The organism is Streptomyces sp. NBC_00704 (assembly GCF_036226605.1).
In the GTDB taxonomy this organism is placed as follows: Bacteria; Actinomycetota; Actinomycetes; order Streptomycetales; family Streptomycetaceae; genus Streptomyces.
The window spans coordinates 1,732,501-1,787,791 of sequence record NZ_CP109000.1 but is presented as its reverse complement, the minus strand read 5'-3'; the positions used below and the strand labels follow the sequence as shown (position 1 = coordinate 1,787,791).

General features: G+C 72.0%; 54 protein-coding genes and 3 pseudogenes (1 of these 57 cut by a window edge). 32 read left to right on the top strand and 25 right to left on the bottom strand.

Features of this window, described 5'->3' with window-relative positions; genetic code table 11:
- The 5 genes in view from OG802_RS07935 to amaP are tightly spaced (at most 55 nt apart) and all read left to right on the top strand, a layout consistent with a single transcriptional unit that may run on beyond the window.
- Positions 1 to 308: the 3' portion of an Asp23/Gls24 family envelope stress response protein gene (locus tag OG802_RS07935; protein ID WP_329408524.1), read on the top strand. The gene continues 175 nt to the left of window position 1, outside the view; 308 of the gene's 483 nt are visible here — the last part of the coding sequence; the start codon falls outside the window, past its left edge; the stop codon is at positions 306 to 308.
- Between the two features lie 55 nt (positions 309 to 363).
- The gene (locus OG802_RS07930; protein WP_190191314.1) at positions 364 to 549 is read left to right on the top strand and encodes a hypothetical protein; all 186 of its coding nucleotides are present in this window, start codon (positions 364 to 366) and stop codon (positions 547 to 549) included.
- Entirely contained in the window at positions 546 to 980 is a 435-nt protein-coding gene (locus OG802_RS07925; protein ID WP_443055198.1) for an Asp23/Gls24 family envelope stress response protein, read from the top strand. The genes OG802_RS07930 and OG802_RS07925 overlap by 4 nt, the downstream gene beginning before the upstream one ends.
- Entirely contained in the window at positions 977 to 1,609 is a 633-nt protein-coding gene (locus OG802_RS07920) for a DUF6286 domain-containing protein (RefSeq protein WP_329408519.1), read from the top strand. The genes OG802_RS07925 and OG802_RS07920 overlap by 4 nt, the downstream gene beginning before the upstream one ends.
- A gap of 2 nt (positions 1,610 to 1,611) precedes the next feature.
- A complete protein-coding gene (gene amaP, locus OG802_RS07915) occupies positions 1,612 to 2,190 on the top strand; it encodes an alkaline shock response membrane anchor protein AmaP (protein WP_329416984.1) in 579 nt (192 codons plus the stop codon).
- Positions 2,191 to 2,249: 59 nt separating this feature from the next.
- Here the strand turns inward: amaP and OG802_RS07910 are convergent, their stop codons facing one another.
- The 5 genes from OG802_RS07910 to OG802_RS07890 all read right to left on the bottom strand — a co-directional run bounded on the left by OG802_RS07910 (position 2,250) and on the right by OG802_RS07890 (position 7,251).
- The gene (locus OG802_RS07910) at positions 2,250 to 3,005 is read right to left on the bottom strand and encodes an SDR family oxidoreductase (RefSeq protein ID WP_329408517.1); all 756 of its coding nucleotides are present in this window, start codon (positions 3,003 to 3,005) and stop codon (positions 2,250 to 2,252) included.
- Positions 3,006 to 3,010: 5 nt separating this feature from the next.
- Positions 3,011 to 4,798 carry a glycoside hydrolase family 15 protein gene (locus tag OG802_RS07905; RefSeq protein WP_329408515.1) on the bottom strand — a complete coding sequence of 596 codons (1,788 nt, stop codon included), beginning with the start codon at positions 4,796 to 4,798 and terminating at the stop codon, positions 3,011 to 3,013.
- A gap of 145 nt (positions 4,799 to 4,943) precedes the next feature.
- A complete protein-coding gene (locus tag OG802_RS07900) occupies positions 4,944 to 5,735 on the bottom strand; it encodes an SURF1 family cytochrome oxidase biogenesis protein (protein ID WP_329408514.1) in 792 nt (263 codons plus the stop codon).
- A gap of 93 nt (positions 5,736 to 5,828) precedes the next feature.
- Complete coding sequence (locus OG802_RS07895; protein WP_319192482.1) at positions 5,829 to 6,062, bottom strand: hypothetical protein; 234 nt, start codon at positions 6,060 to 6,062, stop codon at positions 5,829 to 5,831.
- Positions 6,063 to 6,240: 178 nt separating this feature from the next.
- A complete protein-coding gene (locus OG802_RS07890) occupies positions 6,241 to 7,251 on the bottom strand; it encodes a DEDDh family exonuclease (RefSeq protein ID WP_329408512.1) in 1,011 nt (336 codons plus the stop codon).
- Between the two features lie 481 nt (positions 7,252 to 7,732).
- On the opposite strand from OG802_RS07890, the gene OG802_RS07885 reads away from it, so the two are divergent.
- From OG802_RS07885 to OG802_RS07870, 4 genes are all read left to right on the top strand, one after another.
- Positions 7,733 to 8,443 (top strand): VIT1/CCC1 transporter family protein, encoded by a 711-nt coding sequence (locus OG802_RS07885; RefSeq protein ID WP_329408510.1) that lies wholly within the window; start codon positions 7,733 to 7,735, stop codon positions 8,441 to 8,443.
- 228 nt (positions 8,444 to 8,671) lie between these two features.
- On the top strand, positions 8,672 to 9,565 hold the full coding sequence (locus tag OG802_RS07880; protein WP_329408509.1) for a sterol desaturase family protein: 894 nt from the start codon (positions 8,672 to 8,674) through the stop codon (positions 9,563 to 9,565).
- A complete protein-coding gene (locus tag OG802_RS07875) occupies positions 9,562 to 10,245 on the top strand; it encodes a lysoplasmalogenase (RefSeq protein WP_329408507.1) in 684 nt (227 codons plus the stop codon). Before OG802_RS07880 ends, OG802_RS07875 begins: the two co-directional genes overlap by 4 nt.
- Before the next feature lie 37 nt (positions 10,246 to 10,282).
- Entirely contained in the window at positions 10,283 to 11,326 is a 1,044-nt protein-coding gene (locus OG802_RS07870; protein ID WP_329408506.1) for a zinc-dependent alcohol dehydrogenase family protein, read from the top strand.
- Between the two features lie 197 nt (positions 11,327 to 11,523).
- On the opposite strand, the gene OG802_RS07865 is transcribed toward OG802_RS07870, so the two are convergent.
- The 3 genes from OG802_RS07865 to OG802_RS07855 form a co-directional block, all read right to left on the bottom strand.
- A complete protein-coding gene (locus OG802_RS07865) occupies positions 11,524 to 12,474 on the bottom strand; it encodes a CopD family protein (protein ID WP_329408505.1) in 951 nt (316 codons plus the stop codon).
- A 127-nt stretch (positions 12,475 to 12,601) separates the two neighbouring features.
- Positions 12,602 to 14,059, bottom strand: a complete 1,458-nt coding sequence (locus tag OG802_RS07860) for a CoA transferase (RefSeq protein ID WP_329408504.1) — start codon at positions 14,057 to 14,059, stop codon at positions 12,602 to 12,604.
- 255 nt (positions 14,060 to 14,314) lie between these two features.
- Complete coding sequence (locus OG802_RS07855; RefSeq protein WP_329408502.1) at positions 14,315 to 15,847, bottom strand: S8 family serine peptidase; 1,533 nt, start codon at positions 15,845 to 15,847, stop codon at positions 14,315 to 14,317.
- A 314-nt stretch (positions 15,848 to 16,161) separates the two neighbouring features.
- Between OG802_RS07855 and OG802_RS07850 the strand changes: the two genes are divergently transcribed.
- The 3 genes from OG802_RS07850 (at position 16,162) to moaA (ending at position 19,367) form a co-directional block, all read left to right on the top strand.
- Entirely contained in the window at positions 16,162 to 16,518 is a 357-nt protein-coding gene (locus OG802_RS07850; protein WP_329408501.1) for a DUF485 domain-containing protein, read from the top strand.
- The gene (locus tag OG802_RS07845) at positions 16,515 to 18,155 is read left to right on the top strand and encodes a solute symporter family protein (RefSeq protein WP_329408500.1); all 1,641 of its coding nucleotides are present in this window, start codon (positions 16,515 to 16,517) and stop codon (positions 18,153 to 18,155) included. Before OG802_RS07850 ends, OG802_RS07845 begins: the two co-directional genes overlap by 4 nt.
- A gap of 222 nt (positions 18,156 to 18,377) precedes the next feature.
- Complete coding sequence (gene moaA, locus OG802_RS07840; protein ID WP_329408499.1) at positions 18,378 to 19,367, top strand: GTP 3',8-cyclase MoaA; 990 nt, start codon at positions 18,378 to 18,380, stop codon at positions 19,365 to 19,367.
- A 94-nt stretch (positions 19,368 to 19,461) separates the two neighbouring features.
- Here the strand turns inward: moaA and OG802_RS07835 are convergent, their stop codons facing one another.
- Both OG802_RS07835 and OG802_RS07830 read right to left on the bottom strand, forming a co-directional pair.
- Positions 19,462 to 19,680 carry a hypothetical protein gene (locus tag OG802_RS07835; protein WP_329408498.1) on the bottom strand — a complete coding sequence of 73 codons (219 nt, stop codon included), beginning with the start codon at positions 19,678 to 19,680 and terminating at the stop codon, positions 19,462 to 19,464.
- A gap of 209 nt (positions 19,681 to 19,889) precedes the next feature.
- Complete coding sequence (locus OG802_RS07830) at positions 19,890 to 20,327, bottom strand: DUF3099 domain-containing protein (protein WP_329408497.1); 438 nt, start codon at positions 20,325 to 20,327, stop codon at positions 19,890 to 19,892.
- 203 nt (positions 20,328 to 20,530) lie between these two features.
- On the opposite strand from OG802_RS07830, the gene OG802_RS07825 reads away from it, so the two are divergent.
- A complete protein-coding gene (locus OG802_RS07825) occupies positions 20,531 to 20,809 on the top strand; it encodes a GlsB/YeaQ/YmgE family stress response membrane protein (protein WP_329408495.1) in 279 nt (92 codons plus the stop codon).
- A gap of 471 nt (positions 20,810 to 21,280) precedes the next feature.
- Here OG802_RS07825 and tyrS read toward each other — a convergent pair whose 3' ends face one another.
- The 3 genes from tyrS to OG802_RS07810 form a co-directional block, all read right to left on the bottom strand.
- A complete protein-coding gene (tyrS, locus tag OG802_RS07820; RefSeq protein WP_329408494.1) occupies positions 21,281 to 22,546 on the bottom strand; it encodes a tyrosine--tRNA ligase in 1,266 nt (421 codons plus the stop codon).
- Between the two features lie 81 nt (positions 22,547 to 22,627).
- The gene (locus tag OG802_RS07815; RefSeq protein ID WP_329408492.1) at positions 22,628 to 24,022 is read right to left on the bottom strand and encodes a metallopeptidase TldD-related protein; all 1,395 of its coding nucleotides are present in this window, start codon (positions 24,020 to 24,022) and stop codon (positions 22,628 to 22,630) included.
- On the bottom strand, positions 24,019 to 25,542 hold the full coding sequence (locus OG802_RS07810; RefSeq protein WP_329408491.1) for a TldD/PmbA family protein: 1,524 nt from the start codon (positions 25,540 to 25,542) through the stop codon (positions 24,019 to 24,021). The genes OG802_RS07815 and OG802_RS07810 overlap by 4 nt, the downstream gene beginning before the upstream one ends.
- 243 nt (positions 25,543 to 25,785) lie before the next feature.
- Here OG802_RS07810 and fabG point away from each other — a divergent pair, with 243 nt between their 5' ends.
- The 3 genes from fabG to OG802_RS07795 all read left to right on the top strand — a co-directional run bounded on the left by fabG (position 25,786) and on the right by OG802_RS07795 (position 27,838).
- A complete protein-coding gene (gene fabG / locus OG802_RS07805; RefSeq protein ID WP_329408489.1) occupies positions 25,786 to 26,505 on the top strand; it encodes a 3-oxoacyl-[acyl-carrier-protein] reductase in 720 nt (239 codons plus the stop codon).
- Positions 26,506 to 26,510: 5 nt separating this feature from the next.
- A complete protein-coding gene (gene fabI, locus OG802_RS07800) occupies positions 26,511 to 27,278 on the top strand; it encodes an enoyl-ACP reductase FabI (protein WP_329408488.1) in 768 nt (255 codons plus the stop codon).
- 227 nt (positions 27,279 to 27,505) lie between these two features.
- Positions 27,506 to 27,838, top strand: coding sequence for a hypothetical protein (locus tag OG802_RS07795; RefSeq protein ID WP_329408486.1), 333 nt, complete (start codon positions 27,506 to 27,508; stop codon positions 27,836 to 27,838).
- Here OG802_RS07795 and OG802_RS07790 read toward each other — a convergent pair.
- Complete coding sequence (locus OG802_RS07790; RefSeq protein ID WP_329408485.1) at positions 27,819 to 28,508, bottom strand: FadR/GntR family transcriptional regulator; 690 nt, start codon at positions 28,506 to 28,508, stop codon at positions 27,819 to 27,821. The two genes, OG802_RS07795 and OG802_RS07790, sit on opposite strands and share 20 nt — an antisense overlap.
- A 70-nt stretch (positions 28,509 to 28,578) precedes the next feature.
- Between OG802_RS07790 and OG802_RS07785 the strand changes: the two genes are divergently transcribed.
- The 4 genes from OG802_RS07785 to OG802_RS07770 all read left to right on the top strand — a co-directional run bounded on the left by OG802_RS07785 (position 28,579) and on the right by OG802_RS07770 (position 31,776).
- Positions 28,579 to 29,976 carry a CynX/NimT family MFS transporter gene (locus OG802_RS07785; protein WP_329408484.1) on the top strand — a complete coding sequence of 466 codons (1,398 nt, stop codon included), beginning with the start codon at positions 28,579 to 28,581 and terminating at the stop codon, positions 29,974 to 29,976.
- Positions 29,977 to 30,461: 485 nt separating this feature from the next.
- Positions 30,462 to 30,578, top strand: coding sequence for an SGM_5486 family transporter-associated protein (locus OG802_RS07780; RefSeq protein ID WP_329408482.1), 117 nt, complete (start codon positions 30,462 to 30,464; stop codon positions 30,576 to 30,578).
- Positions 30,579 to 30,931: 353 nt separating this feature from the next.
- Entirely contained in the window at positions 30,932 to 31,138 is a 207-nt protein-coding gene (locus OG802_RS07775; protein ID WP_329408480.1) for a hypothetical protein, read from the top strand.
- A 119-nt stretch (positions 31,139 to 31,257) separates the two neighbouring features.
- Positions 31,258 to 31,776 carry a SixA phosphatase family protein gene (locus tag OG802_RS07770; RefSeq protein WP_329408478.1) on the top strand — a complete coding sequence of 173 codons (519 nt, stop codon included), beginning with the start codon at positions 31,258 to 31,260 and terminating at the stop codon, positions 31,774 to 31,776.
- Positions 31,777 to 32,078: 302 nt separating this feature from the next.
- Here the strand turns inward: OG802_RS07770 and serB are convergent, their stop codons facing one another.
- Both serB and OG802_RS07760 read right to left on the bottom strand, forming a co-directional pair.
- Complete coding sequence (gene serB, locus OG802_RS07765; protein WP_329408476.1) at positions 32,079 to 33,293, bottom strand: phosphoserine phosphatase SerB; 1,215 nt, start codon at positions 33,291 to 33,293, stop codon at positions 32,079 to 32,081.
- A 139-nt stretch (positions 33,294 to 33,432) separates the two neighbouring features.
- Positions 33,433 to 35,634, bottom strand: coding sequence for a streptophobe family protein (locus OG802_RS07760; protein WP_329408475.1), 2,202 nt, complete (start codon positions 35,632 to 35,634; stop codon positions 33,433 to 33,435).
- Positions 35,635 to 35,878: 244 nt separating this feature from the next.
- On the opposite strand from OG802_RS07760, the gene OG802_RS07755 reads away from it, so the two are divergent.
- Complete coding sequence (locus tag OG802_RS07755) at positions 35,879 to 38,416, top strand: ABC transporter ATP-binding protein/permease (RefSeq protein WP_329408474.1); 2,538 nt, start codon at positions 35,879 to 35,881, stop codon at positions 38,414 to 38,416.
- Positions 38,417 to 38,491: 75 nt separating this feature from the next.
- Here the strand turns inward: OG802_RS07755 and OG802_RS07750 are convergent, their stop codons facing one another.
- The 3 genes from OG802_RS07750 to OG802_RS07740 all read right to left on the bottom strand — a co-directional run bounded on the left by OG802_RS07750 (position 38,492) and on the right by OG802_RS07740 (position 41,354).
- Positions 38,492 to 39,238, bottom strand: coding sequence for a transglycosylase SLT domain-containing protein (locus OG802_RS07750; RefSeq protein WP_329408473.1), 747 nt, complete (start codon positions 39,236 to 39,238; stop codon positions 38,492 to 38,494).
- Positions 39,239 to 39,540: 302 nt separating this feature from the next.
- Entirely contained in the window at positions 39,541 to 40,659 is a 1,119-nt protein-coding gene (locus OG802_RS07745) for an S-adenosylmethionine:tRNA ribosyltransferase-isomerase (protein ID WP_329408472.1), read from the bottom strand.
- Complete coding sequence (locus tag OG802_RS07740; protein WP_329408470.1) at positions 40,656 to 41,354, bottom strand: SDR family NAD(P)-dependent oxidoreductase; 699 nt, start codon at positions 41,352 to 41,354, stop codon at positions 40,656 to 40,658. Before OG802_RS07740 ends, OG802_RS07745 begins: the two co-directional genes overlap by 4 nt.
- Before the next feature lie 240 nt (positions 41,355 to 41,594).
- Between OG802_RS07740 and OG802_RS07735 the strand changes: the two genes are divergently transcribed.
- From OG802_RS07735 to OG802_RS07720, 4 genes are all read left to right on the top strand, one after another.
- Positions 41,595 to 42,740 (top strand): GAF domain-containing sensor histidine kinase, encoded by a 1,146-nt coding sequence (locus OG802_RS07735; protein WP_329408469.1) that lies wholly within the window; start codon positions 41,595 to 41,597, stop codon positions 42,738 to 42,740.
- Positions 42,733 to 43,374 carry a response regulator transcription factor gene (locus OG802_RS07730; protein WP_329408468.1) on the top strand — a complete coding sequence of 214 codons (642 nt, stop codon included), beginning with the start codon at positions 42,733 to 42,735 and terminating at the stop codon, positions 43,372 to 43,374. The genes OG802_RS07735 and OG802_RS07730 overlap by 8 nt, the downstream gene beginning before the upstream one ends.
- Positions 43,375 to 43,631: 257 nt before the next feature.
- On the top strand, positions 43,632 to 43,877 hold the full coding sequence (locus OG802_RS07725; RefSeq protein ID WP_329408467.1) for a chaplin: 246 nt from the start codon (positions 43,632 to 43,634) through the stop codon (positions 43,875 to 43,877).
- A 270-nt stretch (positions 43,878 to 44,147) separates the two neighbouring features.
- Positions 44,148 to 44,387, top strand: a complete 240-nt coding sequence (locus OG802_RS07720; RefSeq protein WP_109000178.1) for a chaplin family protein — start codon at positions 44,148 to 44,150, stop codon at positions 44,385 to 44,387.
- Between the two features lie 210 nt (positions 44,388 to 44,597).
- On the opposite strand, the gene OG802_RS07715 is transcribed toward OG802_RS07720, so the two are convergent.
- Complete coding sequence (locus OG802_RS07715) at positions 44,598 to 45,386, bottom strand: hypothetical protein (RefSeq protein WP_329408466.1); 789 nt, start codon at positions 45,384 to 45,386, stop codon at positions 44,598 to 44,600.
- Between the two features lie 153 nt (positions 45,387 to 45,539).
- On the opposite strand from OG802_RS07715, the pseudogene OG802_RS07710 reads away from it, so the two are divergent.
- The 3 genes and pseudogenes from OG802_RS07710 to OG802_RS07700 all read left to right on the top strand — a co-directional run.
- A pseudogene (locus OG802_RS07710) lies at positions 45,540 to 46,070 on the top strand (ABC transporter ATP-binding protein); the annotation flags it as partial.
- A 326-nt stretch (positions 46,071 to 46,396) separates the two neighbouring features.
- Positions 46,397 to 46,828, top strand: a complete 432-nt coding sequence (locus OG802_RS07705; RefSeq protein WP_329408462.1) for an NfeD family protein — start codon at positions 46,397 to 46,399, stop codon at positions 46,826 to 46,828.
- 164 nt (positions 46,829 to 46,992) lie between these two features.
- Complete coding sequence (locus OG802_RS07700; protein ID WP_329408461.1) at positions 46,993 to 47,943, top strand: SPFH domain-containing protein; 951 nt, start codon at positions 46,993 to 46,995, stop codon at positions 47,941 to 47,943.
- Positions 47,944 to 48,144: 201 nt separating this feature from the next.
- Here OG802_RS07700 and OG802_RS07695 read toward each other — a convergent pair whose 3' ends face one another.
- From OG802_RS07695 to OG802_RS07685, 3 genes are all read right to left on the bottom strand, one after another.
- A complete protein-coding gene (locus OG802_RS07695) occupies positions 48,145 to 48,651 on the bottom strand; it encodes an HNH endonuclease (RefSeq protein WP_329408460.1) in 507 nt (168 codons plus the stop codon).
- A 198-nt stretch (positions 48,652 to 48,849) separates the two neighbouring features.
- Positions 48,850 to 49,389, bottom strand: a complete 540-nt coding sequence (locus OG802_RS07690; protein ID WP_329408457.1) for a YbhB/YbcL family Raf kinase inhibitor-like protein — start codon at positions 49,387 to 49,389, stop codon at positions 48,850 to 48,852.
- Positions 49,390 to 49,581: 192 nt separating this feature from the next.
- Positions 49,582 to 50,364, bottom strand: a complete 783-nt coding sequence (locus OG802_RS07685) for a sporulation protein (protein WP_329408455.1) — start codon at positions 50,362 to 50,364, stop codon at positions 49,582 to 49,584.
- A 153-nt stretch (positions 50,365 to 50,517) separates the two neighbouring features.
- Here OG802_RS07685 and OG802_RS07680 point away from each other — a divergent pair.
- Together OG802_RS07680 and OG802_RS07675 are read left to right on the top strand one after the other, a co-directional pair.
- Positions 50,518 to 50,775, top strand: a pseudogene (locus tag OG802_RS07680) (DNA-3-methyladenine glycosylase); the annotation flags it as partial.
- A gap of 14 nt (positions 50,776 to 50,789) precedes the next feature.
- Positions 50,790 to 51,401, top strand: coding sequence for a DNA-3-methyladenine glycosylase (locus OG802_RS07675; protein WP_329408454.1), 612 nt, complete (start codon positions 50,790 to 50,792; stop codon positions 51,399 to 51,401).
- A 157-nt stretch (positions 51,402 to 51,558) separates the two neighbouring features.
- Here the strand turns inward: OG802_RS07675 and ltrA are convergent, their stop codons facing one another.
- The gene (ltrA, locus tag OG802_RS07670; protein WP_443055197.1) at positions 51,559 to 53,154 is read right to left on the bottom strand and encodes a group II intron reverse transcriptase/maturase; all 1,596 of its coding nucleotides are present in this window, start codon (positions 53,152 to 53,154) and stop codon (positions 51,559 to 51,561) included.
- Between ltrA and OG802_RS07665 the strand changes: the two genes are divergently transcribed.
- The gene (locus OG802_RS07665) at positions 53,069 to 53,260 is read left to right on the top strand and encodes a helix-turn-helix domain-containing protein (RefSeq protein WP_329408452.1); all 192 of its coding nucleotides are present in this window, start codon (positions 53,069 to 53,071) and stop codon (positions 53,258 to 53,260) included. The two genes, ltrA and OG802_RS07665, sit on opposite strands and share 86 nt — an antisense overlap.
- A gap of 329 nt (positions 53,261 to 53,589) precedes the next feature.
- On the opposite strand, the gene OG802_RS07660 is transcribed toward OG802_RS07665, so the two are convergent.
- A complete protein-coding gene (locus tag OG802_RS07660) occupies positions 53,590 to 54,888 on the bottom strand; it encodes a recombinase family protein (RefSeq protein WP_329408450.1) in 1,299 nt (432 codons plus the stop codon).
- 8 nt (positions 54,889 to 54,896) lie between these two features.
- Here OG802_RS07660 and OG802_RS07655 point away from each other — a divergent pair.
- Positions 54,897 to 55,234, top strand: a pseudogene (locus OG802_RS07655) (DNA-3-methyladenine glycosylase); the annotation flags it as partial.
- Positions 55,235 to 55,291 lie beyond the last annotated feature (57 nt).

Here is a 55,291-nt window from a genome sequence, read left to right as displayed (position 1 = left end):
TCCACACCATGGGCAGCGGCCTCAGCCGCACCTTCGGCGCCGTGCGCGACCGGGTGCCCGGCGGCTCCAAGTCCGTCACCCGGGGCGTGAAGGCCGAGGTGGGCGAGGTGCAGACCGCGCTCGACCTGGAGATCGTCGTCGACTACGGCGTGGCCATCGCCGACGTCGCCCAGGCCGTGCGGGAGAACGTGATCGCCGCCGTGGAGCGCATGACGGGCCTGGAGGTCGTCGAGGTCAACATCGCCGTGAGCGACGTCAAACTGCCCGACGAGGAGGACGAGGAACCCGAGCAGCCCCGGATCCAGTGACCCGCGACCGACACGCAGCGGACCCGGGTGACCGGGCCGCCGAGGGGAGAGCATCTTGAGCATGGCCGTGGTCGGCATGATCGCCGGCATGGCGCTGGGCTTCGCCGGATACTTCGGCGGGTTCGGGGCATTCCTGCTGGTGGCGGCCCTGGGCGCCATCGGGTTCGTCGTCGGCCGGTTCCTGGAAGGGGACCTGGACCTCGGCGACCTGTTCCGCTCCCGCGACGACCGCCGTAGGTGACCCCCGTGGCCACCGCGACCGAAGCGGGCGACGGCGGCGACGCCGTCAGCCGTCCGTCCGCCGTCCCCGCGCACCGGCGCGGCGCGACCCGCATCGCCGACCGGGTCGTGGCGAAGGTCGCCGCCCGGGCGGCACGCGAGGCGGTCGGCCCGCTGCCCGCGGACGCCGGGCCCCCGCACGCCACCGTCGTCGTCCGCCCCCACGCGCGACCCCCGTCGTCCGGGGAGCCCCCGGTGGACGCGGCGCACGTCCGGGTCCATCTGGAACTCGGCTACCCCACCGACATCGGGGCCCGCTGCCACGAGGTGCGTCGACATGTCGCCGAGCGGGTAGGCGCGTTGGTGGGAATGGAGGTTCCGGAGGTCGCCGTCCAGGTGGAACGGCTGCACCTGACAGCGGCCCCCGGCGCGGCGCAGGGGAGGACACGATGAGCGAGCCCGACGGCCCACCGGCCGGCGCGGTGCCCGTACTGGAAAAGCCCGCACCGGACCACGCCCCCGAACCGGCCGCAGCACCCGCCGAGCACCGCTTCTGGTCGGCCCGCCGGGCGCCGGCCGCCGTCGTCGCGGCGCTGCTGCTGGTCGTCGCGGGCGCCTTCCTCTACGACATCGCCGAGGTGCGCGCCCACCGGCCCGCCATGGCCTGGCGGCGCGCCCTCGCCCGCCAGCTCGCCGAGCGGCCGCTGGACGACGTCTGGGTGCTCGTCGGCGCGGGCGTCGCGGCCGCCCTCGGCCTGTGGCTGATCGTCCTGGCCGTCACGCCGGGCCTGCGGCACGTCCTGCCCATGAGCCGCCCCCACCCCGACGTCCGCGCCGGCCTGCACCGGGACGCCGCCGGGCTGGTGCTGCGCGACCGGGCCATGGAGATCGCGGGCGTGCAGTCGGCGCGGGTGCGCGTGCGCCGGCGCAGGGCCGATGTCCGCGCCGTCTGCCACTTCCGCGACCTGGACGACGTCCACGAGGACCTGGACACCGTCCTCACCGACGCGATCCGCGGTCTGGGCCTGGCCCGGCCGCCCCGCCTGTCGGTCCATGTGCGCCGGCCGGGGAAGAAGGGGTGACGATGCTCAGGACCGTCGACCGCGTGCTCGTCGGAGTCGCCGGGCTGCTGCTGCTCGCCGTCGGCGGCGCGGTGCTGGCCGTCGGACTCGGCGCGTCCCCGCCCTCCTGGTGGCTCCACCACGGCCGCCACGACGTGCTCCTCACCACCGCCGAACGCACCCGCTGGCGCGCCGAGGCCTGGTGGTGGCCGACCGTCGTCGCCGCCCTGGCCCTGCTGGTGCTGCTGGCCCTGTGGTGGCTCGTCGCGGTCCTGCGCCGTCGCCGGCTCGGCGAGGTCCTCGTCGACACGGGCGACGGCGCGGGGGCGCTGCTGCGCGGCAGGGCCCTGGAAGGCGTGCTCGCCGCCGAGGCCGGCCGCCTGGACGGCGTCTCCCACGCCCACGCCCGGCTGACCGGCCGCAGGGACGCCCCCGCGGCGCACGTCCGGCTGCTCCTGGAACCCCATGTGGACCCGGCGACGACGCTGGACCGGCTGACGGCGGAGGCCCTGGCCCACGCCAGGGACTCCGCGGCGCTGCCTGCGCTGCCGGCGACGGTGCGCCTCAAGGCCGCCAAGCACAAGGCGCGACGGGTCAGTTGAGCCGCCGAGTTGGGCCGCCGGGCGCAGCCGGTGACCGGTCCGGCGCCCGGCGGCGCGCGTCAGAACCCGTGCCGCATCCCGCCGTCGACCGGGAGCATGATCCCCGTCAGGTAGGAGGCCGCGGGCGACAGCAGGAACGCGGCCGCCCGGCCGAACTCCTCGGGGGCGCCGTAGCGGCGCAGCGGGATCCGGGACTCGTTCGCGGTCCGGGTCGCCTCGGGATCAGCCGACAGCGCGTCCAGCTCGCGCACCCGGTCGGTGTCGATCCGGGCGGGCAGCAGCCCCACGACCCGGATGCCCCGCGGCCCCAGCTCGTCGGCCAGCGACTTGGCGAACCCGGCGAGCCCCGGGCGCAGCCCGTTGGAGATGGTCAGCCCCGGGATCGGCTCGTGCACCGATCCCGACAGCACGAACCCGATGACCCCGCCCGCCTCCAGCTCGGCCGCCGCGGCCCGCGCCAGGCGCACCGCGCCGAGGAACACCGACTCGAACGCGGCCTGCCACTGCTCGTCGGTGTTGTCCGCGACGAACCCGGGCGGCGGCCCGCCCACGCTCACCAGCACCCCGTCGAACCCGCCGAACGCCTCCCGCGCCGCGGCGATCAGGCGGCCCGCGGCGCCGGGGTCGGCGTTGTCGACGGCCACGCCGACGGCGTTCGGCCCCAGCTCGGCCGCCGCGGCGGCGACGCGCTCGTCGTCCCGCCCCGTCAGGACGACCTTCGCGCCGTCCGCGACGAGCTCGCGCGCGGCGGCGTTGCCCAGGCCCCGCGTGGCCCCCGTGACGACGTACACCCGGTCCTTCAGTCCAAGATCCATGGCTCCTATCCTGCCCCCTCGCCGCCGAACAGGGCGAGGGCGGTGTTCACCAGGCCGATGTGACTGAAGGCCTGCGGGAAGTTGCCCAGGTGCCGCCCGGCCACCGGGTCGTACTCCTCCGCCAGCAGCCCCACGTCGTTGGCCAGCCCCACCAGCCGCTCGAACAGCTCGCGCGCCTGCGCCGTGCGGCCGGTCATGTGCAGCGCGTCCGCCAGCCAGAACGAGCAGGCCAGGAACGCGCCCTCGTCGCCCGGGAGCCCGTCCACGGGCGCACCGTCCGTGCTGTAGCGGCGCACCAGGCCGCTGTGCCCCAGCTCGTCGCGGACCGCGTCGACGGTCCCGACGACCCGCGGGTCGTCCGGCGGCAGGAAACCCACGCGCGGGATCAGCAGCAGCGCGGCGTCCAGGTCCGCCGACCCGTAGGACTGGGTGAACGTGTTGCGCCGCGGGTCGTAGCCCTTCTCACACACCTCGCGGTGCACCTCGTCGCGCAGCGCCCGCCAGCCCTCCAGGTCGCCGCTGAGCTTCGGGTACTCCTCCAGCGCGCGCACCGCCCGGTCGGCCGCCACCCACACCATCACCTTGGAGTGCACGAACTGGCGCCGCCCGCCGCGCACCTCCCACAGGCCCTCGTCCGGCTGCCGCCAGTTCTCGCCCAGCCAGTTCATCAGCGCGCACTGCAACGACCACATGTGCGGCTTGGGCGACATGCCCGCCGTCCGGGCCAGCGACAGCGAGTCCATGACCTCGCCGTAGACGTCCAGCTGCAACTGGCCCACGGCGCCGTTGCCGATCCGCACCGGTGTGGAGCCGGCGTAGCCCGACAGCCACGGCAGCTCGCACTCGGGCAGCCGGCGCTCGCCCGCCAGGCCGTACATGATCTGCAGGTCGGCCGGATCGCCCGCGACGGCGCGCAGCAGCCAGTTGCGCCAGGCCTCGGCCTCGTCCTCGTAGCCCGCCGCCAGGAGCGCGCCCAGGGTGAGGGTGGAGTCCCGCAGCCAGCAGTAGCGGTAGTCCCAGTTGCGGACCCCGCCCAGCTCCTCGGGCAGGGAGGTGGTGAGCGCCGCGGCGATGCCGCCGGTGGGGGTGTACGTGAGGGCCTTGAGGGTGATCAGGGAGCGCACCACGGCGTCCCGGTGGGGCCCGTCGTAGCGGCAGCGGGCGGCCCACTCCCGCCAGTCGTCGACGCTGACGCGCAGCGCCTGCCACGGGTCGACCTGCGGGGGGCGGGTCTCGTGCGAGGGGTGCCAGGTCAGCACGAAGGCGACCGACTCGCCCTCGGCGACGGTGAACTCGGCGTGCGTGGTGAAGTCCTCGCCCCAGGTGCGCACCTCCGGCTCGCTGCGGAACCAGACCGCGTCGGGCCCGGCGACCGCCACCCGGTGGCCGTCCACCCGGCGCATCCAGGGGACGACCCAGCCGTAGTCGAACCGCAGCCGCAGGGCGCTGCGGACGGTCACCCGGCCGCGCAGCCCCTCGACGATGCGCACCACGTCCGGTGCCCGGTCGCGCTGGGGCATCAGGTCGGTGACCCGGATCGCGCCGTCGCCGGTCTCCCACTCGGTGTCCAGGACGAGCGTGTCGTGCCGGTACGCGCGCCGGGTGCAGGCCCCTTCCGCGCCACGCGGGGCGATGCGCCAGTGCCCGTTGTCCTCGTCGCCGAGGAGCCGGGCGAAGCAGGCCCCGGAGTCGAAGCGGGGCAGGCAGAGCCAGTCGATCGATCCGTCCGTGCCGACCAGGGCCGCGGTCTGCTCGTCGCCGATCAGGGCGTAGTCCTCGATGCGGGGGTGCACGGGGTTCCGGGTTCCCGGCGGGCCCGTACGGCAATCAGAGGTGCGTCCGGCCGGGTGACGGCCGGATCACCACACGCGCGCGTGGATCACTACACGCGCGCGTGCCCGGCACGTGCCGCGGGGTTCGCGCGCTTGATCAATACGCCTACACCGGGGCGGGCTCGGTGTGCTCGGCGGCCCGGGCGGCGGCCGCGGCACGGTCGCGGGCCTCCCGCCGGGCCATGACCAGCCAGCCGACGGGGACGCCCGCCGAGAACAGCCACCACTGGATGGCGTAGGCGAAGTTCAGGGCCGCGTCCTCGCTGCCGGGCGGGCCGAGCAGCTCCGGGGTGTCGCCCTTGGGCTCGGGCGCCGTCTGCACGATGTAGCCGCCGAGGACCCGGGCGCCCAGGCGGCCGGCCTCCTGCTCGCTGTTGATCAGCATGACCTGCCGGTCCGGCAGTCCCTTGAGGTCCTTGATGCCGCTGGCCGCGGTCGTCTCGTCCGGCATCAGCCGCCCGGTGACGCTGACGCGGCCGTACGGCGGCGCGGGGATCCGGGGGAAGTCGGTCTGGCTCGCGCCGTTCGCGGGGATCCAGCCCCGGTTGACCAGCAGTACCTTGCCGTCCGTCAGCACGAACGGGGTCAGCACGTGGAAGCCGACCGTCTCATCGGAGTTGACCCGCCGCCTGACGACGACCTCGCGCCCGGTGTCGAAGGCCCCGACGGCGGTCACGCTGCGGTACCGCTCGCTGCGGGTGACCTCGTGCCCCGGGGCGGTCAGGGACTCCACGGGCACCGGGTCGGCGCCCAGCGAGTCGGAGACCAGCTGGTTGCGCGCGGTGCGCTCGTCGTAGCGATGCATCTGCCAGAAGCCCAGCCTGATCATCGTGGGGATGAGGAGGAGGGAGACCAGCGTGAGGATCACCCACTGCCGGGACAACAGGAAGCGGTACACCCCACGACCGTACAACTCGGTCGTGGGGTGTACTCGGCCGGGTGCCGCGAGCCGCCCCTCGGGCTGACCTCGCGCGCGGGTTCCCGGAACGGATCACGCCCTGTCGACGATGCCCACCCTGCCCTCCGCGCGGGCACAGTGCGCGCCGCAGTACCAGTGCCCCTCCACCTCGACGCCCTGGCCGATGATCTGGACCCGGCAGTGCTCGCAGATGGGGGCCATGCGGTGGATCGCACAGGAGAAGCAGTCGAAGACGTGGACCGCGCCCTGCGCGTGCACCTCGAAGGTCATTCCGTAGTCATTGCCGCAAACTTCGCATCTCGCCATGCGCCACAGGGTGAGCGGTCCCCACCCGCGCGGGCGAGCGGACGACGGGCGAGTCGCGCGGCAATCACCCGTACGCCGGGATCGCCCGCGCGCGGGGCCGTCGGCGCGCGAAGCCGCCCGCGCGTGTGGCCGTCGGCGTGCCGAAGCCGCCCGCGCGTGTGGCCGCCGTGCGCCCGCGTCACCCGTCGGCGGGCTCCACGTCGCGCAGGAGCTGTCCGAAGGCGGCCTCGTCGACGACGGGCGTCCCGAACTGGCGCGCCTTCACCACCTTCGACGTGCCCGAGTCGGGGTCGTTGGTGACCAGCAGGCTGGTCAGCCGGGACAGGCTCGTCGCCACGTGCAGACCGGCCTCGGCGGCACGGTCCTCCAGCAGCTCGCGCTCGACCGACGTGTCGCCCGAGAAGGCGACCCGCATGCCCTGCTTGAGCCTCTTGCCGTCCTCGTACCGTCCCGGGTTGGGGTACGGGCACGCGGGACGCTTGCGCGACGGCCGCCATGTGCCGGGACGGTACGCGCCGTAGCCGCCGAGGCCGCCGTCCGGGCCGCCCGCCTGGCGGCCGATCCGGGGCGCGGGCCGGTCCGTCCACTCCGTCAGCGGCCGGCACTCCAGCAGCGGCAGACGGACACCGCCGGCCGCCGCGGCCCGCAGGCTCGGCCGGAACGCCTCCGCGAGCACGCGCGCGTCGTCCAGCGCGTGGTGCGCCCGCTGCTGCACGACCCCGAAGTGCGCAGCCAGCGACTCCAGTTTGTGGTTGGGCAGCGGCAGGCCCAGCTCCTTGGACAGGGCGATGGTGCACAGCCGCTGCCGCACCGGCGCCTCGCGCCGGGCGCGCGCGTACTCCCGCGCGATCATCTGCCAGTCGAAGACCGCGTTGTGCGCGACGAGCACCCGCCCGTCGAGCCGCGCGGCGAACTCCTCGGCCACGTCCCCGAAGAGGGGCGCGCCTTCGAGCACGTCGCTCGTCAGACCGTGTATCCACACCGGGCCCGGGTCGCGCTCCGGGTTGACCAGCGTGTACCAGTGGTCCTGGACCTCACCGCGCGCGTCCAGCCGGTAGACGGCGGCGGAGATGATCCGGTCGTCCCGGGCCAGGCCGGTGGTCTCCACGTCAACGACCGCGTATCCCTGGGGATACGCGGTCGGCCACTCCGTGGGGGAGGACGCTGTCGTCGTGTGGTCTTCGAGCATGGTCACTGAGGATACGGGCCCCTACTGACACCTCGCCGCACCTGCCCCGTGGAGGGGAGGGAGGAAGCCCTCCGGCGCGTACGGGAGTTCGCCTCACGCACGCACGCGTGCCCGCCCGGACCTCCCGCTCCCCGCACAACCACCGCGCGTGCAGCGCCCGTTCGGGCCCTGGTGCGCGGTGCCGGGTGAACTCGTCACGCTCGTATGTGCCTTGAAGGGGCCCTCCATGCTGTTTCACATGTATTGATGCATCTTGGTCATCTTCACCTGGTTACTCCCTCTTGCCTCTTGTATGCATATTTGATCTCTTCCTCCCTCCCCCTCCGGCTCTCCCTCCCCCTCCGGCATTCCGTCCCCCTCCGGCTCTCCGTCCCCTTCCGGCATTCCGTCCCCCTCCGGCGCCTCTCCTTCCCTGGGGGGAGTGCGGACGGTCGAGCGTCGGTGCCGGGTGCGCGTCATCCGGGGTGCCATCCTCCGTCCTGTGACGGAACCCACCCATGCCGAGGCTCACGAGGGCTCGCTCGGATCCCGGCTGAACTGGCTGCGCGCCGCCGTGCTCGGCGCCAACGACGGCATCGTCTCCACCGCGGGCCTCGTCGTCGGCGTCGCGGGCGCCACCGACGACCGTGCGGCGCTGCTGACGGCCGGGCTCGCCGGTCTGCTCGCCGGGTCGATGTCGATGGCGGCGGGGGAGTACGTCTCCGTGTCGACGCAGCGGGACTCCGAGCGGGCCGCCCTCGCGCAGGAACGCCGGGAGCTGCGCGAGCAGCCGGAGGCCGAACTGGACGAGCTGACCGAGCTGCTGAGGGAGCGGGGCCTGTCCCGGCAGGTGGCCAGGGAGGCCGCCGTGCAGCTCACGGAGCGGGACGCGCTGAGGGCCCACGCGCGGGTGGAGCTCGGCATCGATCCGGACGACCTCACCGACCCCTGGCACGCGGCCTGGGCGAGCTTCCTCGCCTTCACCGCGGGCGCCCTGCTGCCGCTCCTCGCCATCGTGCTCCCTCCGGTCCACTGGAGGCTCCCGGTCACGGTCGCGTCGGTCCTGGTCGCGCTGGCCGGCACCGGCTGGAGCAGCGCCCGGCTGGGCTCGGCGGCGGCGGGCCGGGCGGTGGCGCGCAACACGGGCGGCGGAGCGCTCGCGATGGCGGTCACGTACGCGGTCGGGGCGCTGCTGGGAGCGGCGGGAATGTGAACGCCGGGAGTGGCGTGAGGGCGAACGCCGGGAGTGGCGTGAGGGCGAACGCCGGGAGTGGTGTGAGGGTGAACGCCGGGAGCGGCGGGAGTGTGAAGGGGACGTGAGCGCCCGGCCCGTTCTCGCCACCGGTTGGCGAGGATCACCAACAAGCAAGCGCATACCCCCGGTAATACTTGTGGGTAACAACGTCTAGCGGCGGACCATCAGCGGTTCTACGTTGCCCACATGCCTAATTTGCCCGATGTCGTGCTCTGGTCGATACCCGCCTTCGTGCTGCTCACCGTCGTCGAGGTGATCAGCGTGCGGCTCCACCCCGCCGAGGAGGGTGCCGCGGCCGGATACGAGGCGAAGGACGCCGCGACGAGCGTCGGCATGGGGCTCGGCAGCCTCGTCTTCGACTTCTTCTGGAAGATCCCGATCGTCGCGATCTACACGGCGGTCTACGAACTGACGCCGCTGCGCGTGCCCGTCCTGTGGTGGACGCTCCCGCTGATGCTGCTCGCGCAGGACTTCTTCTACTACTGGTCCCACCGCGGCCACCACGTCATCCGCGTCCTGTGGGCCTGTCATGTCGTCCACCACTCCAGCGAGAAGTTCAACCTCACGACCGCCCTGCGTCAACCCTGGACGTCGCTGACCGTCTGGCCGTTCTACGTCCCGCTCGTCGCCGCGGGCGTCCACCCGGCCGCACTCGCCTTCTGCTCCTCGGCCAACCTCGTGTACCAGTTCTGGATCCACACCGAGCGGATCGACCGGATGCCGCGGTGGTTCGAGTTCCTGCTGAACACGCCGTCCCACCACCGCGTCCACCACGCTTCCCAGGGCGGCTACCTGGACCGCAACTTCGGCGGCATCCTCATCGTCTGGGACCGGCTCTTCGGCTCGTTCGTCCCCGAGGTGGACCGGCCCGTCTACGGGTTGACGAAGAACATCAACACGTTCAACCCGATCAAGGTGGCCACGCACGAGTACGTCGCGATCGCCCGGGACGTGAGGGCGGCGTCCGGCTGGCGTGAGCGGGCGGGGCGCGTCTTCCGCGGCCCGGGGTGGCAGCCCGCGTCCGCCGCGCCCGCCCCCGGCTCCACCGCGTCCCCGGTCCAGGAGACCTCGGCCGCGTGACCCGCTCCCGCGTCATCCCCGTCCTCCTCGCCCTGTGCGCGCTCGCCACCGCCGTCGACCTGCTCAGCCTCGCGACCGGCTTCGGCCCCGGCCACACTCTCGCCAAGCCGCTGCTCATGCCGCTGCTCGCCGGCTGGGCCGCCCTGCGAGGGGCGCCCAGGCTGCTGCCGGCGGCCCTCGCGTGCGGCTGGGGCGGCGACGTCCTGCTGCTGTCCGACGCCGATCCCGCCTTCTTCGCCGGCATGGCGTCCTTCGCCGCCGGACACGTCTGCTACCTGGTGCTGTTCGCCCGCGTCGGCCGTCCCCACACGCGGGCCGCGGTGCTCGCCCCCTGCTACGCCGTCGTCCTGACGGCCACCGTCGTCCTGCTGTGGCCCGGCCTGCCGCACGAACTGCGCCCGCCCGTCGCGGTGTACAGCACCCTCCTGACGGCCATGGCCTGCACCGCCGCCGTCAGGCTCGGCCCGGTCGCCGGCGCAGGAGGCCTGCTGTTCCTGCTCTCCGACACCCTCATCGCCACCGGCGTGGCCGACTGGCCGCAGCCCCCGTGCCCCGACCTGTGGATCATGCTCACCTATGTCGCCGCACAGTTCCTGCTGGTCCGCGGCGTCCTCGACGGCCTCGGCGGGCGTCGGGAGCCGGCGGCGGCGTACCGTGAGGTGCGCTCGACCACCCCCTGAGCGCCCTCGACGACACCGCACGAGAAGGATCCTCGACATGCGCGCCACCACCATTCACGCCCCCTTCGACATGCGCGTGGAGGACGTGCCCGAGCCCGTGGTGCAGCTGCCCGCCGACGCGGTGGTCCGGGTGCTGCGCGCCTGCATCTGCGGCAGCGACCTGTGGGCGTACCGCGGCGAGGCGTCCCGGCAGCCGGGCCAGCGCATCGGGCACGAGTTCCTCGGCGTGGTGGAGGAGACCGGCTCCGACGTGTCGACGCTGCGGCGCGGCGATCTGGTCGTCGCGCCCTTCATGTGGTCCGACGGCGTCTGCGACTACTGCCGTGAAGGCCTGACGACATCCTGTGAGCACGGCGGCTTCTGGGGCTCCGTCGGCTACGACGGGGGCCAGGGCGAGGCCGTGCGCGTGCCGTTCGCCGACGGCACCCTCGTGCGGCTGCCCAAGGAGGCCGCCTCCGACGACCGTCTGCTGGCCGCCCTGCTCACCCTCTCCGACGTGCTGGGCACCGGCCACCACGCGGCCCTCGGCGCGGGCGCCGGGCCCGGCGCCACCGTCGCCGTCGTCGGGGACGGCGCGGTCGGCCTGTGCGCCGTCCTGGCCGCCAAGCGCCTCGGCGCCGAACGCATCATCGCCCTGGGCCGCCACCGGGCCCGCACGGACATCGCTCGCCGCTTCGGCGCCACGGACGTCGTCGCCGAGCGCGGCGACGCGGCCGTCGAAGCCGTCCGCGAACTCACCCGCGGCCAGGGCGCGCACGCGGTCGTGGAGGCGGTCGGCACCGAGCAGTCCATGCGAACGGCGCTCGAGGTCAGCCGGGACGGCGGCGCCGTCGGCTTCGTGGGCGTCCCGCACGGCAGCGGCACCGGTCTCGACCTGAGCGTCATGTTCGACCGCAACATCGCGCTGCGCGGCGGCGTCGCCCCGGTCCGCGCCTACATCCCCGAACTGCTGCCCGACGTGCTGAGCGGCGCGATCGACCCTTCGCCCGTGTTCGACCTGACCGTCGGCATCGAGGGCGTCCCGGACGGCTACAAGGCGATGGACGAGCGCACCGCCCTCAAGGTCATGGTGACCAACTGACGGCGTTCCGGGGGCGATGCCCGGCTGATCATGGTGATCAACCGACGGCGGGCATTCCCGTCGTGACACCCGGCTGATCATGGTGATCAACCTAGGGCCGGCGCCCCCGCCATGACTCCCGACAGATCATGGTGATCAACCTACGGTCGGCGCCCCCGGCATGACACCCGACAGATCATGGTGACCCCCTGACGCCGTCAACCCTTGACGGGCAGCGGCAAGGCCGTCAACAGTCCCGACACCGCGACCACCGCACCCAGCGCGACGAGCTCCACACGCGCGGGGGAGCAGGCGGCCAGCGGGTCGGGCGACTGCCGCAGTCGCGTCCGTGCCCACAGGGCGAGCAGGGCGACCGCGCCGACCACGAGCACCTTGGCGAGCAGCACGCGCCCGTACGCGGTCGAGGTCAGCAGGCCGAGCACCGACCCGGCCGGCATCCGGCGCAGCGAGCTGAGCAGCCCGGTCGCGGTGACGGCGGCGAACAGCACGGCCGCCACGCGCGCGTACAGACCGAGCAGGGCGGCGCCGGCCGCGGCCCCGTCCCACCGGCGCAGGGTGCGCAGCACGGTCAGCAGGCCGCCCGCCCACAGCGCCGAGCACGTCAGATGCACGAGCGTCAGACCGGATCCGACCAGGGGCGTGTGCTCGGTGGGCGGATGGGCACGCAATGCCTCCGCCAGGATCACCGCCGCCAGCGGCCACGCCTGACGGTTCGGCCGGCCGGACAGGGCGCACAGCCCGGCGACCGCGAACGCGATCGCCTCGACCAGCGCGAGCACGCCGGTCCGTGAGCCGTGGCCGTGCGGCGCCAGCTCCCCGGCCGCCGCCGCGGCCGCGAACCCCACGACCGCCGCGAACGGCGCCCAGCCGCTCGGTCGCTCGTGCGGCGCGTTCGGCACCCGCCGGGCGAGCACGGCTGTGAACAACTCGCCCACCTGCACGCTCAGCGCCGCGAACAGCGCCGCCCGGAGCAGGGCGACCGCACCGGAGTCCGACGCCGCGCTCTGTCCGGTGCCGTGGACCGCGACGGACGGCCCGAGCAGCGGGATCAGTGCCCCGATCCCGACCAGGACGAGCAGGGCCACCGCCCGGCCGGGGCCGGTTCGGGGCGCGGAGTCGGTCACTGCGGGCGGTCGTATGAGGGCCATGCCAGGATCTTCACCATGCCCCCCAAAACCGGGCAAGTCGGATGATGGTGGGCCTCAGGTGGACCGTCCGGCCCGGTCGGTGGCCCCGCCCGGCTCGGTCGGTGGCCCCGTCCGGCCGCCGACCGGCTCAGAGCCAGCGCGCCGGATCCGCTCCCCACGGGCCGGGCGGGCGGGCCCAGTCGCGCGGCCCGCCGTCGAACGCCACCGGCGGCAGTGCGTACCGGAGCCGCCCGACGGGACTCTCAGTCTCCCCGAGCCAGGGCCGCGGACCGGCGTCGTCGTCCCCGCCCCGCTCGCCGCTTCCCGCTCCCCGCTCCACGCGCGGCCGACGGGACTCCTGGGCGGATGCGCCCTCCTTGGCGGTCCCTTTGCCGTCGTCTTCGCCCATCCGGGCGCCCTCCGTCAGCCAGGCCGCCGTCCGCGCCAGCGCCGTCCGGACGAACCGGCTGCCGCCGTCGTACGACTGCTCGGTCAGCGCGCGCAGGACGCCGGCGGCCAGCAGATAGCCGGTCCCGTGGTCGAGGGCCTGCGCCGGCAGCGCGCCCGGCCGCTCGGCCGAGCCCTCCGCCGCGGCGATGCCGGTGGCCACCTGCACGAGGCTGTCGAACCCGCGACGCGCGCCCCACGGCCCGTAGGCGCCCCACGCCGAGACCTGCGCCACCACCAGCCCGGGCCGGCGCTCGGCGAGCGCCTCGGGGGCCAGGCCGAACCGGTCCAGCGCGCCCGGTCGGTAGCCGGTGACCACCACGTCCGCCGTCGCGAGCAGCTCCTCGAAGGCGGACCGGTCGGCCGCCAGGTCCAGCAGCGCCGACCGCTTGCCGAAGCCCGTGTCCGCGTGCTGGTCGACGAGCTCGGGCAGCTGGGGGGCGTCGACGCGCAGGACGTCCGCGCCCAGCAGTGCGAGGGTGCGGGTGGCCACCGGCCCGGCCAGGACCCGTGTCAGATCCAGGACGCGCAGTCCCGCGGCGGGCAGCAGGGGGGCGCCGTCGAGCGGTGCGAAGGTACGCGCGCGTGCCGCGTCGAGCCTGCCGCGCTCGACCAGGGGGCGGGCGGCGACCTCGGCGGCCTGGGGGTGCGCCGCCCACTGTCCGGGCGTGCGCAGGGCGACCGCCAGGCCGCCGGCCGCGTACACCGCGTCCTCCACGTCGAGGGCGGCGCGCTCGGCGAACGCCCTCTCCGCGGCCTCAGGACCGGTGTCCGCGGGCAGCCCCAGCGCGCGCAGCAGCCGCTCGCGGTGGTGCGGGTAGTTGGCGTGGGTCCGCACCCAGCCGTCAGCCGTCCGCCAGAACCGCGAGAGCGGCGCGAAGGTGACGGGCGGCCGCCCGTCGACCCGCAGATGCCGTTCGCTGACGAACGCCGTAGCCACCGCGCCGTCGTCCACCCGCACCGCGGGCGGGCGCGCGAGAGCGGCCCGTCGTGCCCCCAGCTCGGCGGCGGCCAGGGCGCACGCGCCGACGCAGGCCCGCGCCAGATCTCGCACGGGAAGCCGCGCGGGCAGCGTCCCCTCGCGGGCGACGGTCGACACGCGGTCCAGGAGGGCGGGATCGCCGCCGAGCGCGGACCAGGCCAACTTGATTCGAGTCATGACTACATGGTGCAGTATTGATTCAATCAATATATGAGGGAGACCGCTCCACGGGTGCACGGGTGCACGGGTGCACGGGTGCACGGGTGCACGGGTGCACGGGTGCACGGGTGCACGGGTGCACGCGTCGCCGTACATGCCGTACCGCCCGAGCCCGGACAGGTGAAGGCTGTACTGACGAAGACGGCACAGCGAAGGGCCGGGCGGATGTCCGCCCGGCCCCGGTAACGCCTGCCGTCTGCCCGCTTCGGGCGGCTACTTCACGGCGCGCAGCGCGTTGACCACGCCGAAGCCGAAGAAGCCGTTGAGGCGCTTGCCGCCCACGCAGGTGGCGTCCACGACGCCGTTGCCGTCACCGTCGTACGGCTCGGTCGGGCAGCTCGTCGCGTCGGCCTGCAGCTTGAGCAGCGCCTGCAACTGCGCCGGGCTCGCGTGCGGGTGCGTCGACTTCAGCAGCGCGGCCACACCGGCCACGTGCGGAGACGCCATCGAGGTGCCCTGGAGGAAGCCGTACGCGTTGTTCGGCAGCGTCGACAGGATGCGGCCGTTGGCCGACGGCGTGTCCGGGATCTGGAACTTGTCGCCGCCCGGCGCCGCGACGTCGACGACGCCCAGGCCGTAGCTGGAGTAGTACGACTTGGCGCCCTTGACGCCCGTCGCGCTCACCGTGACGACACCCGGCAGCTGCGTCGGGATGTCGAAGCACTCGTGCGGGTCGACCGTGCGCGTCACCGGCGTGGTGTCGTCGGGGCTGGACGCGTCCTCGAGTGCGTCGGAGTCGAGGTCGTGGTTGGAGTTGCCCGCGGAGGCCACGCTGAGCGTGCCCTTCTTCTGGGCGTACAGCTGGGCCCTGTTGACGGCGTCCACAATGGCCCGCTGGTCGGGGTCGTCCATGCAGTTGTACAGCCACGGGTCGACGTAGTAGCTGTTGTTCGTGATCTCGACGCCGTGGTCGGCGGCGAACACGAACGCGCAGACCACGTTCTCCGGGTAGAAGAGACCGTCCTTGGGGTCGCTCACCTTGATGCCCGCGACCTTCACGCCGGGCGCGACGCCCGACACGCCGATGCCGTTGCGCGCCGCGGCGATCTCACCCGCCACATGGGTGCCGTGGTAGTCCTCGGCCGGGTCGTAAGGACGCCAGGCGCCGGGAGTGGTGTCCGCGACGCCGCCGACGCAGTTGGCCGACTGGGACGCCGAGAAGTTCGGCGCGAGGTCCGGGTGGGTGTCGTCGACGCCGGTGTCGATGACGGCGACCGTCACCCTCTTGCTGCCCGGGTTGATCGTGGCGGCCTTGTCGGCGCCGATCGCCCGCAGGTCCCACTGGTCGGCCTCGAGCGGCTCGCTCTGGCCCGCCGCGTCGGACGCCTTCTCGACCTTCGCGGCCTCCGCCTTCGAGAGGACCTGGGCCGCTCCCTCGTCGGTGGTCCCGGCCGCGCTCAGCGGCGCCGTACGGGTCGCTCCGGCCGACTGCACGCCCCGCACCGCGCGTATCTTCGGGCCGAAGTCGGGGTTCGCCGAGTGGACGACGAGTACGCCGATCCTGTCGTAGGCCGCGACGACGGTGCCGCCGGCCTCGGCGACCGCCTTCTTCACCTTCCGGATCGTGCCGTGGTCGGTCTTCGTGTTGACGACGTACGCCAGCGTTCCGGCGTCGGCCGTCCGGGCGGCGGACGCCGGAACGGGGGCCGCGGAGGCCGCCGCCGGCAGGAAGCCGAGCGAGGCGGTCAGCGACAGTACGACGGGCACCGCGAGAGCGAGCCGGCGTCTGGAAGGCAGATGAGCCATGGGGTCTCCACATCATCCGGAAACGGGACCTGACCCGGGCGCGGGTGCCGCCTAGGCAGGTACATGACGGGTGGTGCTCGCCCGAAGCTATCTCCCTGACTCATCGGTCAGCAATGACTTCCCGACGGCGATTTTGCCCGCCCATGACCTGACGAGGTTCCCGCTCGTTGGTCATGACCGGCCGTCAGGCCCCTCCGACAAACCCGTCCGACGCGTTGAACCCGTCCTCCCGCGGCCCCGTGACCTTGGGCAGGGAGCGAGAGGACACTCGCCTCCGTTCGCCGTCCCACCCGCACCCGCAACGAGGAGACCCCGTGGCCACCGAGACACCGCCCCCCTCGAAAACCCCAGCCCAGCTCCCCTCCGCCGAGGAGTTCGTCGCGGTGCAGGAGAGCGCGGAGTTCGGTGAACTGCGCGGCGCCTACCGGGGCTTCGCCTTCCCGCTGACGTTCGCCTTCATCGTCTGGTACCTGCTGTACGTCCTGCTGTCGAACTACGCGGGCGGCTTCATGGGCACCAAGCTCTTCGGCAACATCAACGTGGCCCTCGCCCTGGGCCTCGCCCAGTTCCTCACGACCTTCCTCATCGCCTGGTGGTACGCGCGGACCGCGGCCGCCAAGTTCGACCCCAAGGCAGAAGCCATCAAGTCCCGGATGGAGGCGGGCGAATGAGCACCGCACCGCACACCGCGCATCACACCGCCCTGCTCGCCGCGGGCGAGGCGAGCGAGCACCGCACACTGATCATCATCCTGTTCTCGGTGTTCGTCGCCGCGACGCTCGTCATCACCGTCTGGGCCGGCCGCCAGACCAAGGACGCCGCCGACTTCTACGCCGGCGGCCGCCAGTTCACCGGCTTCCAGAACGGACTCGCCGTCTCCGGCGACTACATGTCCGCCGCGTCCTTCCTCGGCATCGCGGGCGCCATCGCCCTCTTCGGCTACGACGGCTTCCTGTACTCCATCGGCTTCCTGGTCGCCTGGCTGGTCGCCCTGCTGCTGGTCGCCGAGCCGCTGCGCAACTCCGGCCGCTACACCATGGGCGACGTCCTGGCGTACCGCATGCGCCAGCGGCCGGTCCGCACCGCGGCCGGCACCTCCACCATCGTGGTGTCGATCTTCTACCTGCTGGCCCAGATGGCGGGCGCGGGCGTCCTGGTCTCCCTGCTGCTGGGCATCACCAGCGACGGCGGCAAGGTCGCGATCGTGGCCCTGGTCGGCGTGCTGATGATCGTCTACGTGACGATCGGCGGCATGAAGGGCACCACCTGGGTCCAGATGGTCAAGGCCGTGCTGCTCATCATCGGCGCCCTCCTGCTCACCTTCCTGGTCCTGCTGAAGTTCGACTTCAACGTCTCCGACCTGCTGGGCTCGGCCGCCGACAACAGCGGCAAGGGCGCGGCCTTCCTGGAGCCCGGCCTGAAGTACGGCGTCAGCGGCACCACCAAGCTGGACTTCCTCTCGCTCGGCATCGCCCTGGTCCTGGGCACCGCCGGACTGCCGCACATCCTGATCCGCTTCTACACGGTGCCCACCGCCAAAGCCGCCCGTAAGTCGGTCCTGTGGGCCATCGGCCTCATCGGCGGGTTCTACCTCATGACCCTCGCCCTCGGCTTCGGCGCCGCCGCGCTGATCAAGCCGGACGAGATCACCGCGTCCAACAAGGCGGGCAACACGGCGGCGCCCCTGCTCGCCCTCCATCTGGGCGGCGTCGACTCCAACTGGGGCGCCGTCCTGCTGGCCACCATCTCGGCGGTCGCCTTCGCGACCATCCTCGCGGTCGTCGCCGGCCTCACCCTGGCGTCGTCCTCGTCGTTCGCCCACGACATCTACGCCAACGTCATCAAGAAGGGACAGGCCTCCGAGAAGGAGGAGATCAACGCGGCCCGCTACGCCACCGTCGGCATCGGCGCCGTCTCCATCCTGCTCGGGGCCCTCGCCCGCGACCTGAACGTCGCCGGCCTGGTCGCCCTCGCCTTCGCGGTCGCCGCCTCCGCCAACCTGCCGACGATCCTCTACAGCCTGTTCTGGAAGCGGTTCACCACCGCCGGAGCCCTGTGGTCGATCTACGGCGGCCTGGTCACCGCGGTCGGCCTGGTGCTGTTCTCGCCGGTCGTCTCGGGCAAGCCCTCCTCCATGTTCCCGGACGTCGACTTCCACTGGTTCCCGCTGGAGAACCCCGGCCTCATCTCGATCCCGGTCGGCTTCCTGCTGGGCATCGTCGGCACCCTGCTCTCGAAGGAGGAGCCCGACACGGCCAAGTACGCCGAACTGGAGGTCCGCTCCCTGACCGGCACCGGAGCCCACTGACCGGCGCCGCCGACCCGCTGACCGGCGACGAGGCGCCCCGCGGACCGGCATCCGGCCGCCGGGGCGCCCCCGCCGTCACCTCCCGACCCGCGGCCGCGTCGTAGATCCCTACGACGCGGCCGCGTCCCACCTCGTGGGATCGGGCCCTGTCGTTGTCGGCGGGGTCACGTAGGCTCGCAGTGACGGAAAGAAAACCGGTCCACCACGAGGGAGGGGGCCCACGTGCTCATCGACACCTACGGCCGAGTGGCCACCGACCTGAGGGTCTCGCTCACCGACCGCTGCAACCTGCGCTGCACGTACTGCATGCCCGAGGAGGGCCTGCAGTGGCTGGCCAAGCCCGACCTCCTCACGGACGACGAGATCGTCCGCCTGATCGGCATCGCCGTCACCACGCTCGGCATCGAGGAGGTCCGCTTCACCGGCGGCGAGCCCCTGCTGCGCCCGGGCCTGGTAGGCATCGTCGAGCGGGTCGCGGCCCTCGCCCCCCGCCCCATGATGTCGCTGACGACCAACGGCATCGGCCTGCGCCGCACCGCCACGGCCCTCAAGGCGGCCGGCCTGGACCGGGTCAACGTCTCCCTCGACACCCTGCGCCCCGACGTCTTCAAGACCCTCACCCGCCGGGACCGCCACAAGGACGTCCTCGAGGGCCTCGAAGCCGCCCGCGAGGCCGGCCTGACGCCGGTGAAGGTGAACAGCGTCCTGATGCCCGGCCTCAACGAGGACGAGGCGCCGGACCTGCTGTCCTGGGCCGTCGAGCACGACTACGAGCTGCGCTTCATCGAGCAGATGCCGCTGGACGCGCAGCACGGCTGGAAGCGCGAGGGCATGGTCACCGCCGGGGACATCCTGGCCTCCCTGCGCACCCGCTTCGACCTCACCCCCGAAGGGCAGGACGAACGCGGCTCCGCCCCGGCCGAGCGCTGGCTCGTCGACGGCGGCCCCCACCGCGTCGGCGTCATCGCCTCGGTCACCCGCCCGTTCTGCGCCGCCTGCGACCGCACCCGCCTGACGGCCGACGGCCAGGTCCGCACCTGCCTGTTCGCCCGCGAGGAGACCGACCTGCGCGCTGCGCTGCGCTCCGACGCCCCCGACGAGGAGATAGCCCGCATCTGGCGGCTGGCGATGTGGGGCAAGAAGGCCGGCTCGGGCCTGGACGACCCGAGCTTCCTGCAGCCGGACCGCCCGATGTCGGCGATCGGCGGATAGGGCCCCGGCACAGGACGACGGGACCGCCGAGGGCGCCCGTCGAGTACCAGGAGGAGGGCCCCGAGAAGGCGTGGGACAAGGCCTGCGAGAAGGGCTACGGGTGCTGCGCGGACTCCCACTCGGTCAGCGGGACGACGTCCTTGAGGAAGCCGCGCACTCCGAGGAACTGCGACAGATGCTCGCGGTGCTCCTCGCAGGCGAGCCACGTCTTGCGCCGCTCGGGCGTGTGGAGCTTCGGGTTGTTCCACGCCAGCACCCACACCGCGTCCACACGGCAGCCCTTGGCGGAACAGACAGGGGTCTCGTCACTCACTGCTTCGTCTCACCCACACGCACACAAAGGCGACGCCGAGCAGCCACGGGGGGAGCTGCCCGGCGTCGGTCCGTCGCTCCGACGGGGGATGCGGAGCGCGTACGAAGTATGTCACGGCCGACCGTCCCGACGGCACTGGAACAACATGATTGATCTGAGCTTTTCCTGAGCTTGTCGCACAGCCGGTTCACTGTTCGCGCACAGCCCGTTCACGGCCTCCGATCGCCCGGACCGTGCGCGGATTCGTGCGCGGATTCGTGCCGGCCTGCCTCCGGCGCGCCCTCGTCCCGCGGGCCGGATTCCGCTTGCGGGGCCGCCCCCGCGCGCTCGTCGTCGGCCTGCGGCTGGGCGATCATCGGCCGGACCGGAGCGGTCAGGAACGTCGAGGGGAGCGAGGGCACGTTCTCCCGCCCCGCGTTCGCGATCACCACCGCGACATAGGGGAGCACCAACCCCAGGACCAACGCCACGACGGCCACATGCCGTTCCACGTTCCACAGGCTCGCCGCCAGGATCACCGCCACGGTGCGCACCGACATCGAGATGATGTACCGGCGCTGCCGGCCCCGCACGTCGTCCTGGAGACCCTGCCGTGCCCCGGTGATCCGGAACACCTCGACGTTCCCGCCACCGCCCTGCTTCCGCATCACAATCCACCGTCCGCCCGCCTCGGCCTCTCACCGACTCTCCACGGTACGCCGCGCCCGGGCCCCCGCCGAGGCCGGGGCGTCCCTCACCGGGACGGACGGCTGCGCCGTCGCGCGTACGGCCGTACCCGACATGCGCCGTACGGCGACCGGACCGACACTGAGGGCAATGTCGGCGTAGGGCCGTACGAGGAGGCGTCAAAATGGGCTGGTTGTGGGCGATCATCGTGGGATTCGTGCTGGGCCTGATCGCCAAGGCGATCATTCCGGGCAAGCAGCACAGTCCACTCTGGCTGACCACCATCTTCGGCATGCTGGGCGCCATCGTGGGCAACGCGGTCGCCCGTGCCGTGGGGGTGGAGTCCACACCCGGCATCGACTGGAGCCGTCACGCGTTCCAGCTGATCGCCGCGATCATCATCGTCGCCCTGGGCGACATGCTGTACATGGCGACGCTGGGCAAGCGGAAGCAGCGAGCCTGAGGCACCCGCCCGAAGGGCGCGCCGCGCCAGGTGGGACGCGCCGAGGAGCGGGGCCGCGTCGAGGAGCGGCTGAGCCCAAGCGGTCGGTTGTGCACATGTGCACATGCTGACGCGGGACGACGAAGGGGCGGTCCCTCGCGGGAAGCCGCCCCTGGTGCGTCGTCAGCCGTGAGCCGTGCGCTGCGCTTCACAGGTCGACCGGTGGCTGCCCCGATCAACCGGATACCGCTCCGGTCAACTGGATACCGCTCCGGTCAACCCGTGGCGGCTCCGATCAACCGGATACCGTTCCGGTCAGCCGACGGCTGCTCCGGTCAATGGGTTACCGCTCCGGTCAACTGCCGGCTGTTCCGGTCAACGATTGACGCTGAGATCAACCAGCCGCCGGTCCGGTCAACGGTTGCCGTCGCGGTCAACTGATGGAACTCCCGTCAACCGGTAGCCACTCCCGTCAACCGGTAGCCGTTCCGGTCAACCGGTGATTTCCACCGCGGCCAGGTTCTTCTTGCCGCGCCGCAGCACCAGCCACCGGCCGTGCAGCAGGTCCTCGCGCGCGGGGACCGCGTCCTCGGCCGTGACCTTGACGTTGTTCACGTAAGCCCCGCCCTCCTTCACCGTCCGCCGGGCGGCCGACTTGCTGGCCACCAGGCCGACCTCGGCGAACAGGTCGACGACCGGGCCCGGCTCGGCGACCCGGACGTGCGGCACCTCGGAGAGGGCCGCGGCCAGCGTCCGCTCGTCGAGCCCGCTCAGCTCGCCCTGGCCGAAGAGGGCCTTGGACGCGGCGATCACCGCGGCCGTCTGGTCGGCGCCGTGCACCAGCGTCGTCAGCTCCTCGGCCAGCGCGCGCTGCGCGGCACGCGCCTGCGGACGCTCCTCGGTCTGCCGCTCCAGCTCCTCCAACTCCTCGCGGGACCGGAAGGACAGGATCCGCGAGTACGTCGAGATATCCCGGTCGTCCACGTTCAGCCAGAACTGGTAGAACGCGTACGGGGTCGTCAGCTCCGGGTCGAGCCAGACGGCGCCGCCCTCGGTCTTGCCGAACTTGGTGCCGTCCGCCTTGACCATCAGCGGCGTCGCAAGACAGTGCGCCTCGGCCTCCGGCTCCAGCCGGTGGATGAGGTCCAGGCCGGCCGTGAGGTTGCCCCACTGGTCGCTGCCGCCCTGCTGGAGCGTGCAGCCGTAGCGGCGGTACAGCTCCAGGAAGTCCATGCCCTGGAGCAACTGGTAGCTGAACTCCGTGTAGCTGATGCCCTCCTGGGACTCCAGCCGCCGGGCGACCGAGTCCTTGGTCAGCATCTTGTTGACGCGGAAGTGCTTGCCGATGTCCCGCAGGAACTCGATGGCCGACAGCCCGGCCGTCCAGTCCAGGTTGTTGACCATCACCGCGGCGTTCTCGCCCTCGAAGGACAGGAACGGCTCGATCTGCGCGCGCAGCCGCGTCACCCAGTTCGCGACCGTCTCCGGGTCGTTCAGCGTGCGCTCCGCCGTGGGGCGGGGGTCGCCGATCTGGCCGGTCGCGCCGCCCACCAGGGCCAGCGGACGCAGGCCCGCCTGCTGGAGCCGGCGCATGGTGAGGACCTGCACCAGGTGACCGACGTGCAGGCTGGCCGCGGTGGGGTCGAAACCGCAATAGAACGTGACGGGACCGTCCGCGAGCGCCTTGCGCAAAGCGTCCTCGTCGGTGGACAGGGCCCACAGGCCGCGCCACTTCAGCTCGTCGACGATGTCCGTCACGGTTCTCGTATCTCCTAGGTGGTCTTCGTGATGCTCTGCGGGCGGTCGGACCGGTCGACCGGACGACCGCCGGCTATGAGGTTATACGCCCTGGCTGACAGAACTCATATTGAAATCCGGCACCCGCAGCGCGGGCATCGCGGCCCTGGTGAACCAGTCGCTCCACTCCCGGGGCAGCGTCTTCTCCGTGCGTCCCGCCTCCGAGGCCCGGCCCAGCAGACCGACCGGCGACTCGTTGAAGCGGAAGTTGTTCACCTCGCCGACGACCTCGCCGTCCTCGACGAGGTAGACGCCGTCCCGGGTCAGGCCGGTCAGCAGCAGGGTCGCCGGGTCGACCTCGCGGATGTACCACAGGCAGGTCAGCAGCAGCCCGCGCCGGGTGCTCGCCACCATCTCCTCCAGGGAGCGGTCCTCGCCGCCGTCCAGAATCAGGTTGTCGCCCGCCGGAGCCGTCGGCAGCCCGGTCAGGGCGGCGCTGTGCCGGGTGGTCGTCAGATGCCTCAGCTCGCCCGCGTCGACCCATCGGGTGGAGCGCAGCGGCAGCCCGTTGTCGAACACCGACTGGTCGCCGCCCGAGGAGTGCGCGATGACGAACGGCGCCGACTCGAGGCCCGGCTCGTGCGGGTCGCTGCGCAGGGTCAGCGGCAGCTCGGTCAGCCGTTCGCCGAGCCGGGTGCCGCCGCCGGGCTTGGAGAACACCGTGCGGCCCTCGGTCGCGTCCCGGCCCGACGCCGACCACAGCTGGTAGATCAGCAGGTCGGCCACCGCCGTGGGCGGCAGCAGCGTTTCGTACCGCCCGGCGGGCAGCTCGATCCGCCGCCGCGCCCAGCCCAGCCGTACGGCCAGCTCCGCGTCGAGCGCCGCCGGGTCGACGTCCTTGAAGTCCCGCGTGGAACGCCCCGCCCAGGCCGAGCGCGTGCGGTCCGGGGACTTGGCGTTCAGCTCCAGCGTCCCGTTCGGCTGGTCGTGCCGCAGCCTCAGGCCGGTCGAGGTGCCCAGGTACGTCGAGACCAGTTCGTGGTTGGCGAACCCGTACAGTTCGCGGCCGCCGGCCCGCGCGCGGGCGAACGCCTCGCCCAGGGCCGGGGCGAAGTCGGCGAACACCGCCGAGGAGGTCTCCGCGGGCGGGTCGGTGAACTCCGGGGAGGGCGCCACGCCCGTCACCAGAGGCTGCGCGTCCTCGGCGGGTCCCGCCCCGCGCGCGGCGGCCTCGGCGGCCCGCACGAGGGGCTCCAGCTCGTCCGGGGTCACCGCGGCCCGCGAGACGACGCCCGACGCGGTGCCCTCCTTGCCGTCGACCGTGGCGATCACGGTGAGTGTGCGCCCGCGCGTGACGCCGTTCGTCGTCAGCGTGTTGCCCGCCCAGCGCAGGTTGGCCGTCGACTGCTCGTCGGCGATGACGACGCAGCCGTCCGCCCGCGACAGCTCGAGGGCGCGCTCGACGACCTCGTGCGGCTTGGTGCTACGGGCGCTCATCGGCCGGCCTCCTGCGTGGTGTTCAGAATGTTGACGCCCTTAAACAGGGCCGACGGGCAGCCGTGCGACACCGCCGCCACCTGGCCGGGCTGGGCCTTGCCGCAGTTGAACGCGCCGCCCAGGACGTAGGTCTGCGGGCCGCCCACCGCCGCCATCGAGCCCCAGAAGTCCGTCGTCGTCGCCTGGTAGGCCACGTCCCGCAGCTGCCCGGTGATCCGCCCGTTCTCGATCCGGAAGAACCGCTGCCCGGTGAACTGGAAGTTGTAGCGCTGCATGTCGATGGACCAGGAGCGGTCGCCGACGACGTAGATCCCGCGGTCGACGCTGCCGACGAGGTCGTCGGTGGACATCCCGGCGGGATCCGGCCGCAGCGACACGTTGGCCATGCGCTGCACCGGCACATGGCCGGGGGAGTCGGCGAACGCGCAGCCGTTGGACCGCTCGAACCCGGTCAGCTTCGCGATCCGCCGGTCCAGCTGATAGCCGACGAGCGTGCCGTCCTTCACCAGGTCCCAGGACTGGGCCGCGACGCCCTCGTCGTCGTAGCCGACGGTCGCCAGGCCGTGCTCGGCGGTGCGGTCGCCCGTGACGTTCATCAGGTCCGAGCCGTAGCGCAGCTTGCCGAGCTGGTCGAAGGTGGCGAAGGAGGTGCCGGCGTAGGCAGCCTCGTAGCCGAGGGCGCGGTCCAGCTCGGTGGCGTGACCGATGGACTCGTGGATCGTCAGCCACAGGTTGGACGGGTCCACCACCAGGTCGTACAGTCCCGGCTCCACGCTCGGCGCGCGCATCTTCTCGGCGAGCAGCTCCGGGATCCGCGCCAGCTCGTCGTCCCAGTCCCAGCCGGTTCCTGTGAGGTACTCCCAGCCGCGGCCGGCGGGCGGCGCGATCGTGCGCATCGAGTCGAACTCGCCGCTGGACTCGTCGACCGACACCGCGTTCAGCGCCGGGTGCAGCCGCACCCGCTGCTGGGTGGTCACGGTGCCGGCCGTGTCCGCGTAGAACTTGTTCTCGTGGACGGTGAGCAGCGAGGCGTCCACGTGGTTGATCCCGTTCGCCGCGAGCAGCCGCGCGCTCCAGTCCGCGAGGAGCGCCGCCTTCTCCTCGTCCGGCACGGTGAACGGGTCGATCTCGTAGGACGAGATCCACGTCCGGTCGGCGTGCACGGGCTCGTCGGCCAGCTCGACGCGTTCGTCGGACCCCGCGGCCTTGATCACCTGCGCGGACAGCTTGGCCATCGCCACGGCCTGCGAGGCGACGCGGGCCGCCGCGTCCATGGTCAGGTCCACCCCGGAGGCGAAGCCCCACGTCCCGCCGTGCACGACCCGCACCGCGTACCCGAGGTCGGTCGTGTCGGACGACCCGGCGGGCTTGGCGTCCCGCAGCCGCCACGACGCGCTGCGCACCCGCTCGAACCGGAAGTCGGCGTGAGCCGCCCCGAGCGCACGCGCGCGTGCGAGAGCGGCGTCGGCGAGGGCGCGTAGGGGTAGGGCCGTGAAACTTTCATCGATGCTATGGGGCACCTACGTCTCTCCCTGGTGTCGTCGCGTGTGAAGACCTCGATCATGTCGCGCCCGGCGACCGGTGGACCACACCTTCCGCCGGGCTTGCGCAAACTTTCTGTAGGGACCCGACAGCCAGTCCCGTGTGCCACTGTCGGTGCCCGAATGTCCGCGGGCCGAAGCGGACCGATAGGTTTCGAGGGAAGCCGCCTGCCGTCGAGAGTGCGGGCAGGCGCGTCAGATCCCAATCGAAAGGGTGATCCGTTGAGCCGCTCGGTTCTCGTCACCGGAGGAAACCGGGGCATCGGCCTCGCCATCGCCCGCGCGTTCGCCGACGCCGGCGACAAGGTCGCGATCACGTACCGCTCGGGCGAGCCGCCGGCCGCCCTGACGGAACTGGGCTGCCTCGCCGTCAGGTGCGACATCACCGATCCCGAGCAGGTGGAGCAGGCCTACAAGGAGATCGAGGCGCAGCACGGCCCGGTCGAGATCCTGATCGCCAACGCCGGCATCACCAAGGACCAGCTCCTGATGCGGATGAGCGAGGAGGACTTCACCTCGGTCATCGACACCAACCTGACCGGCGCCTTCCGGGTGGTCAAGCGCGCCAACCGCGGCATGCTGCGCGCCAAGAAGGGCCGCGTCGTGCTCATCTCCTCGGTGGTCGGACTGTACGGTTCGCCGGGACAGGCGAACTACGCCGCCTCCAAGGCCGCCCTGGTCGGCTTCGCGCGCTCCCTGGCCCGTGAGCTGGGATCGCGCAACATCACTTTCAACGTCGTCGCGCCCGGCTTCGTCGACACCGACATGACCAAGGCGCTCACCGACGAGCAGCGCGCGGGCATCGTCTCGCAGGTCCCGCTCGGCAGGTACGCGCAGCCGGAGGAGATCGCCGCGACGGTGCGGTTCCTCGCTTCGGACGACGCCTCGTACATCACTGGAGCCGTCATCCCCGTTGACGGCGGACTGGGAATGGGTCACTGATCATCATGAGCGGAATTCTCGAGGGCAAGCGCGTCCTGATCACCGGTGTGCTGACGGAGTCCTCCATCGCCTTCCACACCGCCAAGCTGGCCCAGGAGCAGGGCGCCGAGATCATCCTCACCGCGTTCCCGCGTCCCACGCTGACCGAGCGCATCGCCAAGAAGCTCCCCAGGCCCACCAAGGTCATCGAGCTGGACGTGACCAACGACGAGCACCTCGGCCGCCTCGCGGACATCGTCGGCGAGGAGCTCGGCGGCCTCGACGGCGTCGTCCACTCGATCGGCTTCGCCCCGCAGGACGCGCTCGGCGGCAACTTCCTCAACACGCCGTTCGAGTCGGTCGCCACGGCCATGCACGTCTCGGCGTTCTCCCTGAAGTCGCTGACCATGGCCTGCCTGCCGCTGATGCAGAACGGCGGATCGGTCGTCGGCCTCACCTTCGACGCCTCGTTCGCCTGGCCGCAGTACGACTGGATGGGCCCCGCCAAGGCCGCCCTGGAGGCCACCAGCCGCTACATGGCCCGCGACCTGGGCAAGCAGAACATCCGCTGCAACCTGGTCTCGGCCGGCCCGCTGGGCTCCATGGCCGCCAAGTCCATCCCGGGCTTCGGCGAACTGGCCTCCGTGTGGGACAGCCGTTCCCCGCTCGAGTGGGACCTCAAGGACCCCGAGCCGGCCGGCCGCGGCGTCGTCGCCCTGCTGAGCGACTGGTTCCCGAAGACCACGGGCGAGATCGTCCACGTGGACGGCGGTCTGCACGCCATCGGCGCGTGATCTGCCGCTGAACGCGCCTGACGGGTGAGGGCCCGCGTCCCCGGGGACGCGGGCCCTCACCCGTCGCGCGTACGCCCCTGTCGTGCGGCGTACGGCCCTGTCGCGCGTACGGCACCGTCACTCGTTCGGCCCAGCTGGCCGGGCGGCACGGGCGCCCGGATAGGCACTCTGGAGTGCGCGTTCCCCACGCGCGCCGCCCTCCCCAGCTCTGCCGAGGAGGTTCCCTTGTGCCCCTGTTCCGTCGTGTCGCTCCGGTGATCGCCGCGGTCGCCCTCGTCCTCTGTCCGCCGTACGGCGCGCACGGCCACGCACGCGTGAAGCGCCCGGAACCGTTCGGCGCCGAGTGCCGGATCGAGGTCGACGGCTCGCGCGTGATCGCGCACTGTCACAACCCCTACGCCGACACCGACCGGGTCGCCCTGCACATCGAGTGCGCGCGCTGGTGGGACGTGGACACCGACGGCACCCCCACCGACGTCGGTCCCGCCCGTTCCGTGCGGCTCACCGGCCGGTGCTGGAAGGAGGTCGGCTCGGCCTGGGTCAGCCACCGGAAGCGGTGAACCGCCCGGGCCGGCACAGCAGGGGATAGGTCGCCGCCTCGACCGCGGCCGTCTCCGCGTCGCGCGCGCGGATCGCGTCCACCAGCCGTGAATGGTCCATGTACGTCTCGGGCGTCAGCTTCTCGCCGACGTCGTCGCGCAGCCAGTCCCGCAGCACCTCGCCCAGGTCCGCGTACGTCGCCGTCATGACGTCGTTGTGGGAGGCCGCGACCACCGCCAGGTGGAAGGTCGTGTCCGCCGCCACGAACGCCTCCGCGTCGCCGGACTCCCAGGCCTCCTCGCGCCGCAGCAGCAACGCGTCCAGCTGCTTGAGGTCCTTCTCCGTGCGCCGCTCGGCCGCGAGCTTCGCCGCGCTCGACTCCAGCGCGGCGCGCAGTTCGGCGATGTGCCGGGGGTCGGCGCCGGCGAAGCGCCGGTGCATCACGCCCGCCAGTTCGCTGGTCGCGACGACGTAGGTGCCCGAACCCTGCCGGATGTCCAGCAGACCGTTGTGCGCGAGCGCGCGGACCGCCTCGCGGACGGTGTTGCGCGCGACGCCCAGTTGCCCGACCAGTTCGGGCTCGGTGGGGATGCGGGATCCCACCGGCCACTCGCCCGAGGTGATCTGGGTGCGCAGCGCGGCGATGACCTGCTCGGACAGAGCCGAGCGGCGGGGATGGCTCAGGGGCATGGCTCACCTTCGCACGGCTCGGGGTGCCGGGGGTCACACGGACGTGGACAACCAATCATCCTATGATTCTATGATGGACGGCATGGCAAGCGAGCAGACCCGCACGACGATGCCCAGGACGACGCCCGATCCGACGGCCACCACGACGCCGTCTCTTCCTCCCGCACCCGCGGAGGGCGAGCCGCCGTCGCGCGTCGCCCCGCGCGCGTGGACGACGCGACTGCTCCTCGTCGGCATCGTCCTGGCCGCCCTCAACCTCCGGCCCGCCATTACCAGTCTCGGCGCGCTCCTCGAAGAGGTCCGCGACGGGCTCGGCATGAGCGGCAGCGTGGCCGGACTGCTCACCTCCGTGCCCCCGCTCTGCTTCGCCGCCTTCGGCGTCATGGCTCCCCGCCTCGCCCGTCGCTTCGGACCGGGCGCGGTCGTGTGCGCGGGCATGGCCGCCATCGCGACCGGGCTGCTCGTCCGCCCCTACCTCGCGGGCGCCGCCGGATTCCTCGCCGCCACCGCCCTCGCCCTCATGGGCATAGCCGTCAGCAACGTCCTGATGCCCGTCATCGTCAAACGGCACTTCCCCGACCGGGTCGGCTCGATGACCGGCCTGTACTCGATGGCCCTCGCCCTGGGCACCTCCGCCGCCGCCGCGGTCACCGTGCCGATGACGGAGGCGCTCGGCGGCAGCTGGCGCACCGGGCTCGCGGTGTGGGCGGCCCTGGCGGCCGCGGCCGTCCTGCCATGGCTGCCTCTGGTACGGGAACGGAGGACGGAAGCGGGCGACGCCGCTACGCCGGCGAAGCGCTCGGACGGCACGACGGCGGCGGCCGACGCCCGGCACGGCCACGCACACACCCACGCGCGCGAGGGCCGCTCCTCCTCCGCCGCACTGCGCATCACCCGCAGCCGCACCGCATGGGCCCTGGCCGTCTTCTTCGGCCTCCAGGCCACCGCCGCGTACATCACCATGGGCTGGATGCCGCAGATCTTCCGGGACGCGGGCGTGTCCGCGAGCACGGCCGGAGTGCTGCTCGCCGTGACGATGGCGATGGGCGTGCCCCTGGCCTTCGTCATCCCGCGGGTCGCTGCCCGGCTGCCGCACCAGGGCCCGATCGTGGTCGCACTCGGCGCGTGCGGCCTCGTCGGATACGCCGGGCTCTACCTCGCGCCCGCCGCCGGGGCCTGGGTCTGGGCGGTGCTCCTCGGCATCGCCAACTGCGCCTTCCCGCTGGCCCTCACGATGGTCGGGATGCGGGCCAGGACGGGCGCGGGCGTCGCCCAGCTGTCGGCCTTCGCGCAGAGCACCGGCTACCTGATCTCCATCCCGGGCCCGCTGCTGGTGGGAGTGCTCTACCAGCACAGCGGCGGCTGGCACCTGCCCCTGGTGCTCATGGCCGCCCTGATGATCCCGCAGACGGTCGTGGGCGTCCTGGCCGGCCGGGACCGCACGGTCGAGGACGAAGCCACCCGCTGACCGCGCGCGGGACAGCTGCACCGGAGGCGTGCAAGCGCCCGCTGCGCCCTCCTGCGCGGCCGTCGGACGCTCTCGGGCGCCGAGGCTCTCCGCAGCCCCGACAGGACCGCTGCCGCCCTCCTGACCGGCCTTCTTGGCCGGCGCCCGTTCGCCCCCGGCGCGGCGGCCTGCGAACCGTCGGCGGGCCCGCCCAGGGGCACCGCGACAGTCGCCCTACAGCCCTCACACGCATCCCCACGGGCTCCCGTCGCGGCCGCTACCTCCCGGACAGGGCCCGCGCCCCCACGGCCTCCGTTGCGGTCGCAGGCAGCCCTCAGATGCGGCTGCTCCCCTACGACCCCCTGTCGAGGTCGCCCGCAGCCCTCACGCCTCCCGTGCGGCCACCCCACACCCCCGTGGCCTTCCTGCCGCCGGGGCGGCCCCACGCACGGCCTTCCACAGCCCCCGGCGCGGTCGCCGCCGATCCGGGGTGCGAGACTGGCCGTATGCCAGTGCTCGACCCGAATCCGCAGAACGGCCAGAAGAAGATGCTGATCGTCTTCGGCTCGTTCTTGGCCATCTTCGTGATCATCGCCGTCATCGCGACCCTCGCCTCGCCCTGACGCCCCCGTCCGGCACGCTGTCGCCGAGCCACCCGGACCCCATACCCGGCCGCCCCCCCCGGCCGCCGTACCCACGGCCCACCCAGCAGACCGGCACCTCTGGTCCGCCCGTGCCTCCGGCACGTCCGCGCCCCGCCCGCGGCGCCGAAGCCGCCCGTCTGACGGGGGTGGGGCTAACCCCCCCGTCCCCTAGGGGGTGAGGTTCAGGGTCAAGTGGGTGGATCACCTGATGGGTTGACGGCCGCCGATTCCGTAACTTCGAACCGTGACCGCACACGGCGCTCACGCCCACGGCCCAGGGACCTCGGTCCGGAAGCCGGGACACGGATCACTCGAAGACAGCGGAGGCAGTCATGTCGGCCCCAACGCACACCCGGCCCCACCCGGCCGCCTCGGGCGGCGTCGACACCCGGCTGCCCTGGTGGGCGCTGGCCCTCCCGGCGCTCGCCTTCGCCACCCTGCTGGTGCTGATACTGAACCCCGCCGACGCCCACGCGGCCGGCAGCGACCCCGTGATCACCCACCTCGTCGAGCGCGTACAGATGCTGATCGCCCGCTAGGGCCGGCCCCCGCGGCCCCGCCGTACCCGGAAAGCGGCGCCGGGCGACTTCCCGGCACTGGTGAGGCCCCCTGTCAACTACCCGCGCCCGCTGGCCTGTTTCATGCGAAGCTGGGACTCATGAGCGTCGCAGAAGCCCGCAGGATCGTCCTCTTCCGCCATGCGAAAGCCGACTGGCCACAGGTGACCGACCACGAGCGCCCGCTCGCTGAGCGGGGCCGTAAGGAAGCGGCCGTCGCCGGACGCAAGCTGACCGACAGCGGCATCCCCGTGGACCTCGCCCTGTGCTCCACCTCGACCCGCACCCGGGAGACGTGGAAGCTCGCGGTCCACGAGTTCCCGCAGCGGCCGAAAACCGTCTACGAGGAGCGGATCTACGAGGCTTCCCCGGGCGAGCTGATCGCCTTGCTCAACGAGACCCCCGACGACGTCCGCAACATCGTCCTGGTCGGCCACAACCCCGGGATCCAGGGGCTCGCCGAGATCCTGTCCGGCCGTTCCGACGGCGACGCGGGCGAGCGCATGAGCCGCCGCGGGTTCCCGGCCGCCGCCTTCGCCGTCCTCTCCTTCGACGGCTCCTGGAAGGCCCTGGAGCCGGGTACCGCCGCACTGCTCGACTACTGGGCGCCCGAAGAGTGAACTGACCGACCGGCACGCACGAGGGCCCAGCGCCGCATCGACGCTCTTGAACCAGCAGCGTCCCGCATCGCGCCGGGCCCTCCTCGTCCCCCGGCGGGCGCGTTCACCGGGTCACCGGGTCACCGGTCATCCGTCTCCGGTCGCCGCCACAGAAGGCACAGGGGGACGCCGCGTCACGTGTGAGACCTCGTCCGCCCGTGGAACCACAGGCGGCCTTTGCCGATCCGTGCCGTCGTCCGCGGATCCGTGCCGTGGCGGGCTTCGCCGGGGTCCGGCCGATGCCCGACCGGGCGGCGGGCGGGCTACCGCTCGTCGTGCGTCTCCGCGGCCTCGACCTCTTCGCGGGTGATGCCCAGCAGATACAGGACGGTGTCCAGGAACGGCACGTTCACCGCCGTGTGCGCCGCCTCGCGCACCACCGGCTTTGCGTTGAAGGCGACCCCGAGACCGGCCGCGTTGAGCATGTCGAGGTCGTTGGCGCCGTCGCCGATCGCGACGGTCTGGGAGAGCGGGACGCCCGCCTCGGCGGCGAAGCGGCGCAGCAGCCGCGCCTTGCCCGCGCGGTCCACGATCTCGCCGGTGACCCGGCCGGTCAGCCTGCCGTCGACTATCTCCAGCGTGTTGGCCTGCGCGAAGTCCAGGCCGAGCCGCTCCTGCAGATCATCGGTGACCTGGGTGAAACCGCCGGAGACGACACCCACCTGGTAGCCGAGCCGCTTCAGCGTCCGGATCAGGGTGCGCGCACCCGGCGTCAGCCGCACCTCGGCGCGCACCTTGTCCACGACCGAGGCGTCCAGCCCCTCCAGCAGCGCCACGCGCGCGTGCAGGGACTGCTCGAAGTCCAGCTCGCCGCGCATCGCGGCCGCCGTCACCTCGGCGACCTTGTCCTCACAGCCGGCGTGCGCGGCGAAGAGCTCGATCACCTCGTCCTGGATGAGGGTCGAGTCGACGTCCATGACGACGAGCCGCTGGGCCCGCCGGTAGAGTCCCGCGTCCACCACGGCGACGTCCACGCCCAGTATCCCCGCGTCCCTGACGAGGGCGGTGCGCAGCGGGCCCGCCTCCACACCGGAGACGGCGAACTCGACGGCGGTGACGGGGTACTTGGCCAGCCGGAAGATACGGTCGATGTTGCCGCCGGCCTTGGTGATCCTCGCGGTGATCGCCGCCGTGGCCTCCGCGGTGAGCGGATGCCCGAGCACCGTGACCAGCGACCGACCGAGACCGCGCGGCCGGTTGTCGCCGTGACCGGAGATGATCTCCGCCTGCATCTTCATCGACTCGGCCCAGCTGTGGACCGTCGAGCGCAGGTCGCCCTCGAGGCCGGGCGGCGGCTCGGTCACGAGCGCGCACAGCACCATCCGGCCCCGCGTGACGACCTGCTCGATGTCGACCACGTCGACGGAGTAGGCGGCGAGGGTGTCGAAGAGGCCGGCCGTGATGCCAGGCCTGTCCTTGCCGAAGATCTTGACAAGGAGCGTGGGAACGTCGGAGGACGAGGTCTGCGAAGCGCTCATGGTGCACCCACCGTATCCGGCACCCGGTGCCGTTCGCCGCCGAGGTCCGCCTGACGGACAGGCGCCCCTGACTGCCGGAGAGGCGGTGTGCGCCTCGCCCGACGGTCGCCGACTCCCCGATTCTGCGTGCCGTCGCGCCTCACCGCGATCCGCGCGGCGTCCTCGGTCCCCCGGGAGCGGGCGGTGGCGGGGGAGGGGGCGGCGGCGGCCCGTCGTCGGGGCGGGGCGACGGCCGTCCACGGGGTGCGCGCGGCGCCGGTCCCATCGGGCGGACGACGGTCGGCGCCCCGTAGACGTCGTCCGATCCGGGCGGAGGCGGCTCCTGCGGCCGCGAGCCGTCCCGGGGCCGCGACCGCTCGCCGGACCCCTCTCCCTCCCGCCCCTGCCCCGCCCCCTGCGCGTCCCGTCGGCCCTGCTGATGTTCCTGCCGGTCCCGCTGCCCCCGTCCCGGCCCGTAGTCCTGCGCGCGGTCCCGCCCCTGGTCCTGCCCGCCTCCGGGCCGCTTCCCCGATCCCGTCTCCGTCTCCGTCTCCGTGCCGTGCCGGGCGTCCTGCGGCCCGCGCGGGTCGTCCGGGAGGCGGAGGTAGGGGTTGGTGGCAGGGTTGGGAGGCCGGTAGGAGGGAGCGCCCGGCGCGTACGGGCCCGTCAGGCCGCCCGTGTGCCCTGGAGGCGAAGCGGAGCCTGCGGCTTCCTGACGGCGCGCGCCCCCGCCGGGCTCCAGCGCGCCCCCGCCCGCGTCACCGCGTGCCAAGGGCGCGGCCAGTGCTCCCGCCGCCCCCGTGGCACAGGCCAGCCCCGCGCCGACCAGCCCCGCGCCCGCCCCCCACAGGGCGCCCAGCAGCAACGCGGCGCCGAGGTGTCCGTGCAGCTCGATCCCGGCCCCGAAGGCGTCGAAGCCCAGCACGGACAGCGACGCGTTCACGGACACGTCCGTCAGCCAGGCCGCCGACGGCAACGCGAGCGCGGTCGCGAGCCCCAGCCGCACGGCGCACCGCCCGGCGAACCCGACGGCGCCGCCTTCCCGGGCGGCCCGCACCTGGCCGCCGCCCGCCGAAGCACCGTCGGCAAGTCCCCGCGTCACGCGCGCGGAGGCGTCGGCTCCCGCCCCCTGCCGGGTATGCGGCTTCCCCGCCCGCGACGACGTCCCCGGCGATGCGCCTGACGGCGCCCCCGGCCACGCCCCCGCCGCCGGCCCCCCCGGCCACGCCCCCGCCGCCAGCCCCCTCGGCGTCCGTACCGCCGTCAGCACTCCCGCGAGCATCATCATCAGCGCGGCGGCCACCGCCAGCAGCCACACCCGTCCGTCCAGGTCGGCCAGGCGGTCCAGCGTCACGGGCCGTCGGTCGCCCGTGCCCAGCAGCTCGTCCAGCGGGGCGGGCAGGACGGTGGTCAGGGCGCCCGTCGCGCGTCCGTCCCAGGGGACGAACAGGCCGATCGGGATGCCCAGCCAGACGCCGTTCGGAGCGCCGAGCAGGGCCGCGCCCGCGATGCGCTGGGGGTGGTCGTCGCCGATCGCCGCGTAGGCCGCCGCGGCCAGTCCGGCCGCCACCGCGACCAGCGCCACCGTGACGACGGCGGACGCGGCCGGCCGCACCACGCGATGCACCGCCTCCCACGCGCGGGGGAGCGGGGTGCGGCGCGAGGCCAGCAGGGAGATCAGCAGGACGCCGAGCGACCAGCCGAGGCCGCCGAGGAGGGTGGAGGCGGTGTCCAGCGTGAAGCCGACCGCGGCCTTCGCGTGGACCAGGTCGCCGAGCCGGTCGGGCAGCAGACCGCCGATGTCCCCGACGTCCCCGAGCCCGGGGATGTCCAGGCTTCCGCTCCCGCCCCCGCCGCCGGGCAGGTCGTCGAGGCCCAGCGCACTCCCGTCGAGCGTGACGACGTCGTGCCCCGCCCAGGCCAGCCCGCCGAGCATCGCCACGAACAACGCGGCCGTCGAGCCGACGCGCGCGAGGAGTTCGGCGGGCGTGATCACCGCACCGGCCGTGCGCAGGGACCGCAGGAAGAACCACGCCAGGAGCACCGCGCCGACCAGGCTCACCCCCAGTGGCGTGATCTCGACGGCCGTGTCCGCCTCCGCGCCGGTCAGCCCGAAGGCGGACACGTCGCCGGACGGGGTCACCGAGCCGCCCGCCCCCAGGGCCACGACCGCGGCCGTCATCGGGCCCAACGAGCCCGCCGCGTCCGCGTTCAGCAGATGCAGCCCGAGCGCCGCGGTCCCCGCCATCGCGATCAACGCCCAGCTCACCGCGGCGACAGCGGCCGGCAGCACGTCCGCCCACGGCACGCCCCTGCCGCGCACCGTGCTCCCGCCGCCTTCGACAACCGTGCCGGCGCTCATGCAGACCCCCCGATCCGCGGTGTGGAACGGCGAAGATCGCCGCTTCCGTCCCCCTCGCGTGCTTTACCACTCTCCGGGCCGTTTTCAACCCCGTCAACGGCAACGGCAGGCACGTGTGCGCGTGCTCTTCACAAGGCCCGACTTTCGGTCAGGGGGCCGCTACTGAAATAGTTCCCCCCGATGTTCGACATCCCTAGACTCCCCGTTGATGGGGCTACTCGGGGGACAACTCAGTGGGGCTGGAGTGCCGGAACTCGTACTGGAATTGAACGGACGCACCTGGACGCTCGATCCGTCCAGGTCCTACACCCTCGGACGTGATCCGCAGGGCGACATCGTCCTCGACGACGCTAGGGTCTCCTGGCGACACGCCACGGTCAGCCATAACGGCCGCAGTTGGGTCGTCGAGGACCACGGCAGCACCAACGGCACGTACGCGCAGGGGCAGCGGATCCATCAGCTGGAGATCGGTCCCGGCTCGACGTTGCACCTGGGCAACGCGACCGACGGGCCACGCGTGAGCGTCTCGGGAGCGCAGGCGCCCGCCGCGCAGCCGCGGCAGCAGCCGTACGCGGCGCAGGCCGCGAACCCGGGCTGGGCCCAGCAGGGCGCGCCGCAGCAGCCGGCCGGGCAGGGGCCGCAGGCAGGCTGGCAGCCGCCGCAGCAGTCCGCGCCGCACGTGCCGCAGCAGCAGGGCGCGGGCGAGCCGTACGTGCAGCAGGTGCCCGGTGGTGGCGCGGGGGCGCCGCCGGTCTACGGCGACCGCAGCCCCACCACGTTCCACCAGTTCTCCCTCGGCCGCGTGATGCGCATCGGCCGTGCGCTGGAGAACGAACTCGTCGTGTCGGACCTCCAGGTCTCCCGTCACCACGCCGAGTTCCACTCGACGCCCGACGGCCGGATGGAGATCCGCGACCTCGGCTCGCACAACGGCACCTACGTCAACGGCCAGCCGATCCCCAAGGGCGGCTCGGTCCAGCTCGGCCCGGCCGACGTCGTCGGCGTCGGCCACTCGACCTTCCGGATCGTCGGCGACCGGCTCGAGGAGTTCGTCGACACCGGTGAGGTCTCCTTCTCGGCCCGGCATCTGACGGTGACGGTCGACGGCGGCAAGCAGATCCTCAAGGACGTCTCGTTCGGCGTCCCGGAGAAGTCGCTGATCGCGGTCATCGGCCCGTCCGGTTCCGGCAAGTCGACGCTGCTCAAGGCGCTGACGGGCTACCGGCCCGCCAACCAGGGCGACGTCCTCTACGACAACCGCAACCTGTACAAGCAGTTCGCCGAGCTGCGTCAGCGCATCGGTCTGGTCCCGCAGGACGACATCCTGCACAAGGAACTCACCGTCAAGAAGGCCCTCAAGTACGCGGCCAAGCTCCGTTTCCCGGCCGACACCACGGCCGCCGAGCGTGACGCCCGCATAGACGAGGTGCTGCGCGAGCTGAAGCTGGACATCCACAAGGAGAAGAAGGTCACCTCGCTCTCCGGCGGCCAGCGCAAGCGCGTCTCGGTGGCCCTGGAGCTGCTCACCAAGCCGTCGCTGATCTTCCTGGACGAGCCGACCTCCGGTCTCGACCCGGGCATGGACCGCGACGTGATGCAGCTGCTGCGCGGCCTCGCCGACGACGGCCGCACGGTCCTGGTCGTCACGCACTCGGTGGCCGAACTCGCGATCTGCGACAAGCTGCTCGTGATGGCGCCGGGCGGCGCGGTGGCCTACTTCGGCCCGCCCGAGGAGGCGCTGAACTTCTTCGGCTACGACACCTGGGCCGACGTCTTCTCCGCCTTCGAGAACTACCGCGACTACGACTGGGCGGGCCGCTGGAAGGGCTCGCAGCACTACCAGATGTACGCCGCGGACATCGACGCCGTCGCGCCGCAGTCCGTACAGGTCCCGCCGATGCAGGCGATGAAGCCGCCGAAGCCGCAGGGCTGGATGTCGCAGTTCGTCACCCTGGTGCGCCGCTATGTGTCGGTGATCGTCTCCGACAAGGGCTTCCTGGCGCTGACGGTGATCCTGCCGGCCGTCCTCGGCGCGGTGAGCCTGCTGATCGACTCCGGCAACAGTCTGCTGCCGAACCCGGTCAACCCCAAGAGCGGGCGGATCATCCCCAACGGCACGGCCACCACCGTCCTGCTGATCCTCGCGGTGGGCGCCTGCTTCGCCGGCGCGGCGAACTCCGTCCGTGAGCTGATCAAGGAACGGGTCATCTACGAGCGGGAACGGGCGACCGGCCTGTCGCGGTCGGCGTACCTGATGTCCAAGGTGTTCGTGCTCGGCGTGGTCACCGTGTTGCAGGGTCTGCTGGTCGGCGTGATCGGCTTCGCCAGCCGGGAGATCCCGAAGGAGGGGCTGGTCCTCGGCGGCGCCACCATGTTCGAGCTGTCCATCCCGATCATGGCGCTCGGCTTCACGTCGATGATGTTCGGCCTCGTCATCTCGTCGCTGGTGAAGACGGCCGAGAAGACCATGCCGCTGCTGGTGATGTTCGCGATCATCCAGGTCGTGTTCACCGGCTGTCTGTTCACCCTGAACGGCGCGGTCGGCGTCAACCAGTTCTCGTACCTGATGCCGTCGCGCTGGGCCGTCGCGGCCGCCGGCGCCACGCTGGACTTCAACAAGATCAGCCCGCCCAAGGACGGCGGCGCCACGGACCCGCTGTGGGAGCACACCGTCGGCGCCTGGAGCCTCGACATGATCGCGCTGATCGTCCTCGGTGTGATCTGCGGCTTCTTCGTGGCCCGCTTCCTGCGCCGGCATGAGCCGGAGGTCATGCGCAAGTAGTCCCCGCGTACGACGCCGAAGGGCGGCGCCTTCCCGGTCGGGAGGCGCCGCCCTTCGGCGTGTGTGTGGGGTGCGTCAGTACGCGCTGTTGACGTTGTCGATCGTGCCGTACTTGTCGGCGGCGTAGTTCGCGGCGGCGGTGATGTTGGCGACCGGGTCGTAGATGTTCCAGGACGTTCCGGCGACGTGGTACGCCGTGAAGGTCGGCGGGATCACCTGCAGCAGGCCCTTGGACGGGATGCCGTTGATGGCGTTGATGTCCCAGTCGTTGATCGCGTTCGGGTTGCCCGAGGACTCGCGGATGATGTTCTTGTGCAGGCCGTGGTAGCTGCCCGGGATGCCCTTGGACTTCATGATGTCCAGGGACTGCTTGATCCAGCCGTCCAGGTTGTTCGCGTAGTGGCGGACCGTGGCCTTCTTGATCGCGGCGCGCTTGACGGAGCGGTTCGCGGCCTCCTTGGCCTTGTGCGAGGCCGCGGCCTTGCGCTTGGCGGCGGCCTTGCGCTTGGCGGCGGCCTCGGCGGCCGCCTTCTTCTTCGCGGCGGCGGCCTTGGCGGCAGCGGCCTTGTTCTTCGCGGCGGCGGCCTCGGCGGCCTTCTTCTTCGCCTCGATCGCGTCGACCTTCACGCTCGTCGCGGCCAGCTGGTCGGTGACACTGGTCTTGACGTCCTGCACCGGCTTGGAGCTGTAGGCGACCTGGGCGGACGAGACGGCGTCCGTAGTGGTCGTCTGCGCGTCGGCCGGCACCACCGAGAAGGCGAGGGCGGCGGCACCGAGGGTGGCCGCACCGGCGATCGCGATCTTGTGAGTGTTCTTGGGCATGCGGAAGGACCTCTTCGTATTAGCGCGGAGGTCGCTCTCATCGTCCAACGGCGGACAGCGGGTGCTTGAGGCACGAGCACCGAGGGCTGACCCGGCGGTGCTGAGCGACGAGAGCAATTCTTAGCGGCCGCAAAATGCCCAGGCAAAGGTGTGACGTACGATCCCCGGTAGTGGATCAGGGAAGGGCAAAACGGGACAGATAGAACCATCTGCCCCGTTCACCGGGTGCCCCTTTGTCTCCTAATGGCCCTAGTACGTGATGTGTGCCCTATGTGCGGGCTCACACGCCCTGTAGATCGTTCTCACAGCAGGTTGCCAAAGCAATGCTGTGCGTCAGCGCCCTCTTCGGGCAGGAGGAGATGCAGGTCCCCGAACTCGTGCCACAGGTACCGCGCGCGCAGCGCCTCGTCGTAGCCCCGCTCGATCGCGGCCCGCCCGGCCACCGCCTCCAGCATCAGCAGATGCGAGGCCCGCGGCTCGTGCAGCCCGGTCAGCAGCCCGTCCACCACCCGCACCCCGCGCGCGGGAGTGACGACGAGATCCGTCCATCCCGCACGCGCGCGGACGACCCCGTCGGCGCCGGCCGCCGACTCCACCGCCCGCACGGCGGTCGTCCCGACGGCGATCACCCGCCCGCCCCCGGCCCGCACCCCCTCGATCAGCCGCGCCGACGCCTCGGGCACCGCGAAGCGCTCCGGATACGGCGGTTCGTGCACCTCCGCGGAGGCCACCCCGGTGTGCAGCGCGACCGGCGCGAACAGCACCCCGCGGCTCACCAGCTCCGCCACCAGGGCGGCCGTGAAGGGCCGCGCCGCACTCGGCATCTCGGCGCTGCCCGCCCCGTCCGCCGACGGCAGCGCGAAAACCGTCTGGTGAGCGGACAACGGCTGGTCCCGCTCCGTGTACGCGTAGCGGATCGGCCTCCCGTACTCCCGCAGCAGCCCAGAGACGGCCCCGCCGGGCGAGACCCGCGCCCACCACAGCCGCCCCCCGCCCCGCGCCAGCGGCTCCTCAAGGACCAGCCGCGCGCCCCCCGGCAAGCGCACCCGCGCACCCGCCGGACCGCCCGCCCGCGCGCGCGTCGTGCCCGTCCCGTCCGGTTCGCGTAGCTCGACCGCCCACCGCCCGTCGTCCCCGCGCGTCGAGAAGTGCACCACCACACGCGTGTGCCCGATCCGCCCGTCCACGGCCGCCGCCAGCGTCGTCGAGGTGTTCACCACCAGCACGTCACCGGCCCGCAGCAGGCCCGGCAGCTCCCGGAACGCGTGATGCGCCACCGCCGTCCCCCGCGAGACCAGCAGCCGGACGTCGTCCCGCCCCCGCCCCGGCCCGCGCTGCTCGGCCGGCACCCGCGCCGACAACTCCTCGGGCACCCCGCGCCACTGCCGCACCGGCCCGTGCGGGACCCCCGTCACCGTCATCGCCGCGCCTCCAGGAGCGCCGGAGCCCCGTACCGGCCGCTCGCCGGCCGCTCGTCCAGCAGCCGCAGGAACGCCGGCGCCACCGCGGCCGGATCGGGACGAGGACCGTCGTCGTCCGGGACGGCCGCCGCGTACAGGTCCGTGGCCATGTCACCGGGATCCACCGCCCACACCCGCAGCCCCGGCTCCTCCACGCCGAGCACCGCCGCCAGCCGGTCCAGCGCCGCCTTGGACGCCCCGTAGCCGCCCCACGTCCCGTACGCCTCCACGGCCGCGTCCGAGCTGACGGTGACCACCGCGCCCGCCCGCGCCCCGCGCAGCAGCGGCAGCGCCTCCTGGACCAGCGCCAAGGGCGCCACCACGTTCACCTCCAGCGCCCGCCGCAGCCCGTCCGGCGGCAACGCCTCCAGCCGCACCAGCGGCTCCGCGCCCAGCGCGCTCGCGTTGTTCACCAGCAGGTCGCAGCCCCCCAGCCGCCGGGCGGCCGCCACCAGCTCGGCCCGGTGCCCCGCGTCGGTGACGTCCCCCGCCCGGACCTCCACCCGCGTCCCGTACGACGCCACGGACACCGCAGCCGCCGTCAGCGCACCCGCCGTCCTGGCGTCGAGCACCAGGTCCCAGCCCCGGGCGGCCAATGCCTCGGCCAGCGCCCGCCCCAGCCCCTTCGACGCACCCGTGATGATCGCTACCGGCATGACAACCGTCCCCTTCGTCCGACCGCCTCCGTCCGGCGGTGCCCCCAACCTAGGAACCGGCCGCCCGCCCCCGCCTCGGACGCGGGACGCAGCCGGACGGGGCCCTTCGCCGTAGGCCCGCCGCCTCCGCCGCCCGGCGTAGACCCACCGGCCCGGGACCTCCGCCCTAGGTCTTCCGTCCCGTTCGCGGCCGTCACGGGTCCGATCCGGGCTGTCGGACCCCGCCGGTACCGTGAGGGCATGAGTCAAGGCCCTCGGTCCGGCCTCGCCGCGGTCAGCTCCGCGCTGCTGGCCATGAGCAGGCACCTGGAGGTGCGCGACGTCCTCAAGACGATCGTCGCCTCCGCCCGTGACCTGCTGAACGCGCAGTACGCCGCCCTGGGCGTCCCCGACGATCACGGCGGCTTCGCCCAGTTCGTGGTGGACGGCGTCAGCGACGAGCAGTGGAAGGCCATCGGCCCCCTGCCCCGCCAGCACGGCATCCTGGCGGCGATGCTGCACGAGGCGCGGCCCGAGCGCCTCGCCGACGTCCGCAAGGACCCCCGCTTCGAGGGCTGGCCCTCCGCCCACCCCGACATGTCCGACTTCCTGGGCCTGCCCGTCCGCGACGGCGACGAGGTGATCGGCGCCCTGTTCCTCGCCAACAAGAACTGCGCCAAGCCCGAGGGCGGCTGCGGCTTCACCGAGGAAGACGAGGAACTGCTGTCGATCCTCGCCCAGCACGCCGCGATCGCCCTCACCAACGCCCGCCTGTACGAGCGCAGCCGGGAACTGACCATCGCCGAGGAACGCTCCCGGCTGGCCCACGAACTGCACGACGCCGTCAGCCAGAAGCTGTTCTCCCTGCGCCTGACGGCCCAGGCCGCCGCCGCCCTCGTCGACCGCGACCCCGCGCGCGCGAAGGACGAACTGCACCAGGTCGCCGCCCTGGCCGCCGAGGCCGCCGACGAGCTGCGCGACGCCGTGGTGGAGCTGCGGCCGGCCGCGCTCGACGAGGACGGCCTGGTCGCGACCCTGCGCACCCACGTCCAGGTCCTCGACCGCGCGCACACCGCCCGCGTGACCTTCACCGGCAACGGCGTGCGGGCCCTTCCCGCCGCCCAGGAGGAGGCCTTCCTGCGGGTCGCCCAGGAGGCCCTGCACAACGCCCTGCGCCACTCCGGCGCGGACCACGTCGACGTCACCCTGCACAAGCGCGGCCCGGACACGGTCCTGCGCGTCACGGACGACGGCAGCGGCTTCGACCCGTCGACGGTCCGCCGGGCCGGCCGCCACCTGGGACTGGTGTCGATGCGGGACCGCGCCAACGGCGTCGGCGGCACGCTCACGGTGGAGTCGGCGCCCGGCAAGGGCACCGCGATCGAGATGGAGGCCCCCGGTGGCTGACGCAATCAAGGTGCTGCTCGTCGACGACCACCAGGTCGTCCGCCGGGGCCTGCGCACCTTCCTGGAGGTGCAGGACGACATCGAGGTCGTGGGCGAGGCCGCCGACGGGGCCGAAGGCGTCGCCCTGTGCGAGGAGTCGCGTCCCGACGTCGTCCTGATGGACGTCAAGATGCCCGGCATGGACGGCGTCGAGGCCCTGCGCAGACTCCGCGAACTCGACAACCCCGCGCGCGTGCTGATCGTCACCAGCTTCACCGAGCAGCGCACGGTCGTCCCCGCCCTGCGCGCGGGCGCCGCAGGCTACGTCTACAAGGACGTGGACCCCGACGCCCTGGCCGGCGCCATCCGCTCCGTCCACGCCGGCCACATCCTGCTCCAGCCGGAGGTCGCCGGCGCGCTGCTCTCCCAGGACGAGGCCAACTCCGGCCAGGGTCGTGGCGGTTCGCTCACCGAACGGGAGCGCGAGGTGCTCGGCCTGATAGCGGACGGCCGTTCCAACCGCGAGATCGCCCGCGCCCTGGTCCTCTCCGAGAAGACCGTCAAGACGCACGTCTCGAACATCCTCATGAAACTCGACCTCGCGGACCGCACTCAGGCCGCCCTGTGGGCCGTGCGCCACGGTGCGGCCGGCTGAGACGAGCCGACAGGCGGACGAGCCGAGGCGCCGAGGGGCCGAGGAACCGCGGGGAGGGGCCGCAGGGGCGGCCGTGCGACCCATGTGGCCCGTGCGACCCGTACGACCCGTACGAGGACGATCCGGAAGGTTAACTTCCGATCCGAGATTCATACCGTCGTGGGAATGTCCCCCGGATGGCGCATCCTCTGACGATCTCCGCCGTTCTCCCTGCGTGCCGCGGCGACTGCCGCGGGGATCGCGAGAAGGGCTCAGAAGTGAAGAACCTGAAGAAGGCAGCGGCTGTGACGATGGTGGCCGGCGGTCTGGTGGCCGCGGGTGCCGGCCTGGCCTCCGCCGCCGACGGCGCCACCGCCCTCGGCGCGGCCAAGAGCTCGCCGGGCGTCGTCTCGGGCAACCTCGTCCAGGCCCCGGTCGCCCTTCCGGTCAACGTGGTCGGCAACAGCGTCAACGTGATCGGCGTGCTCAACCCGGCCTTCGGCAACCTGGGCCTCAACCGCTGAACCGCTGAACCACCGGCGTCCTCAACCCGACGTCCCGAACCCGACGTCCCGTCCCGCCGAGGTCCGGTCCCCACGGACCCGCGGTGACCGGCTGCCCCTCCCGGCCCCTCCGGGAGAGGCGGTCTGTTTGTCGTCCCGTATCTCTGTCGTTCCAATGGCCCGAACGGGCCCTTCCGGCCCGGGCGACCGCACCGTTCGCGATCACCCCACGTTGGACAGCGCACGGCCCCCGGCCGGACCGGACACGCAACCGCAGGAGGAACCCTTTCCATGAACATCGCCAAGAAGACCGCCGTGGCCCTCACCGTGGCCGGCATCGCCGCCGGCGCCTCGGCCGGAGCGGCCGTCGCCGACGCGGGCGCCGAGGGCGCGGCCGTGAAGTCGCCGGGCGTCGTCTCGGGCAACCTCGTCCAGGTCCCGGTCAATGTTCCGGTCAACGTGGTCGGCAACAGCGTCAACGTGATCGGCCTGCTCAACCCGGCCTTCGGCAACACGGGCGTCAACCGCTGACCCTCACAGCCGAGCCCGCGCGGGGGCCCGCGCGTCGACGACGACGCGCGGGCCCCCGCGCGCGTCCCGCACCCGGCGCGCCCCCGACGCCAGCGCCCGAAGCGCCACAAGCGCACCCGCCGACACGGACGCCCCCTCCGCCCGCACCCGGCGCGCACCCTGCGCTTCGGCTCACACCCCCGCTCAGCGCGCGCTCCCCGCGCTCCCCGCTCAGCGCTCCCCGCGCTCCCGCTCCTCCACGACGGCGTTGTAGGCGGCGACCGTCGCCCGCCGGGCCGTCCGCTCGACCGGCCGCAAGGCCTCGGAGCGAGCCGCCATCTCCCCGGAACTGACCGCACCCCCGTGCCCGTTCTCCAGGGCGAGGGACACCAGCAGACCCACCCGCTGCGCCAGCTCCAGCACCCGCACCGCTCGCGGCGGATACCCCGGCGCCAGCACTTCCCGCCCACGCTCGGCCCGCGCCCGGTACGCGTCGATCGCCGCCTCCGCCACCGGCCCCGACCCGGCGACGTCCAGCCGCGACAGCACCGCCGTGGCGTCCCGCAGCGCCTCCGCCAGCTCCCGCTCCGCCTCGCCCAGCGACGGCACGTCGGCCGGCGGAGCCTCCCGCACCGGCAGGCAGTGCCACACCACCTCGACGTGGACGTCCCCGGCGGGGCCGGCCTCCGATACCTCGGGCACCAGCCCGTGACCGGCGCCGTGACAGACCACCGCCTCCTGCGCGTCCAGCGCCCGCGCGTTGAACTCCGGCGGCCCGCTCAGCCCCAGCGGATGCCCCGGCACGGGCAGCGCCAGCCGCAGCCCGGTCACCCCCAGCCCCCGCAGCCGCCCGAGCGCGAGCGTGAGACCGACGGGCCCGGACTCGCCCGGCAGCCCTTCCACCCGGTGGACGGCGTCCTCCCCGACGACGGCGAGCACGGCGTCGTCCGGCGAGACGAATCCGGCCAACAGGGCATTTCCCCAAGCGGCGAGGCGACCAGAGCGCGGTTCCGAAAGCATGCCCCCAGCCTAAGGACCGGACCGATGGAACGGGCCGCCCGGCCGGTGGCGTAGATTTTCCCGGAGGGGCCGCGCCCACCCACGTGCGGCGGTCCGAGCCACAGGCGCCCGCGACAACCGACCGGCCACACTGCAAGGGGAGACAACCCGCTCATGAGCGATGTTCTGGAGCTTCAGGACGTGACCGTGGTCCGTGAGGGCCGGGCTCTCGTGGACCAGGTCTCCTGGTCGGTCAAGGAGGGCGAGCGCTGGGTCATCCTCGGTCCGAACGGGGCCGGCAAGACGACCCTCCTGAACATCGCCTCCACCTACCTCTTCCCCAGCTCCGGCGAGGTGTCGGTCCTCGGCGAACCCCTCGGCAAGCCCGGCACCGACGTCTTCGAGCTGCGCCCGCGCGTGGGCATGGCCGGCATCGCCCTCGCCGACAAGCTCCCCAAGCGCCAGACCGTCCTGCAGACGGTGCTGACCGCCGCCTACGGCATGACGGCCGGCTGGCAGGAGGAGTACGAGGACGTCGACGAGCAGCGCGCCCGCGCCTTCCTCGACCGCCTCGGCATGAGCGACTACCTCGACCGGAAGTTCGGCACCCTCTCCGAGGGCGAGCGCAAGCGGACCCTCATCGCCCGCGCCCTGATGACCGACCCCGAACTGCTGCTGCTCGACGAGCCCGCCGCCGGCCTCGACCTCGGCGGCCGCGAGGACCTCGTACGCCGCCTCGGCCGCCTCGCCCGCGACCCCATCGCCCCCTCGATGATCATGGTCACGCACCACGTCGAGGAGATCGCCCCGGGCTTCACCCACGTCCTCATGATCCGCCAGGGCAAGGTCCTCGCCGCGGGCCCCGTCGAACTCGAACTCACCTCCCGCAACCTCTCCCTCTGCTTCGGCCTCCCGCTCGTCGTGGAACAGATCGGCGACCGCTGGACCGCGCAGGGCCTGCCCATGTCCTGACCCGTGCCGCCCCGTTCGCGCCCTGTCCGCGACGGGACCCCCGGCCCTACCATGACCCTGTGAACGACATCGACGCGTGGGTGTGGTGGCTGGTCGGCGCGGCGGCGCTCGGTATCCCGCTCGTGGTGACCGCGATGCCGGAGTTCGGCATGCTCGCGGTCGGCGCCGTGGCCGCCGCCGTCGCCGCGGCTCTCGGCCTGGGCGTCGTGGCCCAGGTGCTCGTCTTCATCGTCGTCTCGGTGGCGCTGATCGCCGTCGTGCGCCCCATCGCGGCCCGGCACAGCAGACAACGCCCCCAATTCGCGAGCGGAGTCGACGCGTTGAAGGGCAAGCAGGCCGTCGTGCTGGAGCGCGTCGACGGCGCCGGCGGCCGCATCAAGCTCGCCGGAGAGATCTGGTCGGCACGCTCGCTCGACGGCGACCGCGCCTACGACGTGGGGCAGCAGGTCGACGTCGTGGACATCGAGGGAGCCACGGCCATCGTCATCTGACCTTGCACGATTTGCGCGCGACGCCCGGCCAACTCCCGCACGACGTAAGTCGACCGAACACCTCGCGAGCCGCACGACGGTCTGTCAGACTCGACCAGCAAGATCTTCAACAGACATAAGATCTTCCGAAACGCCGAGGCGGAGAAGGGTACGGGGATCCGACGATGGAACCGGTCATCATCGTCCTGATCATTCTGGTGGTGTTGGTCTTCATCGCCCTGATCAAGACGATCCAAGTCATCCCGCAGGCCAGCGCCGCCATCGTGGAGCGCTTCGGCCGCTACACGCGCACGCTGAACGCCGGCCTCAACATCGTCGTCCCGTTCATCGACACCATCCGCAACCGCATCGACCTGCGCGAACAGGTCGTGCCGTTCCCGCCCCAGCCGGTGATCACCCAGGACAACCTGGTCGTCAACATCGACACGGTCATCTACTACCAGGTGACCGACGCCCGGGCCGCCACCTACGAAGTCGCCAGCTACATCCAGGCGATCGAGCAGCTCACCGTCACCACGCTGCGCAACATCATCGGCGGCATGGACCTGGAGCGCACCCTCACCTCCCGCGAGGAGATCAACGCGGCCCTGCGCGGCGTCCTCGACGAGGCCACCGGCAAGTGGGGCATCCGCGTCAACCGCGTCGAGCTCAAGGCGATCGAACCGCCCACCTCCATCCAGGACTCGATGGAGAAGCAGATGCGCGCCGACCGGGACAAGCGCGCGGCGATCCTCACCGCCGAGGGCACCCGCCAGGCCGCCATCCTCACCGCGGAGGGCGAGAAGCAGTCCCAGATCCTGCGCGCCGAGGGCGAGGCCAAGGCGGCCGCCCTGCGCGCCGAGGGCGAGGCGCAGGCCGTGCGCACGGTCTTCGAGGCCATCCACGCCGGCGACGCCGACCAGAAGCTCCTGTCCTACCAGTACCTCCAGATGCTCCCGAAGATCGCCGAGGGCGACGCCAACAAGCTCTGGATCGTCCCCAGCGAGATCGGCGACGCCCTCAAGGGACTGTCCGGCGCCATGGGCAACTTCGGCCCCTTCGGCGGCAGTTCGGGCGGCGACAACGCCGGCAACGGCGGCGGCAACGAGCGCCGCGAGAAGCCGACCCTCGACTGACCGCCGACCCGCGCACCGACCGGGGCCTGCCTTCACGAAGAAGGCGGGCCCCGGTCGCGTACAAGAGAGCAACGGACGCACACGCACGTACAAGGACGTACAGACGCACGTGACCCACGTGACGCACGTGACGGACGTGACGGACGCGATGGACGTGACGGACGGAGAGGGGAAGACGCAAGCGGGAAGGACGGAAAGCGACTACGCGGCGTCCAGCGTCAGCCACTCCGGCAGCGCCGCCAGATCCTCCTGCCCCAGGGCCAGCAGCATCGCGTCCGCGGGCGTCGGCTCGAACGGCCGCCGCAGCAACGGCATGTCCGCCTGCTCCGGAGTCCGGTCCGCCTTGCGGTGGTTGTCCTCCGCGCACGAGGCGACCGTGTTCAGCCACGAGTCCTGACCGCCCTGCGCCCGCGGCACCACGTGGTCCACGGTCGTCGCCCGGCGCCCGCAGTAGGCGCACCGGTGCCGGTCCCTGATCAGCACACCCCGCCTCGACCACGGCGCTTGTCTTCGGAAGGGCACCCGCACGTACCTGCACAGCCTGATCACCCGCGGCGCGGGGATGTCCACCTCCGCCCCACGCATGCGCAGTTCGGGGTGGGCCTGCTCGACGACGGCCTTGTCCTGAAGCACCAGAACGACGGCTCGGTTCAACGTCACCGTCGACAGCGGCTCGAAGCTCGCGTTCAGCACCAGCGTGTCCCGCATACCAGCCCACCTCCTGTGTGCACCGGCCCACCCCCTGGCGGGCTGGGATCAACTCTGGCCGGGCACGCCGAGATGGACAACGCAATATCTGCCGCTCCACGGGAGGTGACCCCCGCGACCCCCGGCAACAAAAAATGCCCGCCTCTGATCACTTCCAAGACCAGAGACGGGCAAACACTCGATGAAGGATGAGCCGACTCATCCTTCCTTGGGAACTTCGTACTCACCGATCAACTGCGCGCGACCGATCGTGTGGAAGCGCAGGTTGAACCCGACCGCGGCGGGCGAGGCGTCGGCGTCCGGACCGAGCTTCTCCTGATCCACCGCGTACACCGTGAACACGTACCGGTGCGGCCCGTCCCCAGGCGGCGGCGCGGCCCCGCCGAAGTCCTTGCTGCCGTAGTCGTTGCGCGCGTGTACGGCGCCCGCCGGCAGCCCTTCGAACCCCTTGCTGCCCGCGCCCGCGGGCAATTCGGTCACCGAGACCGGGATGTCGAACAGGACCCAGTGCCAGAACCCGCTGCCCGTGGGAGCGTCGGGGTCGTAGCAGGTCACCGCGAAGCTCTTGGTGCCGTCGGGGAAGCCCTCCCACCGCAGCTGCGGCGAGGTGTTCCCCGCCGACTGCACCTGGGCGTCCTTGAGCGCCGCTCCCTCCTCGACGTCCTCGCTCGTGACCGTGAACGACGGCACCGGCGGATGGAACTCGTGGGGCAGCGGCCGCCTCTTCAGCTCGGTCACCTCGACACCTCCTGGTAGATCGGAAACGCACTCCTCTCGGAGCCTACGACCTGCGTACCCCGCACGAGGCCGGGCACTGCCGGGCGTCGTCGAGCACCACACGAAGGGCCCGGAACGCCGTACGGCACTCCAGGCCCTCCGCGGGGTCCTGCTGGGGAACGCGGGGAAGCGTCCGGGGACGTCCGGGGGACCCTAGAACCAGTTGCGCTTGCTGCCGACCTCGGACAGCCACGTGTTGAGGTACGCGGGCCAGTCGGTGCCCTGGTAGTCGTGCAGGCCCACCTGGAACGAGCGGAAGGTGTCACTGCCCTCGCTGAACAGACCCGGCTTCTTGTCCATCTCGAGTACGACGTCCATCGCGTGCTCGTCGGCCACGAAGCTCAGCTCGACCTGGTTGAGTCCCCGGTACTGCGACGGCGGGAAGAACTCGATCTCCTGGTAGAACGGCAGCTTCTGCCGCGTGCCCCGGATGTGCCCGCGCTCCAGGTCCGCGCTCTTGAACCGGAAACCGAGCTGGACGAAGGCGTCCAGGATGGCCTTCTGCGCCGGCAGGGGGTGGACGTTCACCGCGTCCAGGTCACCGGAGTCCACGGCGCGCGCGATCTCCAGCTCGGTCGTCACCCCGACGTTCATCCCGCGCAGGGCCTGCCCGTCGATCATCGTGACCGGCGTCTCCCAGGGGATCTCCAGCCCGAACGGCACCGCGTGCACGGCGCCCGCCTGCAGCTCGAACGCGCCCCCGAGCCGCTGCTTGGTGAACTCGATGTCCTGCTTGTACTCCTGATCGCCGCTCTCGACCTCGACCTTGGCCTGCAGACCGACCGACAGCCCCTCGATCTGCTGGTTCACGGACCCGCCCTGGATCCGCACCTCGCCCTGGACGACACCGCCCGGAACGACGTTGACCTCGGTCAGCACCGTCTCGACCGAGGCCCCGCCGGCCCCCAGACTCGCGAGCAGCTTCTTGAACGCCATGACTCTCCCTCTACGACCTTCTTCGGACGGGATCCCTCGATCCCTACAAACGCGATCCCGACCTGACCGGTTCCGCCGCCCCACACCCTGACAAAACCGAGCGCCCGCTGACCACCCCGTCGCACCCGTACGTCTGCACTACGCTCGGAGCGCATGATCGCGACCACCGACCGTACGCCCCTGCCCAGGACCTTCTTCGACCGCCCTGTCCTGGAGGTGGCCCCGGATCTGCTCGGCCGGCTGCTCGTCCGCACGACCCCCGACGGACCGATCACCCTGCGCCTGACCGAGGTGGAGGCCTACGACGGCGGAAACGACCCGGGCTCCCACGCCTTTCGCGGCCCCACGGCCCGCAACGGCGTGATGTTCGGACCGCCCGGTCATGTGTACGTCTACTTCACCTACGGCATGTCAAGGCGGTCAGCATGAACGTCGACGTCCTCGCCCATCCTGCCGAAGAGGTCGCCCCCAGGCTGCTCGGGAGTGTCCTCACCTGCAAGACCCTTGAGGGAACCGTGAGCATCGCCATCACGGAGACCGAGGCGTACTCCGGTACGGCTGACCCAGCTTCCCATGCCTACCGAGGCCAGACACCCCGTAACGCCGTCATGTTCGGACCCGCAGGACACCTGTACGTCTACCGGTCCCACGGCCTCCACTGGTGCGCCAACGTCGTCACCGGGACGGACGGCATCGCCTCGGCCGTCCTCATCCGGGCAGGCAGGGTCATCGAGGGGGAAGACCTGGCACGCAAGCGGCGAGGGGAGAGGGTCGAGAGCCCACGTCTTGCCCGAGGTCCTGGGAACTTCTGCCAGGCACTCGGCATCACGGGAGAGCACAACGGCGCAGACCTCCTGACAGGTACCTCGGTCATGTTGTCCGAGGGTGAGCCGGTGCCTACCGCGCTCATCCAGGTTGGTCCTCGGGTAGGCGTGAGCAAGGCCCACGACTGGCAGCACCGGTTCTACCTCGCCGGTGATCCAACGGTTTCCGCGTACCGACTGAGCCCGAGAGCCAAGCCGTCCGCCGAAGCCTGAGCCGCTGTGCGCCTCGCTCACGGCTCGCCGGTGAGTCGGCGCGGAGTTGGAGGCCAGGAGATGCGTGATCGTTCGCGAGCGCGGCGCGTGACGCGTTCCTGGCCGGTCGGGTGACCGCCGACGTGCGCCAACTCCGACCTGCGCTGCGGGGGGAACCTCAGTGTGGTCGGGTAGCCGGAGACCATTGCTGATCCCCGGCCCCCTCAGAACCGGACGTGCGAGCTTTCCCCGCATCCGGCTCAAGCAAGCCCCATGGGCTTCGCAGGTCAGCAGGGTTATGTGGTCCTTTGCCGGCGCCAGCGTGATGTTGGCGGTGGCATGCGGAGTGCACGAGGCGAAGGTTGTTCCGCTCATCCGTGCCGCCATCTCGCCGGTAGGTGAAGTGATGCTTGTGGAGCATCTTCTTCGAGGCCGCGAACCAGTTGATCCACTCGCGTGAACTGTCCGGTTCGTACTCGGCTCCGACGATCAGCGCCGACTTGCAGAGAGGACAGAGCCCCTGCTGCCGGACCGCCAGGAGAAGACTCGTCTTGTCCATCGGCGGTGGCGCTTTCCTGCGGCGGCGGTCCCGCCAGTACTCGGTCAGGGCGGGATCGTCCGGAGACGCTCCGCCCTTGACGAACTGGTGGCGGACGATGCCGGTCCAGGCGAACTTGATGAGGAAGGCGCCGCTGTCGCGGTCGCCGAACACCCACCGGTCTCGCCGGGAGGGGTGGAACCTGCCGAAGTACCGGTCCATGACCCAGTGACTCGACTTGTTGCGGTGACGCCGTCTGGCCCATTTGAAGGTCAGTCGCCACATGTAGTGATCCAGAGACGAGAACGTCGTCGTGGATGCCACCGCCCGGTAGTAGGCCGCCCAACCGCGAACGATCGGGATCAGCCTGCGCAACACGGCCTCGGCATTGGACCCGTGCAGGGTCTTCACCTCGGTCCGTAAGCGCGCCCGGAGCCTCGCGCAAGCCGCTGTGCTCGGCTTGATGATCAGCTTGCCGCCCGTGCGGCGGACGGTGAAACCGAGGAAGTCGAACCCTTTATCGAGGTGGACGACCTGGGTCTTCTCCTCGTTGAAGCGAAGACCTCTCGGCTCCAGCCATTCCTCCAGCCGGGCCCTGACCTGGTGCACCTGTTCCTCGTCGTGACAGAGCACGACGAAGTCGTCGGCATACCTCACCAGCCCCGGAGTGCCCGGCATGGCGCCGGGCTCGCGCCCGGTCCGAACCGTGTATTGGCACCCTGCGGCCTGTTCCAGTCCGTGCAGAGCAACGTTCAGCAACAGCGGGCTGATCACACCGCCTTGAGGAGTGCCCTCCTCGGTCGGTGCAAACCGGCCGCGGCCGATCACGCCCGCCTTTAGCCATCCGCAGATCAGGTCCCTGGCGGGGAACTGGCCGAGCATGGTCATGAGGTGGTTGTGATCGATGCGGTCGAATGCCGCCGACAGGTCCGCGTCCAGGACCCACAGACGTTTCGGGTTCTTGCCCCTCACCGTCCAGAAGATCGCGGATATCGCGTCCTGGCAGCTGCGGCCGGGCCGGAAGCCGTACGACCTCGGCTCGAACCGCGCTTCCCACTCGGGCTCCAGCGCGTTCTTCACGCGGGCCTGTAGGACCCGGTCACGGATGACCGGGATGCCGAGCGGTCGCTGTTTCCCGTTGCTCTTCGGGATGAAAACTCGCTTGACCGGCCTGGCCTTCCACGGACTCAACGACCGATGGATCTCGGCCGCCAAGGTGGACGAGGACGTACTCATCGTGGCCCGCGCCAGGAAGGCCAAGGGCGAGAGCGTCAGCGCCATCGCCAAGGCCCTCGGCGTCTCCCGCGCCACGCTGTACCGACACTTGGGAGAGAGTGCCTGAGACAGGCGCACAGCAGTCCAGGCAGGCCCTCGGCTCTACGCCGGGGGCTGTTGTCGCACGTGGACGTACAACACTGCCCTCCTCAGTCCGCAGCACCATGGCGAACGACGTACAGATCCGCCGAAGGGCGCGATGGTTGCTCAGGCCGGTAGGACTCATGCACTCGACGTCGACCGCTCGGCCCGGTCAGGCCGTCTGAAACGACCGTGCATGGACCGCCTGTGGCCGTCCATGCACGGACGTCACTCATGCACGTTGTTGCATGAACTGGGGAGCGAGAGGAGCGCGCCTCCTCGACGGGCATGGCGAAGGGCCCCGCCCGACACTCGTCAGACAGGGCCCGTGCTCACCGAGCGCCGACAGCCGGCTCGGCGCTCCGCAGTCGGATCTCGAGGGTTCCGGAACGTGATCCGGCAGTGCTCGCCCTTGAAGGACCGAACCCCACGACCGCGCGGCATCAGTTCGACTCGCTCGCAGACCTGCATGACGACGGTCCGTACGTAGTCGATGCGGTCAGGGTCCTCATAGTCCAGTTCCTCCCACAGGTACTCGATGTCGCCGAGGTCGACGCGCACCCGTTGCGATGCCAGGTCTGCCAGCTCGGCCCGGATCTTGGTGAGGTCGGCGTCGCACCTGCCGATGCCCGTCCGCAAGGTCGACGCGTCGATGTCCCCTACGGCGAACATCTCCGCCAGGGCGGTGCGCCTCTCGGATGCTGCCGTCTCCTCGGCCAGCAGCTCGGCCTCTCGTTCCTCGTCTGCGGCATCCGTGGCCGGTGCCGCGTTCCACTCCTCGGCCCTGTCGATGACCTTCCTGACCACGAAGGAGTCGAGCGGGTCCGCGGGGCAGGTGAGGCACCGGCCACCCGAACAGGTGTAGATGCGGTACCGCTCTCCTGCCGCGTTCTTCTTGCTCCACCCTTGAGTGACGACGGCCTGACACTTCGAGCAGCGGACCACGCCGGACAACAGGGCCTTGCGCTTGCCGCCACCGCCCGTGTTGCGCTCGGGGTCGCTCAGGTGGCGGACCAGGGCCCGGAATATGCCCTCAGAGACGATCGCCTCCCAGTTGCCCGCGCCGGTCTCCTCGGTCCGCCGCACGCGCTTCCCGTCCGGCTTCTCAACCCACTGCGAGTACGTCTGGAATCCCGCGTTCCTCGGCTTCAAGAGGACGCTCCGAAGGTTCGAGCTGCGCCACTCCTTGCCGTGAGGCGAGAGCAGTCCACGTGTGTTCCAGTCCTTCGCGATGGACCAGAGGGTGACGCCGGCCAGGACATCCCGGTATGCCTGCCGCAGGGCTTCCGCCTCTGCTTCCCGGTGCCTGCCGTCCCGCTCGAAGCCGAAGGGGCGAGTACTCCAGAAGGGCCTCCCCGACTCCCTGCGCCGCTGGTGTCCGAGCACCTGACGCTCGACTCGCATCTCGGTCTCGTTGCGAGCCACCACAGCGCCGATGCGAGCAGCGAGACGGCCGGACGGGGTGGACAGGTCGAGCACTCCCTGCGCCTGTGCGGCGGCCAGCGTGACGCCGGTCGCCTCGGCCAGGTCCACCAGATCCTCAAGGTCCCAGGGAGTGCGGTACATACGGTCGTAGTGGCGGGACACGATGGCGTCTGCCTTGCCGTCCTCCACCAGAGCTCGGCGTCCTGCTCCGCGCCGGCGAGATCGTCGAGGGAGCCGAGCACGCCCGTAAACGTCGGCTCTCGGCCCGAAGCGACAAAGAACTGGCCAAAGGCCCCGCCCGCCTGGCCACCGCCCTGGACGTGGGCCGGCTCTCGACGGCACGGACGCCTGCGCCGCCGGCGACACCCCGCTGCGGATCCTCACGGGTGCCCCGGTCCCCTCCGACCAGGTACGCAGCGGACCCCGCACCGGGGTGTCGGGGGACGGCGCCGTCCACCCCTGGCGTTACTGGGTCGCCGACGACCCGACGGTGAGCCCCTACCGGGCCCACGTCCCCAAGCGCCGCCGAAGTTGACTCGGCCCTGGACGGCGCGTAACGTAGCCCGAGCCGCTTGAACCGGGTACGGCATTC

Excerpts from the sequence above, each read along its gene's own strand:
- OG802_RS07695 (WP_329408460.1), bottom strand. The coding sequence starts at position 48,651 with ATGCGGGACACGCTGGTGCTGAACGCGAGCTTCGAGCCGCTGTCGACG.
- OG802_RS07855 (WP_329408502.1), bottom strand. The coding sequence starts at position 15,847 with ATGGCTCATCTGCCTTCCAGACGCCGGCTCGCTCTCGCGGTGCCCGTC.
- OG802_RS07920 (WP_329408519.1), top strand. The coding sequence starts at position 977 with ATGAGCGAGCCCGACGGCCCACCGGCCGGCGCGGTGCCCGTACTGGAA.
- amaP (WP_329416984.1), top strand. The coding sequence starts at position 1,612 with ATGCTCAGGACCGTCGACCGCGTGCTCGTCGGAGTCGCCGGGCTGCTG.
- ltrA (WP_443055197.1), bottom strand. The coding sequence starts at position 53,154 with ATGAGTACGTCCTCGTCCACCTTGGCGGCCGAGATCCATCGGTCGTTG.
- OG802_RS07715 (WP_329408466.1), bottom strand. The coding sequence starts at position 45,386 with ATGCTTTCGGAACCGCGCTCTGGTCGCCTCGCCGCTTGGGGAAATGCC.
- OG802_RS07865 (WP_329408505.1), bottom strand. The coding sequence starts at position 12,474 with ATGGCCCTCATACGACCGCCCGCAGTGACCGACTCCGCGCCCCGAACC.
- OG802_RS07880 (WP_329408509.1), top strand. The coding sequence starts at position 8,672 with ATGCCTAATTTGCCCGATGTCGTGCTCTGGTCGATACCCGCCTTCGTG.
- OG802_RS07825 (WP_329408495.1), top strand. The coding sequence starts at position 20,531 with ATGGGCTGGTTGTGGGCGATCATCGTGGGATTCGTGCTGGGCCTGATC.
- OG802_RS07775 (WP_329408480.1), top strand. The coding sequence starts at position 30,932 with ATGTCGGCCCCAACGCACACCCGGCCCCACCCGGCCGCCTCGGGCGGC.
- OG802_RS07910 (WP_329408517.1), bottom strand. The coding sequence starts at position 3,005 with ATGGATCTTGGACTGAAGGACCGGGTGTACGTCGTCACGGGGGCCACG.
- OG802_RS07720 (WP_109000178.1), top strand. The coding sequence starts at position 44,148 with ATGAACATCGCCAAGAAGACCGCCGTGGCCCTCACCGTGGCCGGCATC.
- OG802_RS07780 (WP_329408482.1), top strand. The coding sequence starts at position 30,462 with ATGCCAGTGCTCGACCCGAATCCGCAGAACGGCCAGAAGAAGATGCTG.
- serB (WP_329408476.1), bottom strand. The coding sequence starts at position 33,293 with ATGAGCGCTTCGCAGACCTCGTCCTCCGACGTTCCCACGCTCCTTGTC.
- OG802_RS07890 (WP_329408512.1), bottom strand. The coding sequence starts at position 7,251 with ATGCTCGAAGACCACACGACGACAGCGTCCTCCCCCACGGAGTGGCCG.
- OG802_RS07675 (WP_329408454.1), top strand. The coding sequence starts at position 50,790 with ATGAACGTCGACGTCCTCGCCCATCCTGCCGAAGAGGTCGCCCCCAGG.
- OG802_RS07700 (WP_329408461.1), top strand. The coding sequence starts at position 46,993 with ATGGAACCGGTCATCATCGTCCTGATCATTCTGGTGGTGTTGGTCTTC.
- OG802_RS07770 (WP_329408478.1), top strand. The coding sequence starts at position 31,258 with ATGAGCGTCGCAGAAGCCCGCAGGATCGTCCTCTTCCGCCATGCGAAA.
- OG802_RS07740 (WP_329408470.1), bottom strand. The coding sequence starts at position 41,354 with ATGCCGGTAGCGATCATCACGGGTGCGTCGAAGGGGCTGGGGCGGGCG.
- OG802_RS07860 (WP_329408504.1), bottom strand. The coding sequence starts at position 14,059 with ATGACTCGAATCAAGTTGGCCTGGTCCGCGCTCGGCGGCGATCCCGCC.
- fabI (WP_329408488.1), top strand. The coding sequence starts at position 26,511 with ATGAGCGGAATTCTCGAGGGCAAGCGCGTCCTGATCACCGGTGTGCTG.
- OG802_RS07665 (WP_329408452.1), top strand. The coding sequence starts at position 53,069 with ATGAAAACTCGCTTGACCGGCCTGGCCTTCCACGGACTCAACGACCGA.
- OG802_RS07735 (WP_329408469.1), top strand. The coding sequence starts at position 41,595 with ATGAGTCAAGGCCCTCGGTCCGGCCTCGCCGCGGTCAGCTCCGCGCTG.
- OG802_RS07750 (WP_329408473.1), bottom strand. The coding sequence starts at position 39,238 with ATGCCCAAGAACACTCACAAGATCGCGATCGCCGGTGCGGCCACCCTC.
- OG802_RS07790 (WP_329408485.1), bottom strand. The coding sequence starts at position 28,508 with ATGCCCCTGAGCCATCCCCGCCGCTCGGCTCTGTCCGAGCAGGTCATC.
- OG802_RS07815 (WP_329408492.1), bottom strand. The coding sequence starts at position 24,022 with ATGAGCGCCCGTAGCACCAAGCCGCACGAGGTCGTCGAGCGCGCCCTC.
- OG802_RS07685 (WP_329408455.1), bottom strand. The coding sequence starts at position 50,364 with ATGGCGTTCAAGAAGCTGCTCGCGAGTCTGGGGGCCGGCGGGGCCTCG.
- OG802_RS07785 (WP_329408484.1), top strand. The coding sequence starts at position 28,579 with ATGATGGACGGCATGGCAAGCGAGCAGACCCGCACGACGATGCCCAGG.
- OG802_RS07870 (WP_329408506.1), top strand. The coding sequence starts at position 10,283 with ATGCGCGCCACCACCATTCACGCCCCCTTCGACATGCGCGTGGAGGAC.
- OG802_RS07845 (WP_329408500.1), top strand. The coding sequence starts at position 16,515 with ATGAGCACCGCACCGCACACCGCGCATCACACCGCCCTGCTCGCCGCG.
- OG802_RS07895 (WP_319192482.1), bottom strand. The coding sequence starts at position 6,062 with ATGGCGAGATGCGAAGTTTGCGGCAATGACTACGGAATGACCTTCGAG.
- OG802_RS07830 (WP_329408497.1), bottom strand. The coding sequence starts at position 20,327 with ATGCGGAAGCAGGGCGGTGGCGGGAACGTCGAGGTGTTCCGGATCACC.
- OG802_RS07760 (WP_329408475.1), bottom strand. The coding sequence starts at position 35,634 with ATGAGCGCCGGCACGGTTGTCGAAGGCGGCGGGAGCACGGTGCGCGGC.
- OG802_RS07745 (WP_329408472.1), bottom strand. The coding sequence starts at position 40,659 with ATGACGGTGACGGGGGTCCCGCACGGGCCGGTGCGGCAGTGGCGCGGG.